Origin of the sequence: Acinetobacter sp. F-1 (assembly GCF_022869025.1) — a bacterium.
GTDB classification, from domain to species: Bacteria; Pseudomonadota; Gammaproteobacteria; order Pseudomonadales; family Moraxellaceae; genus Acinetobacter; species Acinetobacter pseudolwoffii.
This window is the reverse complement of the sequence record NZ_JAJKFX010000007.1, coordinates 1-57,671: the sequence shown is the minus strand read 5'-3', so window position 1 is coordinate 57,671 and position 57,671 is coordinate 1. Positions and strand designations below refer to the sequence as shown.

45 protein-coding genes and 2 pseudogenes (1 of these 47 running past the window's edge) are annotated in these 57,671 nt (G+C 42.5%); 36 read left to right on the top strand and 11 right to left on the bottom strand.

The features are described 5' to 3' along the window. A protein-coding gene (locus LOZ91_RS08345; RefSeq protein WP_180049420.1) for an EAL domain-containing protein crosses the window boundary here: on the top strand, positions 1-1,791 show its 3' portion. It extends 789 nt beyond the left edge of the window; the window shows 1,791 of its 2,580 coding nt (coding positions 790-2,580); its start codon lies off the left edge, out of view; it ends in the stop codon at positions 1,789-1,791. A 172-nt stretch (positions 1,792-1,963) separates the two neighbouring features. On the opposite strand, the gene LOZ91_RS08340 is transcribed toward LOZ91_RS08345, so the two are convergent. The 3 genes from LOZ91_RS08340 to LOZ91_RS08330 all read right to left on the bottom strand — a co-directional run bounded on the left by LOZ91_RS08340 (position 1,964) and on the right by LOZ91_RS08330 (position 5,862). Next, entirely contained in the window at positions 1,964-3,163 is a 1,200-nt protein-coding gene (locus LOZ91_RS08340) for an MFS transporter (RefSeq protein WP_004646967.1), read from the bottom strand. A gap of 17 nt (positions 3,164-3,180) precedes the next feature. Then, positions 3,181-4,446 carry a DcaP family trimeric outer membrane transporter gene (locus tag LOZ91_RS08335; RefSeq protein WP_004646966.1) on the bottom strand — a complete coding sequence of 422 codons (1,266 nt, stop codon included), beginning with the start codon at positions 4,444-4,446 and terminating at the stop codon, positions 3,181-3,183. 117 nt (positions 4,447-4,563) lie between these two features. Further along, on the bottom strand, positions 4,564-5,862 hold the full coding sequence (locus LOZ91_RS08330) for an MFS transporter (protein WP_005096906.1): 1,299 nt from the start codon (positions 5,860-5,862) through the stop codon (positions 4,564-4,566). Between the two features lie 454 nt (positions 5,863-6,316). On the opposite strand from LOZ91_RS08330, the gene LOZ91_RS08325 reads away from it, so the two are divergent. From LOZ91_RS08325 to LOZ91_RS08315, 3 genes are read left to right on the top strand one after another with little or no spacing between them, the layout of a single operon-like run. Continuing rightward, the gene (locus LOZ91_RS08325) at positions 6,317-7,090 is read left to right on the top strand and encodes an enoyl-CoA hydratase (protein ID WP_005096905.1); all 774 of its coding nucleotides are present in this window, start codon (positions 6,317-6,319) and stop codon (positions 7,088-7,090) included. A gap of 2 nt (positions 7,091-7,092) precedes the next feature. Next, positions 7,093-8,613: a 3-hydroxyacyl-CoA dehydrogenase gene (locus LOZ91_RS08320; RefSeq protein WP_100357185.1), complete on the top strand. Its 1,521-nt coding sequence runs from the start codon at positions 7,093-7,095 to the stop codon at positions 8,611-8,613. 25 nt (positions 8,614-8,638) lie between these two features. Beyond that, a complete protein-coding gene (locus tag LOZ91_RS08315) occupies positions 8,639-9,850 on the top strand; it encodes a 3-oxoadipyl-CoA thiolase (RefSeq protein WP_219309416.1) in 1,212 nt (403 codons plus the stop codon). A 120-nt stretch (positions 9,851-9,970) separates the two neighbouring features. On the opposite strand, the gene LOZ91_RS08310 is transcribed toward LOZ91_RS08315, so the two are convergent. After that, positions 9,971-10,408 carry a PaaI family thioesterase gene (locus LOZ91_RS08310; RefSeq protein ID WP_244783014.1) on the bottom strand — a complete coding sequence of 146 codons (438 nt, stop codon included), beginning with the start codon at positions 10,406-10,408 and terminating at the stop codon, positions 9,971-9,973. Between the two features lie 110 nt (positions 10,409-10,518). Here LOZ91_RS08310 and LOZ91_RS08305 point away from each other — a divergent pair, with 110 nt between their 5' ends. From LOZ91_RS08305 to LOZ91_RS08270, 8 genes are all read left to right on the top strand, one after another. Then, a complete protein-coding gene (locus LOZ91_RS08305; RefSeq protein ID WP_004730963.1) occupies positions 10,519-11,274 on the top strand; it encodes a class II aldolase/adducin family protein in 756 nt (251 codons plus the stop codon). After that, the gene (locus tag LOZ91_RS08300) at positions 11,271-12,194 is read left to right on the top strand and encodes a glyoxylate/hydroxypyruvate reductase A (RefSeq protein WP_244783013.1); all 924 of its coding nucleotides are present in this window, start codon (positions 11,271-11,273) and stop codon (positions 12,192-12,194) included. Before LOZ91_RS08305 ends, LOZ91_RS08300 begins: the two co-directional genes overlap by 4 nt. A gap of 34 nt (positions 12,195-12,228) precedes the next feature. Beyond that, complete coding sequence (locus tag LOZ91_RS08295) at positions 12,229-13,017, top strand: enoyl-CoA hydratase-related protein (RefSeq protein ID WP_244783011.1); 789 nt, start codon at positions 12,229-12,231, stop codon at positions 13,015-13,017. 11 nt (positions 13,018-13,028) lie between these two features. Further along, positions 13,029-14,009 (top strand): nitronate monooxygenase family protein, encoded by a 981-nt coding sequence (locus LOZ91_RS08290; RefSeq protein ID WP_100535106.1) that lies wholly within the window; start codon positions 13,029-13,031, stop codon positions 14,007-14,009. A 209-nt stretch (positions 14,010-14,218) separates the two neighbouring features. Continuing rightward, positions 14,219-16,021: an acyl-CoA dehydrogenase C-terminal domain-containing protein gene (locus LOZ91_RS08285; RefSeq protein WP_100357183.1), complete on the top strand. Its 1,803-nt coding sequence runs from the start codon at positions 14,219-14,221 to the stop codon at positions 16,019-16,021. Between the two features lie 129 nt (positions 16,022-16,150). Then, complete coding sequence (locus LOZ91_RS08280; protein WP_244783009.1) at positions 16,151-16,990, top strand: alpha/beta hydrolase; 840 nt, start codon at positions 16,151-16,153, stop codon at positions 16,988-16,990. A gap of 12 nt (positions 16,991-17,002) precedes the next feature. After that, a complete protein-coding gene (locus tag LOZ91_RS08275; protein ID WP_064101549.1) occupies positions 17,003-18,499 on the top strand; it encodes an NAD(P)/FAD-dependent oxidoreductase in 1,497 nt (498 codons plus the stop codon). Positions 18,500-18,575: 76 nt separating this feature from the next. Further along, positions 18,576-20,258, top strand: coding sequence for an AMP-binding protein (locus LOZ91_RS08270; protein ID WP_100535102.1), 1,683 nt, complete (start codon positions 18,576-18,578; stop codon positions 20,256-20,258). Between the two features lie 70 nt (positions 20,259-20,328). Here the strand turns inward: LOZ91_RS08270 and LOZ91_RS08265 are convergent, their stop codons facing one another. Further along, the gene (locus LOZ91_RS08265) at positions 20,329-21,552 is read right to left on the bottom strand and encodes a CaiB/BaiF CoA-transferase family protein (protein WP_005096893.1); all 1,224 of its coding nucleotides are present in this window, start codon (positions 21,550-21,552) and stop codon (positions 20,329-20,331) included. 332 nt (positions 21,553-21,884) lie between these two features. Here LOZ91_RS08265 and LOZ91_RS08260 point away from each other — a divergent pair, with 332 nt between their 5' ends. Continuing rightward, positions 21,885-23,156, top strand: a complete 1,272-nt coding sequence (locus tag LOZ91_RS08260; RefSeq protein WP_005096892.1) for an MFS transporter — start codon at positions 21,885-21,887, stop codon at positions 23,154-23,156. An 81-nt stretch (positions 23,157-23,237) separates the two neighbouring features. Here the strand turns inward: LOZ91_RS08260 and LOZ91_RS08255 are convergent, their stop codons facing one another. Next, entirely contained in the window at positions 23,238-23,729 is a 492-nt protein-coding gene (locus tag LOZ91_RS08255) for a MarR family transcriptional regulator (protein WP_005170960.1), read from the bottom strand. 447 nt (positions 23,730-24,176) lie between these two features. Here LOZ91_RS08255 and LOZ91_RS08250 point away from each other — a divergent pair, with 447 nt between their 5' ends. The 4 genes from LOZ91_RS08250 (at position 24,177) to aliA (ending at position 28,667) form a co-directional block, all read left to right on the top strand. After that, positions 24,177-24,944, top strand: a complete 768-nt coding sequence (locus LOZ91_RS08250) for a glucose 1-dehydrogenase (RefSeq protein ID WP_244783007.1) — start codon at positions 24,177-24,179, stop codon at positions 24,942-24,944. A 62-nt stretch (positions 24,945-25,006) separates the two neighbouring features. Continuing rightward, on the top strand, positions 25,007-25,789 hold the full coding sequence (gene badI, locus LOZ91_RS08245; protein ID WP_005170964.1) for a 2-ketocyclohexanecarboxyl-CoA hydrolase: 783 nt from the start codon (positions 25,007-25,009) through the stop codon (positions 25,787-25,789). A gap of 12 nt (positions 25,790-25,801) precedes the next feature. Further along, positions 25,802-26,959, top strand: coding sequence for a cyclohexanecarboxyl-CoA dehydrogenase (aliB, locus tag LOZ91_RS08240; protein ID WP_100357179.1), 1,158 nt, complete (start codon positions 25,802-25,804; stop codon positions 26,957-26,959). Between the two features lie 52 nt (positions 26,960-27,011). Continuing rightward, complete coding sequence (gene aliA, locus LOZ91_RS08235; RefSeq protein WP_244783005.1) at positions 27,012-28,667, top strand: cyclohexanecarboxylate-CoA ligase; 1,656 nt, start codon at positions 27,012-27,014, stop codon at positions 28,665-28,667. Positions 28,668-28,753: 86 nt separating this feature from the next. Here the strand turns inward: aliA and LOZ91_RS08230 are convergent, their stop codons facing one another. Both LOZ91_RS08230 and LOZ91_RS08225 read right to left on the bottom strand, forming a co-directional pair. After that, positions 28,754-29,431: a type 1 glutamine amidotransferase domain-containing protein gene (locus LOZ91_RS08230; protein ID WP_074382795.1), complete on the bottom strand. Its 678-nt coding sequence runs from the start codon at positions 29,429-29,431 to the stop codon at positions 28,754-28,756. A gap of 168 nt (positions 29,432-29,599) precedes the next feature. Next, the gene (locus tag LOZ91_RS08225; protein WP_005096883.1) at positions 29,600-30,484 is read right to left on the bottom strand and encodes a LysR family transcriptional regulator; all 885 of its coding nucleotides are present in this window, start codon (positions 30,482-30,484) and stop codon (positions 29,600-29,602) included. Between the two features lie 176 nt (positions 30,485-30,660). Between LOZ91_RS08225 and LOZ91_RS08220 the strand changes: the two genes are divergently transcribed. The 6 genes from LOZ91_RS08220 (at position 30,661) to LOZ91_RS08195 (ending at position 37,890) form a co-directional block, all read left to right on the top strand. After that, positions 30,661-32,190, top strand: coding sequence for a CoA-acylating methylmalonate-semialdehyde dehydrogenase (locus tag LOZ91_RS08220; protein WP_180101033.1), 1,530 nt, complete (start codon positions 30,661-30,663; stop codon positions 32,188-32,190). Between the two features lie 11 nt (positions 32,191-32,201). After that, the gene (gene mmsB / locus LOZ91_RS08215) at positions 32,202-33,092 is read left to right on the top strand and encodes a 3-hydroxyisobutyrate dehydrogenase (protein WP_005170983.1); all 891 of its coding nucleotides are present in this window, start codon (positions 32,202-32,204) and stop codon (positions 33,090-33,092) included. Positions 33,093-33,178: 86 nt separating this feature from the next. Then, positions 33,179-34,828 (top strand): AMP-binding protein, encoded by a 1,650-nt coding sequence (locus LOZ91_RS08210; RefSeq protein ID WP_244783004.1) that lies wholly within the window; start codon positions 33,179-33,181, stop codon positions 34,826-34,828. Between the two features lie 59 nt (positions 34,829-34,887). Then, positions 34,888-36,015, top strand: coding sequence for an acyl-CoA dehydrogenase family protein (locus LOZ91_RS08205; RefSeq protein WP_005096876.1), 1,128 nt, complete (start codon positions 34,888-34,890; stop codon positions 36,013-36,015). Positions 36,016-36,034: 19 nt separating this feature from the next. Next, complete coding sequence (locus LOZ91_RS08200) at positions 36,035-36,808, top strand: enoyl-CoA hydratase (protein ID WP_005096874.1); 774 nt, start codon at positions 36,035-36,037, stop codon at positions 36,806-36,808. 20 nt (positions 36,809-36,828) lie between these two features. Then, on the top strand, positions 36,829-37,890 hold the full coding sequence (locus LOZ91_RS08195; RefSeq protein ID WP_005096872.1) for an enoyl-CoA hydratase/isomerase family protein: 1,062 nt from the start codon (positions 36,829-36,831) through the stop codon (positions 37,888-37,890). 89 nt (positions 37,891-37,979) lie between these two features. Here LOZ91_RS08195 and LOZ91_RS08190 read toward each other — a convergent pair whose 3' ends face one another. Both LOZ91_RS08190 and LOZ91_RS08185 read right to left on the bottom strand, forming a co-directional pair. Continuing rightward, positions 37,980-38,150 carry a hypothetical protein gene (locus LOZ91_RS08190; RefSeq protein ID WP_005096870.1) on the bottom strand — a complete coding sequence of 57 codons (171 nt, stop codon included), beginning with the start codon at positions 38,148-38,150 and terminating at the stop codon, positions 37,980-37,982. 184 nt (positions 38,151-38,334) lie between these two features. After that, positions 38,335-39,204: an SDR family oxidoreductase gene (locus LOZ91_RS08185; protein WP_244783001.1), complete on the bottom strand. Its 870-nt coding sequence runs from the start codon at positions 39,202-39,204 to the stop codon at positions 38,335-38,337. A 478-nt stretch (positions 39,205-39,682) separates the two neighbouring features. Here LOZ91_RS08185 and LOZ91_RS08180 point away from each other — a divergent pair, with 478 nt between their 5' ends. From LOZ91_RS08180 to LOZ91_RS08160, 5 genes are all read left to right on the top strand, one after another. After that, positions 39,683-39,838: a hypothetical protein gene (locus LOZ91_RS08180; RefSeq protein WP_157797500.1), complete on the top strand. Its 156-nt coding sequence runs from the start codon at positions 39,683-39,685 to the stop codon at positions 39,836-39,838. A gap of 1,146 nt (positions 39,839-40,984) precedes the next feature. Next, positions 40,985-43,201 (top strand): AAA family ATPase, encoded by a 2,217-nt coding sequence (locus tag LOZ91_RS08175; RefSeq protein WP_244782999.1) that lies wholly within the window; start codon positions 40,985-40,987, stop codon positions 43,199-43,201. Between the two features lie 2 nt (positions 43,202-43,203). Next, positions 43,204-45,837 (top strand): hypothetical protein, encoded by a 2,634-nt coding sequence (locus tag LOZ91_RS08170; protein ID WP_244782998.1) that lies wholly within the window; start codon positions 43,204-43,206, stop codon positions 45,835-45,837. 184 nt (positions 45,838-46,021) lie between these two features. Continuing rightward, a complete protein-coding gene (locus LOZ91_RS08165) occupies positions 46,022-46,675 on the top strand; it encodes a hypothetical protein (protein WP_244782996.1) in 654 nt (217 codons plus the stop codon). A gap of 347 nt (positions 46,676-47,022) precedes the next feature. Further along, on the top strand, positions 47,023-47,589 hold the full coding sequence (locus LOZ91_RS08160) for a recombinase family protein (RefSeq protein ID WP_104470814.1): 567 nt from the start codon (positions 47,023-47,025) through the stop codon (positions 47,587-47,589). A gap of 215 nt (positions 47,590-47,804) precedes the next feature. Here the strand turns inward: LOZ91_RS08160 and LOZ91_RS08155 are convergent, their stop codons facing one another. Further along, positions 47,805-49,085, bottom strand: a complete 1,281-nt coding sequence (locus tag LOZ91_RS08155; RefSeq protein ID WP_104500112.1) for a cation transporter — start codon at positions 49,083-49,085, stop codon at positions 47,805-47,807. 90 nt (positions 49,086-49,175) lie between these two features. On the opposite strand from LOZ91_RS08155, the gene cadR reads away from it, so the two are divergent. The 8 genes and pseudogenes from cadR to LOZ91_RS08115 form a co-directional block, all read left to right on the top strand. Next, positions 49,176-49,568, top strand: coding sequence for a Cd(II)/Pb(II)-responsive transcriptional regulator (gene cadR / locus LOZ91_RS08150; RefSeq protein ID WP_004733193.1), 393 nt, complete (start codon positions 49,176-49,178; stop codon positions 49,566-49,568). Between the two features lie 142 nt (positions 49,569-49,710). Continuing rightward, positions 49,711-50,121, top strand: coding sequence for a hypothetical protein (locus tag LOZ91_RS08145; protein WP_025465702.1), 411 nt, complete (start codon positions 49,711-49,713; stop codon positions 50,119-50,121). A gap of 48 nt (positions 50,122-50,169) precedes the next feature. After that, positions 50,170-51,537 carry a TolC family protein gene (locus LOZ91_RS08140; protein ID WP_004677225.1) on the top strand — a complete coding sequence of 456 codons (1,368 nt, stop codon included), beginning with the start codon at positions 50,170-50,172 and terminating at the stop codon, positions 51,535-51,537. Position 51,538: 1 nt separating this feature from the next. Continuing rightward, positions 51,539-52,801: an efflux RND transporter periplasmic adaptor subunit gene (locus LOZ91_RS08135; protein ID WP_071851559.1), complete on the top strand. Its 1,263-nt coding sequence runs from the start codon at positions 51,539-51,541 to the stop codon at positions 52,799-52,801. Further along, the gene (locus tag LOZ91_RS08130; protein WP_244782995.1) at positions 52,791-55,949 is read left to right on the top strand and encodes a CusA/CzcA family heavy metal efflux RND transporter; all 3,159 of its coding nucleotides are present in this window, start codon (positions 52,791-52,793) and stop codon (positions 55,947-55,949) included. The genes LOZ91_RS08135 and LOZ91_RS08130 overlap by 11 nt, the downstream gene beginning before the upstream one ends. 85 nt (positions 55,950-56,034) lie before the next feature. Then, positions 56,035-56,934, top strand: a complete 900-nt coding sequence (locus LOZ91_RS08125; RefSeq protein ID WP_004665978.1) for a cation diffusion facilitator family transporter — start codon at positions 56,035-56,037, stop codon at positions 56,932-56,934. 203 nt (positions 56,935-57,137) lie between these two features. Next, positions 57,138-57,317 (top strand): annotated as a pseudogene (locus LOZ91_RS08120) (hypothetical protein); the annotation flags it as partial. Between the two features lie 237 nt (positions 57,318-57,554). Beyond that, positions 57,555-57,671: pseudogene (locus LOZ91_RS08115) on the top strand (IS5/IS1182 family transposase); the annotation flags it as partial.

Below are 57,671 nucleotides of genomic sequence, written 5' to 3'. Positions count from 1 at the left end.
TGGCTGGATCTGACCAATTTACCGATTATTCAAAATCAGAAAGTCACCGGTATTATTGGCATTGCCCGAGATATTACTGTATCGCGTGAAAACAAGGAGTCTCTACGATTATTAAAACGGGGGGTAGAGGCCAGTCCGAATAGTCTTTTTATTACCGATGTCTCTGAAGAAAGGCTAATGGTGTATGTAAATCCGGCTTTTCTAAAGCTCACCGGTTATACAGCAGCAGAAGTATTAGGACAAAGCTGTTTTTTCTTACAGGGTCCAGATACTGATCCGGATCAGATTGCATTACTCAAGCAAGCGGTCAAAGAACAAAAAGAAATTCAGGTGACTATAAAAAGTTACTGTAAAGATGGTAGCTGGTTCTGGAATCGTTTAACTATAGGTCCTATTTTTGACCAGACAGGAACCTGCACCCATTTTTTGGGGATTCAGGAAGATATTACCCAGCAACGTATTCACGAAGAATATATTCAGCATCAGCATACCCATGACCATTTAACCGGTTTACCGAACCAGTATGCATTCAAACAGATTCTGGAAAATATTTTTGAAGCACAGCACGAGAGCTCACAACCTTTAGTCTTGCTGTATATAGATCTGGATGATTTTAAAAATATCAATGACAGCTTAGGTCATCTGGTGGGTGACCAGATTCTCAAAATTGTAGGCGAGCGGCTGCAAAAATTTGTTCAAGGCAATAATGTGCTATGCCGCTTCGCTGAAGATGAATTTATTTTGCTGCTCTCAGGGACAGATGAGCATACTGAAGTCGAGGCGATCGCCGGAGAAATTCTTGATCTTCTTTCCATGCTGTTTATTGTTGATCAGTACAAAATACATTTAAGTGCCAGTATTGGTATTGTGGCAGATGACAGTTCGATCCATCATTCTTCTGAATTGATCTACCAGTCTGTTTTGGCGATGCAGGAAGCCAAAAGACAAGGTCGTAATATGTGGCAGTGGTATGAAAAAACCAGAATGCAGCCTGTCGCAGAAATAGACTATACCAATCTGCGTCTGGAACTCATGGAAGCGATCAATCAAGAAAATTTTGACCTGTTCTATCAGCCGCTGGTTCATCCTGAAACTGGACTGGTAACAGGTGTAGAAGCTTTAATCCGTTGGTGCCATCCACAGCAGGGTTATATTTCCCCAGCGATTTTTATTCCACTTGCAGAAAGAACTGGGCAAATTATTAGTGTAGGTCAATGGGTATTGGAAAAGGCCTGTTTAGATATTGCCGAGTGGAACAAGACACACAATAGCCAGATCACGGTATCGGTGAATATTTCTCCTTTGCAATTCCGTAGAGCAGGCTTTTTGCAGGTGCTTGAACATGCACTTGAACTCAGTCAATTACCGCCGGAATTACTTAAAATTGAAATCACGGAAGGTGTCATCATTAATGGTGCAGATCGAACCATAGAAATTTTGAAAGCAGTGCGTGCTTTAGGTGTACAGGTCGCCATTGATGACTTTGGCACAGGTTATTCGAGTCTCAGTTATCTGCGTCGCTTGCCGATTAATCAAATCAAGTTAGACCGTAGTTTTATTGAAGAGCTGACCCTCGATGGTCAGGATGCTGCAATTGTGCAATCGATTATTCATCTAGCCCATCAGCTGGATCTGGAAGTTGTCGCGGAAGGGGTCGAAACCGTAAGTCAAGCCAGTTTACTCTATCAACAGGGTTGTGATCTGCTACAAGGCTTCTTTTATGCAAAACCTGCACCTTTAACTGAATTGAAGCCTGTTTATCTCGCAATGGAAAATAGTAAATTGAATTAACTCTAAAAGTTAAGATATCAATATTTTCAACCGCTCTTCAGATAGAAAGGAAACGTTAAACAGGCTTAAAGAATTTTTCTATTTTATCAGCGTATCATCTCTATAATTTATGCTCGGTACAGAAAGCGGGATAAAAAAATAAGCTTTTAACCCCAAAGGTTTTTAACAGTATCTAAGGCTCAGGCTGAATATTGGCTAAATTTCTTTCTTGGTTTAAATCATAATAGTTAATCAAAAAGATCAACACGGCAAAAATAAAACCTAAAATGACGCAGGCAGACCAGCCATAGCTTTTCCATAAATGCAGCGATAAAAATGCACCCAGACCGGCACCTGAAAAATAACAGGTCATATAGATGGCATTAATCCGCGAGCGAGCCTGCATTGAAATTCGATAGACCAGATTCTGGTTCAAGACATGCAAACAGGAAATTCCAAAATAAGCCAGAATTAAGCCCAAGATATAAATCCATAAATAATTCTGGGCAAAGAATAAAGGAATCCAGGCCAGAATCAGTCCGCACGTAGCCAGATGCGCAATCCATTTTTCCCGATGCCTGCCAATCATTTTACCGGTCCACTGAGAGGACCAGATGCCGACCACCCCCACAATGCCCATGAGGCCAATCTGGAAATCATTAAAATGATAAGGTGCTTCAGCCAGAATAAAAGTCATGGTAGTAAAGATAATACTCAGCATGCCAAAACCCAAACCTCCGATCATACTACGCCGGATCAGCATGGGTTCTGTGCGTGCAAAGGTAAATAGTGAGCGATAAATTTGCAATATATTCATCTGCAACTGGCTCTTAGCGCTTGGTAACTGGAACCACATGGCCAGACTCAGCAGAAGAATTGCACAACCACTAAACAAGTACACCGCATGCCAGGACCATAAAGTAGAAATCAGTCCGGCCACGGTACGGGCAAACAGAATACCCACCAGAACACCACTCATGAGTAGGCCAACGACTTCGGCACTTTTATCACGCTGCGACAGGCTGGCGGCAAAAGGAATCAGAATCTGGGTGGTGATCGAACAAAAAGAGGCGAGCAGGGTAAAGCCATACAACATATGCAGATTGGTACTGGCTGAAAGCCCAATAAGCGCCAATCCGGTACAGAACATCAAACTGCAGATATACAACCGTTTTTCGAACAAGTCACCCAAAGGGACAAACAAAAATAATCCGGTGGCATAGCCAATCTGGGTCAGTACTACAGTCCAGCCAGACTGAGCCACACTGATCTGCAGATCCTCTGCAATAGAATAAATCAAGGGCTGGTTAAAATAGTTACAACCTGCGCAGAGTGCGCAGGTCATTGCCATCATGAACATGAAACGGCGTGAAATTTGCCCTTGGGCTGACATCCTTGTCTCCTGAGGCTTTAAAAACTATAGTTGGCAGAGAGGTTGATACGCGAAATATCTGCTTCCTTATTGTCAAAGGTTTCACGCTTGCCATGATGATATTCTGCACCCAAATTAATCTTTGGAACAGGAGAATAGATCACGTTAGCCACATAGTCGGTTAAGCGCTTATTGGTTTCCGGATTGGCTTTGGCATAATCGCTAGAATCATCAAAATCAACCACGCTGGCATTAATACTACTACGTAGTTTCGGCGTAAATTTATGCGTGAAGCCAATATTTATACTATTGAACTCATTCAATAAAAGTTCATTATTGATTGGATCGACTGAATAATCGCCACCCCAGGCAGCACCATCGGTTGTTGAACCTTGAGTCAAGAAAGCTGCAATACGCTGATCACCGACCATATGGAAATAGTTCCCCTGAATTGAGTTTTGATCATCTAAACGGTAACGTCCACCAACGCCCACACCCCAGCCAACTTTTTCAATATCACCTGTATCTGTTTGCGCTTGCTTTTGATTGACAAAGCCTTGAGCTAATAAATGAAGAGGGCCTGATTGATGAACATATTTAGTGCTTAAGGCAGGTAAGGCAGAAGAACGATCGCCACCGGCCATGTACTCCAGACCGACATTCCAGGTATTTTCCGGATCAAGTTTGAAAGCATAGCTCACCTGAGGTGTACGTAAGACTGATCCACCCAGGAACAAGCTGTAGTCGACAGCTTCAGTGCTAATCTCTGGTGTTGACATCAATGACCAGGCCTGACCAAACGTCCAGTTATAGTATTTTAAGTGTGCATGACGGATACGTAATCCACCATCGCCTTTACCATTGTTGGTCCAGAAGTCGGCTTCTAAACGAGCAGAAACATTCGGATTGCCTCCTAGATCTTTGGCCAGGAAACCAATCCGGCTGGCAGCCGCAGTAAAATCGGAACGTACAGAATCCGGTTCAGTAAAAGGTACTTTATTAATCTGGTTAATGGTACGGCCACGGGCTTCAGTAGTACTTTTGAAATCGACTGCACCATCAAAGCGGATCAAGCCATAAACATCGACATTATCTACCATTGAACTCAGCGTTTTAGAGTCTTGCGCTTTGGCTTGTTCCTGCTGGTTCTTTAATGCAAGTTGCGCGGCTTTTTGTTGTTCTAGTTCTGCCTGGATTTGCTTTAACTGTGACTCAAGAAATTGCATACGGTCTTCAGAAGCTTCTGCTGAAAATGCCTGTGCTGAAGCAATACCACATAATGTCGCTAAAACTAATTTTTTCATTTCTTAATCCCTAAAGAAATTTTTAATCCTGAATGAAAGGAGACCTTTCTATACTGACGTGTTGTAAATATTTGAAGTGAGGAAGGCAGCGATTTGACCTGCCTTCCGAAGTAGGGTTTATTCTGCTTTTTGCGGATCGTATAAACGGTCTTTAATAAACAGGGCAGGAATCAAACCGCATAGGAAATATGCTGCACCCATTACCAACAGACCTGTACCGATCGAACCATGCATCGCCAGATAACCAATCGTAATTGGCGCAAAGATTGCACCGATACGACCAATATTGAATGCACCGCCCACCGCTGTACCACGAACACCAGTCGGGAAACTTTCGGTTAGATAGGTTGCATTGATGGCATATGGAATACCGTACAGGAAGCCGAAGATTAGCATCAGTACGCCAATGTTATCGGCATTATGCATATACACCACGACAGGGATAAATAGCGCTGTTCCCATGGTGCCGAAAGCAAACACAATACGGCGACCAATTTTATCAGCAACATAACCTGCAATGATTTTGGCAAAAATCATGGTGATGAATGTACCCACCATATACAGTGCCATTTCTTTAAACTTAATGCCTAATTCAGCTTCAAGATAACTTGGCAACCAGTTACTTACACCGAAGTAACCAAATAACAGGAAACCGGAGCTGAAAGACCACAAGATGAACATCTTGCCATGAGTTTTATCTTTAAGAATGGTGATGTATGGATTACCTTTTTTGGTATCGTTATCCACAATCTGACCAGTTCTTTTCATTTCACGGACACGTTTCCATGATTCTGGCTCTGGCACCATAAAGTGCATCAGGATACCCAAAGCTAATGGAGCAATTGTGATCCAGTACAGCATACGCCAGCCGAACTCAGGAATAATCCAGCCTGAAATCATGGTAATCACCAATGAACCTAAAGTGAAACCAGTCATCAATGTTGCCAGTACAGTAGTACGGTATTTGGTCGGTACGTATTCTGACATCAGAGTATTACAGGCAATATATAAACAGCCTAAACCCAAGCAAGAAAGAGTACGTAAAATTGCAAATTCAGTATAAGACTGTGCAAAACCTGAGTAGGCGGATAAGATCGAGAAGGCGATGGTGGCCAGTACAATGACACGGACACGTCCAAATTTGTCGCATGCCCATCCACCAATAAAGCCTCCGATCCCCATACCTAAAAGAGAATAACTTCCCAAGGCACCCGCCTGTACAGAAGTCAGGCCCCATTCAGCTTTCAGACTGGTCAGACTGAAAGCCAGAATCCCGATATCTGCACCGTCACAGAGCAAAATCAGAAAAGCAAAGACAAAAGCCGTCATCCAAAGACGTTTTGGTGCCTGTTTAATGGTATCCGTGGAGGAGACATCGGTTTTATTGTCTCCTGTTACGATGGTATCGCTTGTCATTCTTATATCCTCTATATATTCAAAGTAGCATTTCCTCTGCTACCGCTAAATCCATTTTTCTTCCTCACGGAAACATAGTTTTCCTGATTTAACAGACTCGCTCTGCACACAACAGCCGCTGCATTTTTTATCAGGCTACATTCGATTTTTCACGCTTTACGCTAAATCAAAATCATCTCATTGCTGGAAAATTTGATTTCGTAAATTAATTTTAAGTTCTGCCTTATGGCGATTATTCATTGAAATGAATAATCAGATTGCATTTAAAATACTTAATTCCGTATTGCGAAATCAATTAATCATAAAATAACCAGATGAACAAGAGTTTTTACTCTATTTTTAGTAAAAAATAACTTTTTTGCATTCTGGAGTTAAAAATCCTTGATTTATAGCTTGAGAAACCTTAGTTTTATATAAAATAAAATTTCGCTATACAAAATAAATGGAGATTTTAATGGAACAGGTAGTTCAAGTAGAACAAGTTTCAGCACATGTAGCGATGGTTAAAATTCATCGACCAGAAGCGAAAAATGCCCTGAATACAGAAGTTCGCCAGAAACTTGCGGCGGCTTTTTTGCAACTGAATGACGATGAAAATGTTCGTGCCATTATTCTTACCGGTGGTGAAACAGATTTTGCAGCAGGAGCCGATCTTAAAGAACTGGCCAATGCAGAAACCATTCAAATGATGCAGCGTCGGACTGAACGTTACTGGCAGGCGATTGCACAGTGTTCAAAACCGGTGATTGCAGCAGTCAATGGTTATGCACTTGGCGGTGGCTGTGAACTGGCCATGCATGCGGACATTATTATTGCCGGGAAAAGTGCCCAGTTTGGTCAGCCTGAAGTAAAAGTGGGTGTTATGCCGGGTGCCGGTGGTACCCAGCGTTTATTCCGTGCAGTGGGCAAATTTCATGCCATGCGCATGATCATGACCGGTTGTCTGGTGCCTGCACCGGAAGCCTATCAAATTGGTCTGGTGTCCCAGGTGACTGAAGACAGTGAAACCCTTGCTACAGCTATCAAGATGGCGGAAGGCCTAGCGAAAATGCCGCCAATTGCTCTAGAGCAAATCAAGGAAGTGGCTTTATTGGCTGAAGATGTGCCGCTTAATGCCGGACTTACCCTGGAACGTAAGTCTTTCCAGATGCTGTTCTCATCCGAAGATCAAAAAGAAGGCATGCAGGCCTTTATTGAAAAACGTAAACCGAATTATCAGGGACGATAAGCATGAGTATTCAGATTCAGAAAATCGGCATTATTGGCGTGGGTACGATGGGTGCAGGTATTGCCCAGATCGCGATTCAGTCTGGTCATGATGTGGTACTGTTTGATGCCAAAGAAGGGGCAGCCGAACAGGCACAGGATAAACTGGCCAAAACATTAAATACCTTGGCAGATAAAGGTAAATTCAGCCATGAAAAAGCCGCTGAAGATATTGCTCATCTGTCGACTGCCCAGCAGCTAGAAGACCTGAAAGATTGTGACTTGATTGTTGAAGCGATTATTGAAAATCTGGAAATCAAGCAAAAACTGATGCAGCAACTGGAAGGAATGATAAAACCAGAGGCGATTCTGGCATCTAATACCTCTTCATTGTCGATCAGTGCAATAGCTGCCAACTGTGAGCAGCCAGAACGTGTTGCCGGTTATCACTTCTTTAATCCGGTCCCACTCATGAAAGTGGTCGAAGTGATTGAAGGCTTTAATACCCGTGCTGACATTATTGAAGCATTAACCCAGCTTTCTACAAAAATGGGTCATCGTCCGGTCAAAGCTAAAGATACTCCAGGGTTTATCATTAACCATGCCGGCCGTGCCTTTGGTAGCGAAGCCTATGCAATTCTGAATGAAAATGTCACACCATTTTATGATATTGACAGGATCTACCGTGACGGAATCGGTTTCAAGATGGGGCCGTTTGAATTAGGTGATCTGACCGGTATGGATGTCTCGCATCCGGTGAGTGAATCGATTTATCATCAGTATTATGAAGAAGCACGTTACCGTCCAAGCGTGATTACCCGTCAGCGTTTTATTGCCAAGCAGTTAGGTCGTAAAACCGGTAAAGGTTTCTATGATTACACTTCGGGTAGCAAAGAAGGTGATGTTGCTCCAGCATTGGTTGAAAAGTTAAGTCAATATCCATCAGTCTGGCTAGGCACCGAATATGATGAAGACCGTCAGGCACTTGAGCAATATCTGCAACAGTTCAATATCCAGATTGAGCAAACTGAGACACCTTCAGCAGAGGCTTTAATCCTGATTGCCACCTATGGTGAAGATGCAACATCAGCCGCTGTCCGTTATCAGGTGGCACCTCAGCAAGTGGTGTGCATCGATCTGCTATATGGTCTGCATAAACACCGTACCTTGATGCCAACTTTTGTGACCCAACCTGAGCTGGTAAAAGCAGCCCAATCAATTTTCAATCTGGATGGTGTGACCGCCAGCGTAATTCAGGAAAGCGTCGGCTTTGTGGCTCAACGTGCTTTGGCGATGATTGTGAATCTCGGCTGTGATATTGCCCAGCAAGGCGTTGCAACGGTGGAAGATATCAATATCGCGGTGAAATTAGGCCTTGGTTATCCATATGGCCCAATTGAATGGGGGGATGTGCTGGGTGCTGAAAAAATCCTGAAAATTCTGGATAGCATGACTGCGATTACCCGTGACCAGCGTTACCGTCCAAGTCCTTGGTTGCGTCGCCGTGTTCAGCTTGGTCTGCCTCTTGTTCATACAACACATTAATTAAAAAGTTAAAGGAATAACACTCATGTTAAATGCATATATTTATGATGGTTTACGTTCACCAATCGGTCGCCATGCCGGAAGTCTGGCAAGTGTACGTCCAGATGATCTAGCAGCTACAGTCATTAAAAACCTGCTGGAAAAAACCGGTATCCCGGCAGAAGACGTAGAAGATGTAATCTTTGGTAGTACCAACCAGGCCGGTGAAGACAGCCGTAATGTGGCACGTTTTGCAGCATTGTTAGCGGGTATGCCGGTAACAGTTCCGGGGCAGACGGTAAACCGCTTATGTGCATCAGGTCTCGGTGCTGTGATTGATTCGGCACGTGCCATCACTGCAGGCGAAGGCGAGTTGTACATTGCTGGTGGCGTAGAAAGTATGACCCGCGCGCCTTTTGTGATGGGCAAAGCAGAAAGTGCTTATTCACGTGATGCCAAAATTTATGACACCACGATTGGTACCCGTTTCCCGAACCGTAAATTTACGGATCAGTTTGGCGCGCACAGTATGCCTGAAACAGGTGATAACGTGGCTGAAGAATTCGGTATTAGCCGTGAACAGGCTGATACCTTTGCCGCTGCATCACAGGCAAAATATCAGGTAGCGAAAGAATCAGGTTTCTTTGAAGGTGAAATTACCCCGATTGAAGTTTCTCAAGGACGCAAATTGCCGCCTAAACAAATTACTGAGGATGAGCATCCACGTGCATCTTCAACATTTGAAGCTTTATCCAAGTTAAAACCGCTATTTGAAGGTGGTGTAGTAACAGCGGGTAATGCATCAGGAATCAATGACGGCGCTGCAGCACTGATTATCGGCAGTGAAAAAGTTCAGGAACAGTATGGCTTAAAACCTTTGGCTCGTATCCTGTCTTCTGCAGCCGCTGGCATTGAGCCACGCATCATGGGTGCAGGCCCAATTGAAGCGATTAAAAAGGCAGTACAACGTGCTGGTTTGACGCTAGACGATATGGATATCATCGAGATTAATGAAGCCTTTGCCAGTCAGGTATTATCTTGCCTGAAAGGTCTGGATGTCGCTTTGGATGATCCGCGTGTCAATCCAAATGGTGGTGCGATTGCCATTGGTCATCCACTGGGCTGTTCGGGTGCGCGTTTGGCTTTAACCGTTGCACGTCAGTTACAGCGTACCGGTAAAAAATATGCCGTGATTAGTCTGTGTATCGGTCTGGGTCAAGGCTTGGCGATGGTGATTGAAAACCCTGAAGCTGCATAACAGTTTAGTCATAGTCTTAATGCCATGTATCTATGATATGCATGGCATTCTTTATTGGGATTTTTCTTTCAAAATAAAAATCCCTGCACATGCAGGGATTGATTACATCACTGTAATGATTTACTTACGGGCAGTGACTAATAAAGTCGCTGAACCAAAAGCATAAACTTTACCTTCTTTATCGATAATTCGGCCTTCTGAGGTCAGTACATTACGTCCGATCCGGATAACTTCACCAATAGCTGTATAGGTTTCGCCGCTTTTCATCGCTTTCAGCATTTTTACATTCAGGTCAATGGTCGAGAAACTCACACCTGCATCTACTGTCGTATGCACGGCAGCGCCAGTCGCACTATCTAGAACCGTTGCACAAAAGCCGCCATGAATTCCACCCTGTAAATTGTAATGGCGCTGATCAGGACGCACCTCATATTCCACATAGTTTTCGCGTACTAAGGTCAAACGCATGGGAATAATTTCACTCATGGCTGAACTGGAAATTTCCCCATTTTTAATTGCGGTGAGATATTCAAGTCCATTTAATTGTGATGTGGGCATATCAACTCCTTGTAATGGTTTATTTCGTCTTATGAAATAATATTCTGTTTTTATAGAATTATGATATAACAGATAGTGATCGAAATGCTATATTTTTCCAGGATGGAACGATGACAATAAAAAATCTCGTCACAGATGCTGAATGGCAGGCACGTTGTGAACTCGCAGCGCTTTATCGCATTATTGCGCATTACCGGATGACGGACCTGATCGATACTCACATCAGTTTAAGAGTTCCCGATCAACCTGACTGTTTTCTGATTAATCAGTATGGTGTCGCTTTTGAAAAAATGTGTGCTTCAACGCTGGTGAAGATTAATCATGAAGGGCAGGTTGTAGAAAGCTATGAACAGGACAAGCCGGTGAATATGGCGGGCTTCGTCATCCACTCTGCAATTCATGAAGCACATGCTCATCTGAACTGTGTCATTCATACGCATACCGCAGATGGCATAGCAGTTTCTGCACAGAAACACGGACTTCTTCCCATTTCCCAGCATGCTTTGAAATTTTATCAGCAGGTGGCCTATCACGAATATGAGGGCGTTGCATTGTCAACAGATGAACAGGAACGCCTGATTCAGGACCTGGGCAGCCATCGCGCCATGATTTTGCGCAATCACGGACTTTTAACGGCTGGCGAAACGATTGCACGGGCCTTTCATGAAATCTATTTTCTGGAGCGTGCCTGTCAGGCACAGGTGAAGGCCTTAAGCGGTGGTGCTGAATTGCATTATCCAGCAGAAGAAGTCCGAATTAAAACTGCCAAGCAGTTCGCCAGTCCTTTAGTTGAACCGATTTTACAGCGTGCCTGGCAGGCTGCATTATCCCTGATTGAGCATCAATATACGGAGTATGCATCATGATTGTGATTTCCAGTACTGTGCCGAATATTGAGGCGATTCTGGTCAAGTCTTTTCAGAAATATGCGCCTGCTGGCAGTTTCTGTACAGTGGACAGCCCGGAAGCTGAACAGGCGACCACAGCAGCTTCGTGGTTTCCAGATCTGGAAAAACTTCGGCAACTTCCAAAACTTGGCCTGATCCATTCGATTGCGGCCGGGGTCGAGCATTTAAACTTGAATGAGATACGACCGGATCAAGCCGTGTGCCGGGTACTCGATCCGCATCATCAAAAAGGCATGTTTGATTATCTGCTTTGGGGTGTGCTGTATTTCCAGCGTTATTTTGACTGCATGATCCAGCAGCAAAAGCAGCAGCTATGGAAACAGTATCGTCAAAGTTATAGCCATCATATCCAGATCGGAATTATGGGACTGGGGCATATGGGTGGATACGTAGCAGAACGTTTCGCAGACATGGGCTATCAAGTCTCTGGTTGGTCGAATTCCCCAAAAGACATTAATCAAGTTAAAAGCTATGTCGGTTCAGAACAGTTGTCCGATTTCCTGGCTCAAAGCCAGATCCTGATTAACCTGTTGCCACTTACAGAAGAGAATACCGGCATTCTATCTACTGAATTATTCCAGCAACTCCCTGAACAGGCAGCTCTCATTCAGGTCGGGAGAGGCCAGCATTTAATCGAACAGGATTTATTGAAGGTGCTGGATTCAGGTCATCTACGAGGTGCAATTGTCGATGTGTTTGAACAGGAGCCACTGCCTGCCGAGCATCCATTCTGGCAGCATGAAAAAATTATCGTAACCCCACATGTGGCCTCACATGCGCCGATGTCGGTAGTGGTTGAACAGATTCTAGAAAATGACCGACGTTTAAATCTCGGGCTGGATTTATGCCATCAGGTAGATGTTAATAAAGGCTATTAATTGTAGGGATACCGGAAAAATAAGGAAATTGATGATGTGGAAAACGATTCAAACTCAGGTTCAGCAAGGCATCGCGACTTTAAGCTTTAACCGCCCGGAGTCACTTAACAGTTTTAACCGGAAAATGCACGAGGAAGTGCACCAGGTGCTGAAAAGCTGGAATACAGATCCGGATATACGGGTGATTGTGATTCGTGGCAATGGTCGGGCCTTTTCAGCGGGACAGGACTTAAAAGAACGTGCCGGACAGCTCGGCAAGGTGCCTTTGCCACCACAAGGTTCGCTGGCCAAATATTATAATCCCTTGATTAAGCTGATCCGTGAGAGTCCCAAACCGGTGATTGCAGCAGTAAATGGAGTTGCTGCCGGTGCAGGTGCCAATATCGCGCTGGCCTGTGATCTGGTCATTGCCAAGGAAAGTGCCCGATTTATTCAGGCCTTTTCCAAAATCGGCTTGATTCCCGATGCTGGTGGCACCTGGATGTTGCCACATTTAATCGGTTATGCACGTGCCATGGCACTGACTTTACTCGGTGAACCCTTACATGCCAAAGAGGCTGCCGAAATGGGCATGATCTGGAAAATGCTTCCAGATACAGAATTTGATGTTTATATCGACGACATTACACAGCGACTGGCACAACAGCCGACTTATGCACTGGCTTTAACCAAACAGGCCTTGCAACGCAGTGCTGAAAATACCATCGACCAGCAACTGGAGCTGGAACAAAACCTGCAATATCTGGCGCTAAACAGTCAGGATTATAAAGAAGGCGTCCAGGCTTTTTTCGAAAAACGCCCTGCACAATTTACCGGATGCTAAGGAGAGCTTGCATGAACATTCAGACCCGTATAACCGAGCTTTTAGGGATTCGCTATCCGATTATTCAGGGTGGCATGATGTGGGTCGGTACAGCGGAAATGGCCAGTGCTGTATCTAATGCTGGCGGCTTGGGAACATTAACGGCACTAACGCAACCAACGCCAGAAGCACTGGTCAAGGAAATTGCACGTTGCCGTGACATGACTGATCAGCCTTTTGCGGTGAATCTGACTTTATTACCCGCTGTGAATCCGCCGCCGTATGCCGAATATCGACAGGCCATTATTGAAAGCGGTATCAAGATCGTAGAAACAGCAGGCAATAAGCCACACGAACATATTGAGGCATTTAAACAGCATGGCATCATTGTGATTCATAAATGTACCTCGGTTCGTCATGCACTTTCAGCGCAAAGAATCGGTGCGGACGTGATCTCGATTGACGGTTTTGAATGTGCCGGGCATCCGGGTGAAGATGATATTCCTGGCCTGATCCTGATTCCTGCGGCAGCAGATCAGCTTACTGTACCGATTGTGGCCAGTGGCGGTTTTGCTGATGGTCGTGGTCTGGTCGCAGCATTGGCTTTGGGTGCAGAAGGCATCAATATGGGCACACGCTTTTGTGCGACTCAGGAAGCGCCAATCCATCCGAACATCAAACAGTTTTATGTCGACAATGATGAAAGGGCGACACATCTACTGTATCGGCAGTTTAGAAATACTGCGCGTGTTGCCAAAAATGCAGTATCTGAGCTGGTGGTGAAAATGAGTGAAGATCCAGGTCTGGAGTTTGAACAGATTCGTCCCTATGTCAGTGGTTTAAAAGGCAAGCTTGCGCTGGAAAATGGCGATGTAGATGCGGGCGTACTGACCGCTGGACAGGTGATGGGATTGATTCATGATATTCCGACCTGTCAGGCGCTGATTGACAATATCATGCAGGATGCCGAGCAGATTATTTATCAACGTTTGGCTCAATTTTTCCCGCGCTAGATCATCTAAGCGTTATCACTCAATAAAAAGCCATTCCACCATGAATGGCTTTTTTCATCCTGTATATTTTTTATTTTTAAATGGGAAATTTCATCGAATGACTAGATTTTATTCTTTAAATTATATTATAGTGGATTTAAAACATAATTTCGTATTATGAAATTAATTGTCATAAATATACAAATTAGAACTCATACAAGGGAATTACGATGAGAAATTATATTGCGCCATTAAAAGACATGAAGTTTGTCCTGAAAGACCTGTTAAACGTTGAACAGAAATATCAGGGCTATGCAAAATTCGCAGACAAGGTTTCTATGGATATTATGGAGCAATATCTGGAAGTCGCTGCGGACTTTTGCCAAAACGAACTTCTACCGATTAATGCGACAGGCGACCAGCAGGGTTGCCGTTTGCAGGATGGCGTCGTAACCACCCCGGATGGGTTTAAAGCAGCTTATGACAAATATGTAGAACTCGGCTTTACCTCATTAACTGGTGACGAAGCATATGGCGGTCAGGGCTTCCCGACCTTATACCGTATTGCCATTTCTGAAATTATTACCGCAACGAACTGGTCTTGGGGCATGTACCCAGGCCTGTCCCATGGTGCCATGCGTACTTTAGAGCACCACGGTAGCGATGAACAGAAACAGAAATTCCTGGTACCTTTAATTGCAGGCCGCTGGACTGGAACCATGTGCTTGACTGAATCTCATGCCGGCTCTGATCTTGGCCTGATTCGTACCAAAGCTGTGCCAAATGAAGACGGTAGCTATAGCATCAGCGGTGAGAAAATCTTTATCTCAGCCGGTGAACATGACCTGGCTGAAAATATCGTGCATATCGTACTGGCACGTTTGCCAGATGCACCTGCGGGAACCAAAGGTATTTCGCTGTTTATTGTGCCGAAATACAATCTGGATGAAGCAGGTAATGTGGCTTCCCGTAATGGTGTGGTGTGTAGCGCCATTGAACACAAGATGGGCATTCACGGCAATGCGACCTGTGTGCTGAATTTTGATAATGCCAAAGGTTTCCTGATTGGGCCTGAAAATCGCGGTCTGAACTGCATGTTTACCTTTATGAACTCGGCACGTATCGGTACAGCTATTCAAGGCTTGGCAGCAGCAGAATCTTCTTATCAGGGGGCATTGGCTTATGCCAAAGACCGTCTGGCGATGCGTTCTCTTGAAGGTGCAAAAGTGCCAGGCCAGCCTGCAGATCCGATTATCGTGCATCCGGCAGTACGTAACATGCTGCTGACTCAAAAGGTGTTTGCAGAAGGTTCACGTGCACTTGCATATTATCTGGCGACCTATGCCGATATCGCTGAAGCCACTGACAGCCCGGAAGAAAAGAAAGCAGCTGAAGACCGTCTGGCATTATTAACCCCAATTGCCAAAGCATTAATGACTGAAACCGGCATAGAAGCGGCTAAACATGGTATGCAGGTTTTCGGTGGTCACGGTTATATTGCTGAACATGGCATGGAACAGATTGCCCGTGATGCACGTATTGCCAGCCTCTATGAAGGAACCACTGAAATTCAGTCCATTGACTTGCTGGCGCGTAAAGTTCTAGGTTCAAAATTGGGTCTGTTGACCGCATTAACCGAGGAAATTCAAGGCTTTGTAAAAGAACATCAACAACATGCCCAGTTTAGCCAGCAAGTTGCACAAGTCAGCCAGTTGACTGAACAATGGCTGGAATTAACCAGAACCATTCAGGAGCAGGCTCAGCAGTCTGCCAATGAAATTGGGGCAGCATCAGTTGACTACCTATATTTCTCTGGTTATGTCGTGTCCGCTTATCTGTGGCTGAAAATGGCAATTACTGCGCAGCAGAAAATTGAAGAAGGTAATACTGATCCGTTCTATGCAGCCAAGATCAAAACTGCACAATTCTTCTTTGCACGTATTTTGCCAAGAACTTCAACCCACTTTGCCAATATTCAGGCAGGTGGTGAAAGCCTGTTTTTACTTGAACCTGAAGAGTTCAAATTCGATTAAACCTTTTGACCCACGATACTCGTGTCGTGGGTCTTTTTTTAATAATTTTTGCATCCTAACCTCATTCAAATATTGAGAGTTATTCTTCGGTATTGAATAAACCATAAAATAACAAGATCAGGAGTCTATATGGATTTAGACATGATTACTCAACAGTGTCCTTATGCTGATCTGCAGCTTACTTTTCATGAAGTCGGACAGCGTTCTGCATTTCCCACCATTATTCTGATTCATGGCACCGGTGGAAATACCGACAAGCATTTCAGCTATATTTTTCCGATGCTGGGTATTCATCAACGGGTTTTATCCATTGATTTACATACCCCAGATAAAGCTGATCTAAAGGTGACTGATTTTAGCCAGCAGGTTGAAGCGCTGATTCAACATGCAGTTGCAGAAGATGAAACCATTACAGTGGTAGGCTATTCACTCGGTGCCGTGATTGCTGCACAAGTAGCAGCCAGTTTAAAACAGCGCATAGCGCGTTTGATCCTGTTAGCCGGTTGGGCCAAGACCAGCTCGGTGCAACAACTGCGTACGGTTATCTGGCAGCAATTATTTACTGAACAATCTGCGGCCTTGCCTCATTTTGTCAATTATTGCCTGTATAGCGATGATTATCTGTCTGCACGAAGCGAACAGCAGGTGTTGGATCTGGCACGTTTTGTTAAACCATCCCAAGATGCAGCCAAACAGCGTGAACTAAATTATCGCATTGATATTACATCGATCTTGCCTGAGATTGGTGCAGAAACTCTAGTCGTTGCCTGCCGTGAAGACCGCATGGTGCCTGTAGCCCAAGCAAAATTGCTGTTTGCTTCAATTTCGAACAGTCGCTATATCGAAATTTCTTCAGGACATGCGCTCTATATCGAAGCGCCAGCCGAAGTGGTGCAACTGGTCAACCAGTTTAGCCAGCATCCAGAACAATATCCGGTGAATCAAAAAATCCAGCCTTATATGCCTTAAAGGAGATAAATAATGCAAGCTCAAGGACAGCGCAGCAAGATTCTAATTGTAGGCAGTGGTTTTGGTGGTTTGGGAATGGCAATCCGCCTTAAACAGCAGGGCATCCACGATTTTAAAATCATTGAACGTGCAGCAGAAGTGGGCGGCACCTGGCGTGACAATACCTATCCCGGGGTCGCCTGTGATGTACCTTCCCACTTATATTCTTTCTCTTTTATTAAAAATCCGGACTGGTCACGTGTGTTTCCGCAAGGGGCAGAAATTCAGCGATATTTAATTCAATGCTGTGATCAGGAAAAAATCCGGCCCCATATTGATTTTCACACCCAATTGGAAAGAGCCAGTTGGAATGCTAAAGAACGTATCTGGGAAATTCACACCTCTAAAGGTTTGTATCAGGCTGAGATCTTAATTACCGCAACCGGACATCTGGCAGATGAGCATCTCCCGCAAATTCCGGGGCTGGAAGAATTTGAAGGCCAGGTCATGCATTCAGCACGCTGGAATCATCAGATAAGTTTGGAGAACCAGCATGTCGTTGTGGTGGGTTCAGGGGCTTCAGCCGTTCAGCTTGTGCCGGAAATTGCCAAAACAGCAAAAAACCTGACCGTCTTGCAACGTAGTGCACCATATATTTTGCCCCGACCAGACCGACCTTATTCTGAGTCAGAAAAACAGCTTTTCCGCAAAGATCCGGACAGTATGTCAGCCTTAAGACATTCCTTGTTTTGGGGCAATGAATACAATTTTGCCCAGCGCCGTAATCTGAAAAGCCAGTTTGAGCGGGTCAAGAAAAACTGCCTGCAATTCTTAAAACATCAGATTTCAGATCCTGAATTACAGCACAAACTCACGCCGAATTATGAACCTGGTTGTAAGCGCTTATTGCTTTCTAATGATTATTATCCAACCTTTTTAAAACCGCATGTCACACTTGAAGATTCAGCATTGGCAGAAGTTACGAAAGACGGTGTATTAAGCCAGGCTGGAAATAAATTTTTTGCAGATATCATCGTATTTGCCACCGGATTTGAAGCGGCACGTCCACCTTATGCCGCGAAGGTGGTAGGTAAACAGGGTTTAAGCCTGGAGCAGCAATGGTCCAGTGGTATGCAGGGTTATCAGTCAACGACCGTACACAACTTTCCAAACCTGTTCATCCTGAATGGGCCAAATACAGGCAGTGGACATAATTCAGCACTTTATTTTCTGGAAACCCAGTTTGATCTGGTGCTGGATGCCTTGCAGTTTTTTGAGCAGCAACAGATTCAGGTCTTTGAAGCAGATCAAGAAGCTGAAAATAGCTATATGCAGGAGCTACAGCAGCTTTCCCAAGGTAGTGTCTGGTTATCGGAAAGCTGTAAAAGCTGGTATCTGGACCCGGTCAGTCGCAAGCTGACTTTGGTCTGGCCTGATTATGCTCATTCATTTAGGGATAAAAATCAGCATTTTATTCGTAGCGGTTATCACTACAAGTATGTTGAATCGAGACAGCAGAAAGTGGTTTAAAAATATTTAATTAAAATCAAAATCTTATGGTTTAAATAATACAAAATAATTGTAAATCCAGGACAGGAGTATAGTCATGAGCAGTCAGCCATGGATGGAAGAATATAAAAAGTGGAATATCAATCCGGAGTTTACCCGGCCAGATCCTGAGAAAACGCTGAGCACGACAATTGCTGAGAATTTGGTGAAATTTCAGGATAAAACCGCATTTATTTATCTGGATCGTAAATTCAGCTATCACGATATCGATATGTATAGCCAGAAACTGGCAAGCTATTTACAGAGTCTTGGGCTGACTGCTGGCAGCCGTATTGCCGTGATGTTACCCAATATTATTCAGTATCCAATTGCGACCTTTGCCATTATTCGTGCCGGTTATGTGCTGGTCAATGTCAATCCCATGTACACCCAGCGCGAGCTCTATCATCAGCTACAGGATTCAGGTGCAGAAGCCTTGATTATCCTGGGGCAGACTTTGGAGCAATTAATAACATTAGATAAATGCCCTGAACTCAAGTATGTCATTTCAACGCATCCGCTGGATTTTATTCAAGAGCAGCCAAGTGCTATTTATAGTCAGGCAGCACAATATCCGGATAAACAATTTTCTGACTTTAGACAGGCAATAAATCAGGTAGAGATTATTGATTTTGCACCGCCTGTACAGCATCAGGAAGATACGGTCATTCTGCAATACACGGGAGGAACCACAGGTGTTTCTAAAGGCGCAGAACTGAGCCATCGCAATATTTTATTTAATATCGCCCAGAACAGTACCGTATTTATCAGTCATTTTACTGACCGCTATGCCGCTGAAAATGAATATGTATTCTGTGCCTTGCCGCTGTATCACATTTATGGATTTACCATCTGCCTGTTCAGTTATGGTCTGAGTCGCGGTTTCGCCAATGTCCTGATTCCAAATCCGAGAGATCTGGATGCTTTGCTAGACCAATATCAGAAACATCCACCGACTGTTTTTCCGGGCGTGAATACCATGTTTAACGCGCTGGGACATCATCCTCGATTTCGTGAGCTGGATCATTCACATCTTAAAACTACCACAGGTGGTGGATCGTCTATTTTAAAAAGCACTGCTGAGTTATGGTATGAAGTCACAGGCTGCCAGATTTATGAAGGTTATGGACTTTCTGAAACATCACCCACCGCGACCTTTAATCCACCGCTGAGCCGACGTTTTAGCGGAACCATTGGTTTGCCACTGGCAGGGACTGAAATCCTGATTTTAAACGATGAGGCCAAGCCGGTTGAGTTTCATCAGGCTGGAGAAATTGCCATTCGCGGACCTCAGGTGATGAAAGGTTACTGGCAGCAACCGGAAGCAACGGCTCAGGCATTTACGAAAGACGGCTTCTTTCTGACAGGCGATATCGGCTGTATGGATGAGCAGGGTTATATCACCATTCTCGATCGTAAAAAGGACATGATTCTGGTGTCTGGTTTTAATGTCTATCCGAATGAGCTGGAAGGCGTACTGTCCAAGCATCCCAAAATACTGGAATGTGCCGTGATCGGGATTGAGGATGAAAAATCCGGGCAGGTACCCAAGGCATTTATTGTGAAACAGGATGCCAACCTGACTCAAGATGAGGTCATGGCTTTCCTGAAACAGCAACTGACCAGTTATAAACTGCCAAAATACATTGAGTTTGTGGCTGGATTGCCAAAGTCTACAGTAGGCAAAATTCTGCGTCGTGAACTGCCTCGTACTGTTCAATCGAGTGCCAAAGTCTGCTAAAGAATAATCTAATTCATTAGATTTAAAGTAAAAAAGGAATCTAAAGATTCCTTTTTTATTGCTTGCTAGCTTATCGCTGCTGGATGACTTTTTTGCTTTTCAGCTCATCTATTTCATCCGGGCTTAAAAACTGGCTTAAGACTACATCGGTATCTTCACCTAAACAGGGTGGCGCTTTTTTATACTCTACCGGGGTCTTGGAAAGTTTAATCGGTGAGCCAATCGAGGTGTAATCTTCACGTAAAGTGTGTGGCATCTGGATGACCATCTCACGTGCCAATACCTGTTCTTCTTTCAGAGTCTGCTTCAGGTTATTAATCATACCAACCGGAACTTTGACTGCATGAATCAGATCCACCCAGGTTTGTGCGGGTTGCTTATAGAAATGTGCCTGTAGCACTGTGGTCAGCTCTTCACGATGCATCACCCGTCCTGAATTTTTTAGGAAACGAGGATCTTCGGCGACCTCAGCCAAGCCCACTGCCTGACACAAGGCCTTGAATTGCAGGTCATTGCCACAGGCGATAATAAACTCACCTTGCTGTGCCTTAAACACCTGATAAGGCACAATATTGGCATGCGCATTTCCAAAGCGGCCCGGCACTTTGTCTGAAGTCAGATAATTCATTGCCAGAACGGAGAGGGAAGCCACCTGGGTATCCAGCAGTGCCATATCGATATGCTGGCCTTCACCGGTTTTTTCCCGCGACAATAATGCCGCCTGAATGGCAATTGCAGAATATAAACCGGTGGTCAGGTCAGCAAAAGCCAGACCGGCTTTTTGCGGGCCGCCTCCCGGCAAGTCATCGCGTTCACCGGTGACGCTCATCATGCCACCCATGCCCTGAATAATAAAATCATAACCTGGTTCGTGTGCACGTGGGCCGTTCTGACCAAAGCCGGTAATTGAACAGTACACCAGACGCGGATTTAACTGACTCAGACTTTCATAATCCAGACCATATTTTTTTAGAGAACCCGCTTTATAATTCTCGATGACCACATCACTTTGCTGGGCAATTTTTTTAATGATCTCTTGACCTTCAGGCGTAGACAGATCCACGGCAACTGAATGTTTACCGCGGTTGGCAGAAAGATAATATGCCGATTCATGCGTATCTTCCTGCTTGTCATTTTTTAGCCAGGGCGGGCCCCAGATTCGCGTGTCATCCCCGTGATTAGGTTTTTCAATTTTAATCACTTCGGCGCCTAAATCGGCCAAAATTTGACTGCACCACGGGCCGGCTAAAATACGGCTTAAATCCAGTACGCGAAAGCCTGTTAAAGCACCCATCCTTACACTCCCTGTTTTATTGTATTCAATATCATCTAATTTCTAATCCTCATATCAAAATATCTTAAAATGATTTAATAATCAAATTAGCGATAACTAATTTCGTATAACAAAACTTAATATCAAATATTGTTGAAAATTCAACTTATCTTAATTACCTTGATTGGGCTCGACAGGAACAGCAAAAATAAAAGGAGATCTGAAAATCTCTCAGAGAAACCAAGAAAAACAGGAGCTAAAAATTGTCAGGATTGCATTTGTAGCAACCCGTCTATGTGCAAGATGGCAATTAAAACATCAATACGAAATAAGCAATAACAAGGATATTTACAATGACGGATCTCGCAACAGAATTAGGAAAAATCAAGCCCACGACCAAAAGAACCCAGCAAATTGCCTTTATATTTGCTTTTCTGGCCTTACTGGTCGATGGCGCAGACATGTTATTGCTGTCATTTAGCTTGAACAGTCTCAAAGCTGAGTTTGGCTTAAGCAATTTACAGGCAGGAGCACTGGGAAGTTTCACTTTGGCCGGGATGGCCATTGGCGGATTTATGGGCGGTTGGGCCTGTGACCATTTAGGCCGGGTACGCACCGTGGTCATTTCCATCCTGATTTTTTCTACATTGACTGCGGCACTGGGTTTTACCCAGAATTTTGAACAGTTCGCGCTATTACGCTTTCTGTCTGCATTCGGAATTGGCGCTTTATATATTGCAGCCAATACATTGATGGCAGAATATGTACCTACTGAATATCGGACAACAGTCTTGGGAACCTTACAGGCAGGCTGGACAGTCGGTTATATTGTGGCGACCTTGCTTGCTGGCTGGATTATTCCAGACTACGGCTGGCGGATGCTGTTCTTTGTCGCGATTATTCCAGCCGCCATGGCATTTTTTATCCAGAAACTGGTGCCAGAACCAGAGTCTTGGCAGCGGGCCAGACTGCAACGTTTATATGCGCCTGCAGATGTAACGGCAAATCGACCTGTTAAAAAAAGTACCACCAAGGAAATTTTTGCCGATCCTAGAAACCGCAGAATGTTTATCCTGTGGATTTTAACCGCTGGCTTTTTACAGTTTGGTTATTACGGCGTCAACAACTGGATGCCGGCCTATCTAGAATCTGAATTACATATGGATTTTAAATCGATGGCAGGTTATATGATTGGGACTTATGTCGCCATGATTTTCGGCAAGGTTCTGGCTGGCTTTACAGCAGACCGTTTAGGACGCCGTTTTGTCTTTGCCTTTGGTGCTATTGGCACAGCGATCTTCCTGCCGGTGATTGTACTGTTTAATAGCCCTGACAATATTGCCTATCTGCTGATTTTCTTTGGTTTCCTGTACGGTATTCCTTATGCGATTAATGCCACCTACATGACCGAAAGCTTTGCAACCTCGATTCGTGGTACTGCGGTTGGTGGTGCTTATAATGCCGGGCGTATTGGCGCCATGTTTGCACCTGCAATTATCGGGGCGGCTGCAAGTGGTGGCTCTATCGGTTTGGGCTTCCTGATTATGGGCGGTGCATATTTCTTATGTGGTGCTGTATCCGGGATCTTTATCAAGGACCGTCAATATGATCCGCAAAAAGCATAACTATTCATAAAGTCTGTAAAAATGAGCCTGCTCGGGCTCATTTTTATATGAATCAAAGTGAAGCATCGTGCTTCTCATTTTTTATTCTGCATTCATTTCTTTTGGCAAATGAATATTTTTCAGGCCGTCATTGACTTTATTAAGAAGGTGAATCAGAGTAATGGCATCATCAAAAGTCAGCTTGTTCAAAGCCTGTCCATAAAAATCAAAAAAATCATTCTGCAAACTATCCCAGGTTTTAAAGCCTTCGCTGGTCAGCGCGACATTTTTAGCACGTCTGTCTTGCTCACTGATAATCCGTTCAACCAGACCATCACGTTCCAGACGTTTTAAAACTGCGTCCAGATTTTGCCGGCTTACACCGAGGTATTCGGTCAAATCAGAAAATGACATCCCTGATTTTACCCGCGGCCGAGACAAGGCTCCCAGTACAGCCCAATGCACTGGAGAAATTCCCAGTTCATTCGAGCATTTGCGATCCAGCGTATTCCCCACCTGAAACAGCCTGAAAAAAAGTCTATTGTGGGCAGAGTATAAGGATTGATCATATTTTTTTGACACAGTATCACTCATTTGATAAGCCACCCAGCTCAACACGTTTAAATAAAAAAGAGTATAGCTTAGAGCTCACTCGCATAAATCGAATTCCAGATTGCAGCGCGCATGTAGAACCCAAGTACACTGGCACCATATTAACTTGAGAAATCATGATTTTTTTCTCTTTATTCAGTCAGCTTGATTGAATGAAGCAACATAAAAAGTTTTTTCGATTCAGGTTGCATTATTCTGAAAATGAGCCTGTGATTGATAGTGCAAATCTAAGAGTAAAGCTGATATGTGTCAATGTCTTTAATTTGTTAAAATTATAAGTTATTGATAATAAGTTATAAAATAAATATATAAACTTATTTTATGTAAATATATTGACATAAAAATATTCTAATTCTATTTTAGTGATAACAGGCGATATATGAACAATAGTTAATCAGAATCAGATAAAAATATACCAGGGAGAGTTAAATGAAAGGGTTGAAGGATAAAGTCGTAATTGTGACCGGTGGCGCAGGTGGCATCGGTTCAGCAACCTGCCACCGTCTGGCGGAAGAAGGTGCGAAAGTTGCGATCTTTGACATGAATATTGCAGCAGCAGAAAAACTGGCCGCAGAAATTAACCAGCAGAATGGCCAGGCCCTGGCTGTGCAGTGTGACATTACTCAAAATACTGTTGTGGAGCAGGCTGTACAGCAAGTAGAAGCCGAGCTTGGGCCGATTGATGGACTGGTCAATAATGCCGGTTGGGATATTTTCAAACCTTTTATCAAAACGAATCCGCAAGAATGGGAAAAACTGATTCAGATCAATCTGGTCGGTATGCTGAATATGCACTTTGCCGTTCTGAAAGGTATGGTCGAGCGCAATTCTGGCAGTATTGTCAACATTGCCTCTGATGCTGCCCGAGTCGGTTCTTCAGGTGAAGCGGTTTATGCTGCATGTAAGGGCGGACTGCTTTCATTCTCAAAAACACTGGCCCGTGAACATTCTCGTCATAACATCAAAATTAATGTGATTTGTCCCGGACCAACCGATACAGCCTTACTGGCAGGTGTCACCGAGGGTGCATCGAATCCAGAAAAATTACGTGAGGCTTTCACTCGTGCTATTCCACTTGGTCGTTTAGGCCAGCCGGAAGATTTAGCTTCTTCGATTGCATTCTTTTTAAGTGAAGATGCCAGCTTTATTACCGGGCAAGTACTCAGTGTTTCTGGTGGTTTAACCATGAGTGGTTAAGCAAAAATTGCTAGAAAATACGAAAAATAAGGTCAGATAGATAAATACAGGAAGTTATAACAATGAATTTTGAAGATATTTTATATGAAGTGAAAAACGGTGTGGCCTGGATCACCATCAATCGCCCAGAAAAAATGAATGCCTTTCGTGGCACCACCTGTGATGAATTAATCAAGGCCCTAAACAAGGCCGGCTATGACCGTGAAGTGGGTGCGATTGTACTGACTGGCGCCGGTGATCGTGCTTTCTGTACTGGCGGCGACCAGTCTGCTCACGATGGTAATTATGATGGCCGCGGTACCATTGGTCTACCGATGGAAGAGTTGCATACCGCGATTCGTGATGTACCAAAACCGGTGATCGCTCGTGTACAAGGTTATGCCATTGGTGGCGGTAACGTTCTGGCCACCATTTGTGACCTGACCATTTGTTCGGAAAAAGCCATTTTTGGTCAGGTGGGCCCGAAAATGGGCTCAGTAGATCCAGGTTATGGCACAGCTTATCTGGCTCGTGTTGTGGGTGAGAAAAAAGCCCGTGAAATCTGGTATATGTGCCGCCGTTATAGTGGACAGGAAGCAGTTGAAATGGGGCTGGCAAATAAATGTGTTCCTGCCGATCAACTCGATGCCGAAGTACAGGCCTGGGCCGAAGAAATCTGTCAGCGCAGTCCGACCGCAATCGCGATTGCCAAACGTAGCTTCAATATGGATACGGCACATCAGGCAGGAATTGCCGGCATGGGGATGTATGCATTAAAACTTTATTATGATACGGAAGAATCGCGCGAAGGCGTCAATGCCCTGAAGGAAAAACGTCAGCCTGAATTTCGTAAATTTTATAAATAAGGAAAATGACTGATGACTAAAAATCCTTATATCACGGAAGAGCTCGAATTTTTAGCAGAAACCGTTGAAAAATTTGCACAAAAATATATTGCCCCCGGCTTTTTAGAACGTGATCAGAGCCGAATCTTTGATCGTGATCTGGTCAAGAAAATGGGTGAAATGGGTTTTATTGCGCCGGAACTGCCTGAACAGTATGGCGGTCAAGGCATGGGACGTCTGGCTGCAGGGGTCATTCATGAAGCGGTGGCCAAGGCAGATCTAAGTTTTTCTTATATCAATCTGCTCGCTTCGCTAAATGGCCAGATTCTGGCTGAACATGGACAACCGGAAGTGGTAGAGCCCTGGCTGAAAAAACTCACTGCGGGTGAAGCGATTTTTTCAATTGCATTGACCGAACCGCGTGGGGGTTCAGATGCCGCCAACCTACGTTTAAAAATTGAACGTGACGGCGATGAATATATCATTAACGGCGAAAAAACCTCGATTTCGGCTGCCGATCAGGCCGATGCATCGGTGGTATTTGGCCGTACTGGTGCCAATGAAGACGGCGCACATGGCGTGACAGCACTTCTAGTTCCGATGGATTTACCGGGCATTAGCACCACGCGTTTTGACTGTCATGGGCAACGTGCCATTGGTCGCGGTTCAATCTTCTTTGATAATGTTCGTGTACCGGTCAATCATCGTCTCGGTGATGAAAACAAAGGCTTTGTGCAGGTCATGCAAGGCTTTGACTTTTCACGTGCCTTGATTGGTTTACAGGTTTTGGCCGTGGCTCGTGTCAGTCTGGATGAAGCCTGGGAATATGCAGCGCAACGTGAAGCCTTTGGCCAGCCCTTAAGCGCTTTTCAAGGGGTGTCACATCCATTGGCCGAGTATGAAACTCAGGTAGAAGCCGCACGTTTACTCTGTCTGCAAACCTTATGGCTGAAAGACAATCATCTGCCACACACTTCCGAGGCTGGAATGTGTAAATGGTGGGGACCGAAGCTGGCCTATGATGTAATTCATCAATGTTTGCTGACCTTTGGTCATGCCGGATATGATCGTGGTGTCATGGAACAGCGCATGCGCGATGTACTGGGTTTCCAGATTGGCGATGGTACTGCACAAATTATGAAAACTATTATTGCGCGTAAAAAAGCAGGTCGAAAGGCTGTTCCGGCTTAGTGCATTATTCAGTAAAGACTCAGCCCATATAATTAAAATTAGGAGTGAACGAATGGAATTCGATGCGGTTCTTATAGCTTCCAGAAAAGAGAAGATGCTGAAAGATGGCTACTGGTTAAATAAAACCATTATTGATTCTCTGCGTCAGGCCATCGACAAGAATCCAGATAAAACTGCGCTGGTCAGTTTTAAGATGGAACACAAAACCGAGCAGGTGTTTAGCTACAAGGATCTCTGGGAGATAACCAATAAAATTGCTTTAGGCTTAAAGCAATTGGGTGTTACTCAAAATGACGTAGTCTCGTGCCAGTTGCCGAACTGGTGGGAATTTACCTTGCTGTATCTGGCCTGTAGCCGCATCGGTGCTGTACTAAATCCTTTGATGCCGATTTTTCGGGAGCGTGAACTGGAATTCATGCTGAAACATGGCGAAGCCAAAGTATTTATCGTACCGAAAAACTTCCGTAATTTTGATCATGAACAGCTGGCAAATCACTTAAAGACTAAAATTGAGACTTTGCAACATGTGGTGGTGGTCAATGGTCTTGAAGAGAATAATTTTGACCGGGTCCTGGTCAATCATGGGCTTGAGCAGGATTCCGCAGCAATTGCAGGCCTGGATCAGCTTGAAGCTCAACCCGATGATATTACCCAGCTGATTTTTACTTCTGGCACCACAGGTGAGCCGAAAGGGGTAATGCATACTGCCAATACCTTATTTTCCAATATTGTACCTTATGCCGAACGACTGCATTTAAATGAAAATGATGTAGTACTCATGGCTTCACCCATGGCGCATCAAACCGGCTTTATGTATGGCCTGATGATGCCGATTGAACTGAATGCCAAAGTGGTGTTGCAAGATGTCTGGGATGTATCACAAGCTGTCGATTTAATTCACCAGCATCAGGTCAGTTTCACCATGGCGTCCACACCATTCCTGAATGACCTGTCTACCACCGTTGCGGAGCAGCAGAATCAGGTCAGCAGCCTGAAAACCTTCTTGTGTGCAGGTGCACCGATTCCAGGCTCATTGGTACAAAAAGCACGGGAAACCTTAGGTGTCAAAGTGATTTCTGCTTGGGGCATGACCGAGTGCGGCGCAATTACCACCACACGACCTGAAGATGAGGATGAACGTTCCTTTAATACGGATGGGATTGCTTTGCCCGGTGTAGAGATCAAAATCGTCAATAAAGCGGGAGAAATTAAACCGCTGAATGAGCCGGGACGCTTAATGATTCGTGCCTGTTCAAGTTTTGGCGGTTATTTAAAACGTGCACATTTAAATGATACCGATGCAGATGACTGGTTTGATACCGGAGATATTGCCTATCAGGATGAGCAAGGCTATATCCGGATATGGGGACGTAAAAAAGATGTAATCATTCGCGGTGGAGAAAATATTCCGGTCGCAGAAATTGAATCTCTGCTGTATAAGCATCCGAATATCGCCGTCGTGGCGCTAGTCGCCTATGCCGATGAACGACTCGGTGAAAGAGCCTGTGCGATTATCAAGCTTAAAGATCCAAGTCAGCCATTAGAACTAAGTGATATCGTCAACTTTTTGAAAACCCATAATCTGGCGATGCAGTATATTCCAGAGCGTTTGGAGATTTGGGAAGATATTCCAATGACGCCGTCTGGAAAAATCCAGAAGTTTAAACTTCGTGAACTGCTGGCCAGTCATCTTGCCTCAGCCAATTGATCGTTAAAGATAAACTCCTGAAATATATTCAGGAGTTTTTGCTATAGATTGAAATGGGAAGCCAAACCTTAAATTGATTTATCGCGTTATTTTAATAACTTCAATAAAGCTTCAGCTGTCGCAGCCGAAGAGGCAGGATTTTGTCCGGTAATGAGCAGACCATCTTCTTGGACATAAACCTGCCAATCCTCAGCTTTGGAATATTGGCCACCTTTTTCTTTGAGCATGTCTTCAACTAAAAATGGCACAATATCGGTCAGGCCCACGCCGTCTTCTTCGCTATTACTGAAACCGGTGACCGATTTACCTTCGACAATCGAGCGACCTTCAGCATCTTGAACATCACGAAGTACGCCCGGCGCATGACAAACCAATGCCACAGGTTTATTGGCCTGTAAAGTCTGCTCAATCAAGGAAATAGAGTTCTGGTCTTCGGCTAGATCCCATAATGGACCATGACCACCGGGATAGAACACGGCATCAAAATCCTGATTTAAGACTTCACTTAATTTATGTGTATTGGCAAGCTGCTGCATGGCCACTTCATCTGCTTCAAAACGTTTGGTGGTTTCAGTCTGTGCATCCGGTTCATTACTTTTTGGGTCTAAGGGCGGCTGGCCACCCGCAGGAGAAGCCAGAATTAGCTCTGCACCTGCGTCAACAAAGCTATAGTAAGGTGCAGCCAGCTCTTCCAGCCAAAATCCGGTTTTCTTGCCGGTATCGCCAAGCGTGTCATGTGAAGTCAGAACGATCAGAATTTTCATGTTATTTTCCTGTATCTCATTAAATATTGCGAATGGCTGCTTGTTAATTTAACAAGTCGCGGGCATCAGGAATGTTGTAATACATTCATTTGCTGTATCGATACGTTTGTGTTTGAGTTGAATTAACTTAAGGCTGCATCTATGAAGCGAACAGTTTTTTAAGCGCAATTATCTGCCCATTAATAGGTCTTGCTGAAGGTCCGCCTGTTTACGCAGAAAATCCCAGACCAGTTTAATTTTCGGTTCGTGTTGCAGATCGACCAGCGTCAGCATCCAGAAAGTGTGGGTAAAACTGACCTGATCGCCCAGAACCTGTTGCAGTTCGCTTTTATCATGGGCCAAAAATTTCGGTAAAATAGCTAGCCCGGCACCGGCACTGACCGCAATTTGCTGGGCCAGAATACTGTTACTACGAAAACAGGCAGTCAATTGCAGCGGTAAACGTTCCAGCGAATACAGGGCCGAGCTATAGACCAGATCATCAATATAATCGACAAAACGGTGCTGCTTGAGGTCTTCCAGTTTTTTAATTTGCGGATTTTTCTGTAAATAATGCTGACTGCCATACAGCTTTAGGCAGTAATTCGACAGACGGGTAATGATATAGGGGCCGGATTTGGGCCGGTCAATCGCAATTACAATATCGGCTTCACGATGTGAAAGTTTGATCGCTTTCGGCACCGGAATCAGGTCAATGGTCAGTAAAGGGTAGTGCTGGGAGAACTCGGCCAGTAAGCGTGCTAAAAATGCCGTACCAAAACCTTCTGGTGCACCAATCCGCACCCGGCCTTGCAAGGGATCGTTGCGTTTGTCAATCTGGATAAAGGATTGTTCCATCAGTTCCACACGCGGCACCAATGCCAGACCTTCCGAGGTCAGCTCATACCCTGTCGCTTCGCGTTTAAACAGTTGAGTACCCAAGGTGTTTTCCAGCGCCTGAATCCGCCGTGCCACGGTACTGTGTTCCACCCCAATCAAGCGTGCTGCATTGGTGAGCGTTTTGGCACGTGCCAAAACCAAAAAGAAACGTAAATGATCCCAATCTACTTTCATCTTCTATTTAACATCCTGTTAAATCCCTGTGCATATTTGCACACCTATCGTGCATCAATTTCTATTGGTGGTCAAAGTGTTCTTTGTTAGTCTGCTGAAACAGCGTAAAAATAATACGTTTAAAACAGCCAGTAAAGGCAGATACAACGACAATAACAAACCAGCACGGAGCGACCATGAACGCCATTCATCATCCACAGCAAAGTACCGGATTCACCACAGCCAAACTCCTGATTAACGGTGAATTTGTCGAATCAAAAACCAGTCATTGGCAAGATATTATCAACCCTGCCACTCAAGAAGTTTTGGGTCAGGTACCATTTGCAACTGCAGAAGAAGTCAATGCCGCAATTGCTGCCGCACAAAATGCCTTTGCCAGCTGGCGCCAAACCCCGATTCAGGCCCGTATGCGGATTATGCTGAAGCTGCAGGATCTGATTCGTACCAATTTAAAAAATATTGCCCAAGTATTAACGGCGGAACAGGGCAAAACCCTGGCCGATGCCGAAGGTGACATTCAGCGTGGCTTAGAAGTGGTGGAGCATGCCTGTTCTATTGGTTCACTACAAATGGGTGAATATGTTGAAGGTGTGGCACGCGGTGTCGATACCTATACCTTGCAGCAACCACTCGGTGTTTGTGCGGGAATTACGCCGTTTAACTTTCCGGCGATGATTCCACTGTGGATGTTCCCGATGGCGATTGTCTGCGGTAATACCTTTGTCTTAAAGCCTTCGGAACAGGATCCGCTATCGACCATGATGCTGGTGGAACTGGCAATTGAGGCAGGCGTACCTGCTGGTGTGCTGAATGTAGTGCATGGCGGTAAAGAAGTAGTCGATCTGCTGTGTACCCATCGTGACATCAAAGCCATTTCTTTTGTCGGTTCAACCGCTGTGGGTACGCATGTCTACAATCTGGCCGGCCAGCACGGTAAACGTGTACAGTCGATGATGGGCGCGAAAAACCATGTCGTGGTGATGCCGGATGCCAATAAAGAACAGACCTTAAATGCGTTGGTCGGTGCAGCATTTGGTGCAGCCGGTCAGCGTTGTATGGCGCTTTCGGTGGCCGTGATGGTCGGGGACACCAAGCACTGGGTCGATGAACTGGTTAATAAAACCAAAACTTTGAAAGTTAATGCCGGGCATGAACCGAATACTGATGTTGGGCCAGTGATTTCGACCCGTGCCAAAGCGCGTGTCATCGACTTAATTAACAGTGGCGTTGAACAAGGCGCTGAACTGCTGCTGGATGGTCGTGATGTGAATGTTCAGGGTTATGAAAAAGGCAATTTTGTCGGACCAACGATTTTTAATCAGGTCACGACCGATATGCGCATTTATCAGGAAGAAGTATTTGGTCCGGTACTGGCGATCATACATGTTGATACTTTAGAACAAGCGATTGAGCTGATTAATGCCAATCCATTCGGTAACGGCGTTGGACTCTTTACTCAAAATGGCAATACTGCACGCACATTCCAGCACCAGATTGATATCGGTCAGGTCGGTATTAACATTCCAATTCCTGTACCTGTGCCGTTCTTCAGCTTTACCGGTTCGCGTGGTTCAAAACTGGGGGATTTAGGTCCTTATGGCAAGCAGGCAGTGCAGTTCTATACCCAGACCAAAACCATTACCAGCCGCTGGTTTGAAGATGATCAGGAAACCACAGGTGTCAATACCACGATTAGCCTGCGCTAAGGAGCATCAGCATGAAGATTGCATTTATTGGTTTGGGCAACATGGGTGGCTCGATGGCGCAGAACCTGCTCAAGGCAGGGCATCAGGTTTTTGGTTATGACTTGAGTGAAGTCGCTTTACAGCATTTTGCCGAAGCGGGTGGTATCGTTTGTGACAGTCCACAAGCGGCCGCAAAACAGGCAGATTTTGTGGTCAGCATGTTACCTGCAGCCAAGCATGTACGTGAAGTTTATCTCGGTGAGCACGGTATTCTGAACGTGCTTCAGGCGGGCAGTTTGTGTGTCGACAGCAGTACCATTGACCCGCAAACCATTCAGGAAGTTGCTGCAGCAGCGCAGGCCAGACAGATTCGCGTCTGCGATGCGCCAGTCTCTGGCGGGACTTTGGGCGCCAAAGACGGTACCTTGACCTTTATGGTGGGTGCAGACGATGCCACCTTTGAGGCCGTAAAACCGGTCCTTGGCTGTATGGGCAAAAATCTGGTGCATTGTGGTGCGGTGGGAACAGGACAGGTTGCAAAAATCTGTAATAACCTGATTCTGGGGATTTCCATGACTGCTGTTGCAGAAGGCATGGCACTTGGGGCCAAACTGGGAATTGATCCGCAAGCACTAGCCGGGGTAATCAATAGTTCCACCGGACGTTGCTGGAGTTCTGAAATCTATAATCCCTGGCCGGATATCTGTGCCAATGCACCGTCATCACGGGGTTATACCGATGGTTTTGCAGCACAGCTGATGCTTAAAGATTTGGGCCTGGCTGTCGATGCAGCGCAACAGGTGGACCAACCGGTGGTTCTGGGTAGCATGGTGCAGAAACTCTATCAACAGCTTTGTCAGGAAGGGGATGCGCATCTGGATTTTTCCAGCATCATGCATCAATACACCACGCCACCTGCTTAAAACTTAAAATATCCAGATGGAGCAAGGATTCGCTTCATCAACAATACCTTGTCAGTAATAACGATAAATTCAGGCTGAGGTTTAACATGTTAGATTATCAAAAAACAATTGAAAATTTTGATTTAGATGCAGTGGCAAAGCAGTATCTGTCCGGTTCGATGCAGGCGCTGAACGCCTGTTATGAATGCTGCGACCGCCATGCAGATTCCGATGCAATTGCTTTACACTGGTACGGTAAAGATGGCCGTAAAGAACAGTATAGCTTTCGCGAACTCAAGAAATATTCCAGCCAGTTTGCAAATTTCTTAAAATCTCAAGGCATTGGCAAAGGCGACCGCGTTTCCGGATTATTACCGCGGACTCCGGAGCTGATCATTACCATTTTAGCGACCTGGCGGATTGGTGCAGTGTATCAACCTTTATTTACGGCCTTTGGTCCCAAAGCTATTGAACATCGCATTCAGCTGGCGCAAAGCAAGCTGGTAGTGACTGATCTGGCGAATCGGGAGAAACTATCCAATCTTAGTGCTTGTCCCACGATCGTCACCGTACATGTTGAAACCGAGGCAGAGCGTTATCCACAGGACCTCAGTTTTTGGACTGTGTTAAATCGCCAGGCTGAAGGTTGTGAACTGGAAATGCTCAGTATCGATGAGCCATTTTTATTGATGTTTACCTCTGGAACCACTGGACCGGCCAAGCCCTTAAAAGTTCCACTTAAAGCCCTGATTGCTTTTGCTGGCTATATGCACAATGCCATCGGTCTAACCGAAAATGATGCTTTCTGGAATATTGCTGATCCGGGCTGGGCTTATGGTTTGTACTATGGAATTACCGGCCCGTTATTGCTCGGACACTCGACCCTGTTTTATGAGGGTGGTTTCAATGCCGAAAGTGTCTGCGACATTGTCAAGCAATATGGCATTACCAATCTGGCCGGTGCGCCGACCGCTTACCGCATGATGATGGCAGCAGATGCTGAACAGATGGCACAGCTACGGGGCAAGTTGCGCGTGGTCAGCAGTGCTGGAGAACCTTTAAACCCGGAAGTGATCCGCTGGTTTAAAGAGGTGCTGGATGTGCCAATTTATGACCATTATGGCCAGACTGAAGTCGGGATGGTGGTGTGTAATCATCATGCGCTACAACATCCGGTCCGTTCAGGTTCGGCAGGCTTTGCCAGCCCGGGTTACCGGATTGCAGTCGTCGATGAACGAGGTCATGAATTAACGGCTGACGTTCCGGGCGTCCTGGCAGTGGATATCAGTCAATCACCCATGATGTGGTTCTCGGGTTATGAAGAAAGCCGTAAATCGCCCTTTGTTGGACATTACTATTTAACCGGTGATACCGCGGAAATTCATGCTGATGGCAGTATGAGCTTTGTTGGACGTAGTGATGATGTCATTACCACCTCAGGCTATCGCGTGGGGCCATTTGATGTGGAAAGTGCCTTGCTGGAACATGATGCGGTAATCGAAGCCGCCGTCATTGGCGTGCCTGATCCTGAACGTACCGAAGTGATTAAAGCCTTTGTGATTCTGGCGAATAATTTTACAGCTTCATCTCATCTGGAAGAAGAACTAGGCCAGTTTGTGAAAAAGCGTTTGTCTGCGCATGCCTATCCGCGCCTGATTGAATTCGTCACAGAATTGCCAAAAACCCCGAGTGGCAAGATTCAGCGTTTTTTACTGCGTAATCAGGAAATCAACAAGCAGCAGGTAAAGACCGCATAACTAGCCAAAGCCAGCAGATTGAATAAAAATATTAAATAAAGAGATTGAAGGAAGCATCCATGCAATTTACGGAAGAGCAACAACTGATTCAGGATATGGCCAAAAGTTTCGCTCAGGAACAGATTAAACCTTTTGCCGGCGAGTGGGATCAAAAAGGCATATTTCCTAAACAGACCTTGTCTCAAATGGGTGAGCTAGGTTTTTTAGGCATGCTGATTCCAGAAGAGTGGGGCGGTTCAGGTACAGGCACGCTGGCTTATGTACTGGCCCTCGAAGAAGTGGCAGCGGCAGATGGTGCAACGTCCGCCATCATGAGCGTACACAACTCGGTGGGTTGTGTGCCGATTCTCAAGTTTGGAACGGAACAGCAAAAGCAGCAGTTTCTAAAACCTTTGGCTCAAGGGCAAATGATTGGTGCCTTCGCCCTGACCGAACCGCATACCGGATCGGATGCTGCAGCGATTAAAACCCGGGCCGTGAAAGATGGCGATCACTACATTATCAATGGCGCCAAACAGTTTATTACCTCGGGTCATAATGCCGGGATGATTATTGTCTTTGCCGTGACCGATCCAACTGCGGGAAAAAAAGGCATGAGTGCATTTTTAGTGCCGCGCGACACGCCCGGTTATGAAGTGATTCGGGTCGAAGAAAAACTCGGTCTGCATGCTTCGGATACCTGTCAGATTGCTTTAACCGATGTCCGCGTTCATGAAAGTTTAAGACTCGGTGCAGAAGGTGAAGGCTTAAAAATTGCCTTGGCCAATCTGGAAGGTGGACGGATCGGCATTGCCGCACAAGCAGTGGGTCTGGCCCGCGCTGCATTGGAAGAAGCGACTGTTTATGCACATGATCGCGTGGCCTTTGGCAAACCGATTTTTGAACAGCAGGCGATTTCGTTCAGGCTGGCCAGCATGGCCACCGAAATTGAAGCGGCGCGACAACTGGTCCATTTTGCTGCACGTAAAAAGGAAGCAGGTGAAAGCTGTTTAACCGAAGCCTCTATGGCCAAACTCTTTGCTTCGGAAATGGCAGAACGTGTCTGTTCCAAAGCGCTGCAGATTTTTGGCGGTTACGGTTATCTGAAAGACTTTCCGATTGAACGCATTTATCGCGATGCGCGTATTTGTCAGATTTATGAAGGCACCAGCGATATTCAGCGTCTGGTAATTGCACGTAGTTTATAATTTTAAAGGGATTTTTATCATGCAATGGCAAACTATTTTACTCGAACAGCGTAACGGGGTCGGGCTGATTACTTTAAATCGTCCACAAGCCTTAAATGCCTTGAATAATCAATTGATCGTTGAAGTGAATCAGGCGCTGGATCAGCTGGAAAAAGACCCGCAGATTGGCTGTATTGTCATCACTGGTTCGGAAAAAGCCTTTGCTGCAGGTGCAGATATCAAAGAAATGGCAGATTTAAACTTTCCGCAAATTTATCTGGATGATTTTTTCAGTCTGGCCGACCGGATCGCCCAGCGCCGTAAGCCCTTAATTGCTGCGGTGAGTGGCTATGCCTTGGGCGGTGGTTGTGAATTGGCCTTAATGTGCGATTTTATTTACTGCGCTGATAATGCAAAATTTGGTTTGCCTGAAGTCACTTTAGGGGTATTGCCCGGCATTGGCGGAACGCAACGTTTAACCTTGGCGATTGGTAAAGCCAAAGCCATGGAAATGTGTCTGACTGCACGTCACATGGGCGCGCAAGAAGCCGAGCAAAGTGGGTTAGTGGCACGTGTCTTTGCCAAAGAAGAGTTACTAGAACAAACTCTGCAAGCTGCCGAAAAAATTGCTGAAAAGTCGCTTACGGCCGTGATGATGATTAAAGAATCAATTAATCGGGCTTTTGAAGTCAGTCTGGCCGAAGGTCTACGCTTTGAACGACGGATATTCCATTCCATTTTTGCCGGTGCTGATCAAAAGGAAGGCATGCAGGCTTTTGTCGAAAAACGCCCAGCCAAATTCACCCATCAATAAAACAAAAATAGGAAAATAAAATGAGTGATGAAAATAATTTAGCGATTCGGGTACAAGGACGTTTAGGCATTATCAGCCTGGACCGCACCAGTCATTTAAATGCCTTAACCCTGCGGATGATTCAAGGGATTCAGTCACAACTAGATCAGTGGCGCCATGATCCAGCGGTGCAAGCGATTCTGATCAATTCTAACAGTCCCAAGGCATTCTGTGCCGGAGGAGACATCCGTTATCTGTATGACAGCTATCAGGCAGGCAATACCCAATATCAGGATTTTTTTGCCACTGAATATAGCATGCTGAGCACACTGCGCAATTTTCCAAAGGCTGTCATCGTGATGATGGATGGTTATGTTCTGGGCGGTGGCTTTGGTCTGGCTCAAGCCTGTCATATTAAAGTGAGCAGTGAAAAATCACGCTTTGCCATGCCAGAAACCGCGATTGGATTTTTCCCGGATGTGGGAGCCACCCACTTTCTCTCCCGACTGGATGATGTAGGCATTTATATGGCGTTGACAGGGGAGCAGATCAGCAGCAGTGATGCGCTATATCTGGATCTGGTCGATTATCATGTACCGAGTGAAAATTTTGCTGAACTGGAAACCGCATTGATTGCTGCACCGGTATTAAATCAGATTGAAATCCAAAAAATCATCAGTGCGTACATTACCCATCCGGTAGAAAGCGAGTTGCAAAAACGTGCAGATCTGATTAGTCAGCATTTTGGCCATCCAAACCTCGATGAGATCGAACAGAGTTTGGCACATGCAAGTAGTGCTACCGATCAGGAGTGGGCCAATAAAATGCTGGTCATCTTGCAGCAACGTCCAGTCATGGCCAAGCAAACGAGTCTGAAGTTACAGCAGGCAGGACAAAATTTATCGCTGGAAAAATGTATGCAACTGGAGCGAGATCTGCAGGATGTCTGGTTGGAGCAAGGCGACTTTATTGAAGGTGTACGTGCACTGATTATTGATAAAGATAAAAATCCACAATGGCAAACCGATAATTCGAAATTTGAAAAAACGCTGGAAAAACTCTGGCCGGTTTGGACTCAACAGCGCGTAGAAAATACATATTAAAGATTCAGATTAAAAACCCTCTCATACGCAGTAATGAGAGGGTTTTTCGCCGAGATTTCAACATAGGATTTTACCCTAACTTCCTATTATTAATGGGATTTTTTCCTTTTCTTGCCACCGCCATCTTGCTTGTTGACAGTAGACCAGGCAATACGTTCGGCTTCCTCCTCAGAATGACCGCGTTCTTTTTCGCTTTCTTCAATATGTTCGGCCTGCCGTTTTTGTTTATCGGTATAGGCTGATTTGTCACCTCTAGGCATATTGCTGTCCTCATCAAGGTTGGCTGAAATTACTATAACAATGACCTGTTTCTATGGCGGTAAATATCTATCATGTATTTGTTGAAATTATTTTATAAAACCAGCATCTTTTAAGTGATAGAAAACCTGAAGAATAAATGAATGAAGATAACGGTTCTCACTGACTGTTATCTTCAAATTCTAATTAACCGTTAATGATACTGCCTCCATTAACATGAATGACTTGACCGGAAATATAACTGGCTTCTTCACTCGCTAGAAATAAATACGCTGGTGCGACTTCACTAGGCTGGCCCATCCGACCCATGGGTGTCTGTTTACCGAACTCTTTGAGCTGTTCTTCATCAAAACTGCTTGGAATGAGGGGAGTCCAGATGGGGCCGGGTGCTACGCCGTTGACCCGGATCCCGGTTTTATTTTTTAACAAACTGGTGGAAAGACTGCGGGTAAATGTGGTGATGGCACCTTTGGTACTTGAGTAATCAATCAGTTCATCATGTCCATGATAACTGGTAATACTGGTGGTATTAATAATGCTGTCACCTTCTTGCATGTGCGGAATCACAGCCTGAGTCAAGTGAAACATCGACAGAATATTCACATTAAAGGTCTTAAAAAGTTGCTCAGGAGAAATATCGCTAATACTTTTTTGCGGATATTGAACCCCGGCATTATTGACCAGAATATTAATGGTTTTAAATTCCTGAAGCGTCTGCTCAACCATTTTCTTGATTTCATCTTGATCTTGTAAATCACACTTGATCAGTAAACAACGCCGTCCTGCATCCTCTACCATCTTTCTGGTATCTTGAGCATCCTGATCTTCATCCAGATAACAAACCACAATATCAGCACCTTCACGGGCAAACAAGACCGAGACTGACCGACCTATACCGCTATCGCCACCTGTGATCAGGGCGATTTTACTTTTAAGTTTATCGCTACCTTTATAATTCGGTTTGATGACTTCCGGTGCAGGATCCATTTTGGTTTGCACACCAGGTTGATGATCTTGAGTTTCAGTTGAAGCAGGGGTTTCAGGATAGTTATTCATGTTTTCCCTTTTTCTGTACAAAGTTTAGAAATATCTTAGAGGCTTTCTAGCTTTATGCATTCGGTCTCAACATTTAATAACAGAATGCATTCGAGATTTATCAATTATTCATAGAGCTGTGATTGACATGATTTTAAGTAAAACTAGATACCGCCATTGTCTAAATCTTAATAGAACAGAATACCGCCTATGGTTTACAGCATTCTATCTCTCACATTTTGAGCAACCATTTCTATCATAGCTTTTATGTCCTTTTAGGATATAGCTTTATACTTAATCAAACATCTAAAATTATTGAATAAATTAGTAATTATTATATTCATTAAAATTTATCTAAAGAGCAAGTAGATAAAACTTTTGTGAAATTATCTAATTAACAAATAGCAAAAAAATGCTTTAGATATTGCAAAGCTTAAAAAGCAGCAATATTGCAAACTATATCTCTTTTCATTTAACACGTTGTTTGGGGTAATTGATTATGTCTTCTAATAATAAAAAGTTATCCGCAGATTCTCAAAATCAAAATAGCTTAACTTGTCAAAACACGGGAGAAAGCCTCAAAACCAAACCTAGATTCGCAACAAGTGTTGTTGTTCCTATCGCCATTTATAACATGCGGGTTGCGATTGACTAAAATTAGAACAATAGAGCGTTTTTATAGCCACTGGAGAGAGCAATGCTTTTTTATTGGATTGGAATAGCAATTTTGGCATTATTCTTTTTATGGCTTGCATTTGACATTAGAAAAACTTTATTAGACTGACTACTGGAGAGAACAATAATTGATAGAGTTCGTTTAGTTGCTTATGTGCTTGGCATGTGTTTAATATTTTTGATGTTGTGTCTTTTTGAGTACTTAAAAATTCTATAAATGTTTACTGGAGAGAACAATGTTTCTAGGAGAATTTCATCATCCATTCTTGAGTCATGAGCAGGTTGTTATTCTTATTGGTTTCTTTATGGCATTTTTATTTTGCTATTTGCTTGTTTTTCTTGAGCCACAAAACAAAAAAAAGACTGATTTCAATGATCAATAGACACATATACAAAACAGTTAGCTATGACAGAAAATATGTTCATTAGGATACTCAGCATCGTGAATATAATTTTGCAGATTCACGATGCTGAGCTGTGGCAACAACTGAGGTTGCGTAGGCCACAGTCTTGGATATGCTATTTAACTTATGTTCGCCAAAAGTCTAGTTCATAAATAAAACACAAGATATATCTATAAAATTTAATAACTTATAAAACATTTTAATTTTCATTGAAAAATAGGTTCATGAACCTATTGGAAAATTTCAATTTTTGCAAAATAACGAGTAGAAGTGCTTCCTCAAAATTCACATAGTTCGATTAGACTTTGTAGAAAGCCAGCGAATGGGTATCAGCACTAAATCGTGATATTTCTTCGATTGATCAGGGCTAGATGTGAGGATAATAAATAGTTGTTCTATAAATTTTAGGGATGGACTTAATCATTTTGATAATTGTAGTACTAATAAGCTCTTATAAATTGTCTTGATTTCATTCTCACTAACCATATGAGCAATATAAGAACAAGTATTTAAGTAATATGATATAACTGGCTTATTTATAGATTATTATATAAATTAACTATAGGATTCAATAATCTATTAAATTTGTTAAATAGATTTTTTATACTAAGTTAACAGATTGAGGTTTTTTAAAAGTTATTGTTCTTTTAAAGATAATGTATTTCACTAATCAAATTGAGATGATGAATTGAATTGTCTTTAAATATATACAAAGATATTTTATGAATGAAATAATTTATACACAAGATGAACTGAAAGATTTGTCGGACGATAAGATTTTGGATCTTTTGGCTAAATCTTGGGGAATCGATGATGGTAAATTCGAAGTTTGGGGAGATTTGCCACCTCTAGGCGACACGTCATTTGGATTTTTACGAAATCCTTATTTAGTAAAAACTGGTGATAGGCTCTATTATCCATTACAAGGGCATGAACAAGAGCCATGCCGATTTTTTGTGGCACCCCAAGATGCTTCTCGTTATGGTTCTAAGACAAAGCAGCGTTTTATCCGTTGCGAATTAGAGCTCTCCCCAGAATCAGAGCGAGTTAAACATAACAATCCATTTAGTTTATGTGTAAAAAAGGGATCAGGGGAAAACCTCCGTTATTTACCTAAAGAAATTCCGCAAGAGATTTTAATAGATCCACATTCAGATAGTGAACGCTCTCAATTCATCTCGAAATCCATTTATGACTTTTATTTTGAAAAAGCAATGGGGGATATTGATGAAGAGGTTAAACAAAGAAAAAGTGAGTTAGAGCAGCGATTATCGGAACAAGAAAATGAAGCGAATAAATTACTCGTAGAAAGTAGAGAGACATTAAAGAAAAGTGAAGAAAAAAGAGATACAGTCAAAAAACTTGTCGATACTTTGAATACTAGACATAAAGATCTTGAGCAGATTATCCAAGGATTAACTCAAGATAAAGAAGTTAAGCATCATGAAATACAGATACTTACAAAAAGATATGAACAGATAGAGGCTGAAATGAACAACAAAATTAAACGACTAAAAAGTTATGTGGCAGACAAGGCTCTGTTTCTTAAAACGTTTGAGTTTGTTGATGAAGAAGATTTGGAACTTTTTTTACTTGAATCTAAACCAGAGTCTCAACGTGTTGATGGGATCTCTTTTAGTGAGATACTAAATGGAGATTACCAAAAAGCAGTTTCTTATATTCAAGCACATTTGGTAAGCAAGGATATTTTGTATCCTCGTCATATTATTGAAAACTACCTGACTCTTCTCAGAACAAAAGACCTCATTATTTTGGCTGGAGACTCGGGATCAGGAAAAACTAATTTAGTTAAGTCATTTGCAAAGGCAGTCGGTGGTAAATCCATTATTGTTCCAGTGAAGCCAAACTGGACGAGCTCTGAAGACCTATTGGGCTATTACAACCCACTTGAGAAAAAATATTTAGCAACGCCTTTTTTAGAAGCAATGATAGAAGCTCAGCAAAATCCAGAGATTCCATACTTCATTTGTTTAGATGAAATGAATCTTGCACGTGTTGAATACTATTTTGCAGACTTTTTATCACTTCTTGAAACACGCGATGAGGATCCTGAAATCTCTCTTTATGCTGAGGATGAATCAGCACATGTACTGTCAGAGCTAAAAGCAGTTGTTGATATTATTCAATCAACCAAAGATAAATATAGCCAAAATGGTGTTGTTAATTTCATTGAACTTTTAAAAGATGAAAAACTAAATAGTCAACTTAGATTAGCATTTGGATTTAGTGATAAAGACTCACTGATTAAATATCATAACGAAATTCGTCGTATGCTTTCTGCTGTGATGACCATGCCCTCAAGTATCAAGATGCCTGCAAATATACATATTATTGGTGCAATCAATATTGATGAAACTACACATTACCTATCTCCAAAAATTTTAGACCGTGCGCATATTATGCGATTTGAGTCACCCCTATTATCTGATTGGGATGAAATTCTAGCAGAAGTTTCAGAGTACGAATTTGATGATATTTCAAAACCACTGATCTTCAATATTGATGCTTTAGGTTATCGAGCTAACTATCCTAAATTTGATCGTGAAAACCCATTCTGTAAACTTTTTATTGAACTTAATAAAGAGTTTTTCCATAAACTCGGGATTGAATTCGGTATGAGAACAATTCGTCAGGGGCTGAACTATCTTGACTTATTCCAAGATGTAAATAGCGATAATGAAATGGCAATTAATAATTTTCTATTGCATAAAGTGTTGCCAAAGCTAACCTTTGATGGAAATAAGCATGTTGGCGAGCAGACCAAGCTTGAACTTATAGAGCGTGTATTTGTAGAGAGGCTCAAGCAACAATTGCCAAACCATGAAAATTATAGTGAGATATTTTCGTCAATTCATGCACTCGAAAATGTTGTGAGAAATGCGAAAGCAAACGATGGAATTGTTAACTTCTGGTCATAATGATGAATCCATTTTTTGAAATTAAATATTTAGAACTTAAATGGTATGACCAAAAAACGCTAACAAAAGTCACAGAATCTTTGGTTTCTCTAGATGTTGAGTATGATGAAGAGCGTGATTTATTTCAGGTTGAAACGACCATTTATCCCAAAGTAGAGGGGGTGAAAAAAGGTCTATTAGCTATTCGTTTCTTGAATCAAAAATCGGATAAACCATATATTGAAATGCCGAATGGAGAGAAAAACTATTTAACTCCTATTAAAGACCCTGAAACAGGTATGAATTGGTGGATCGCGAAAGATCAATGGGTAAAAGAGCATAAACAGTGGTCTAGTATTGCCCCCAATATTGTTGGGAAGATTCGTCTTATCTTACAAGGCAAAGTTTGTGAAATAGCGATTAATGGCTCTGATTTTACCTTAGATCAGTTAGAACAATATTTGCGAACATTCAAGAATGACTTATGGGAACTGATTCTTGATGAAAATAGTGCCGTACAAGCTAAAGCTAAAGAAGGTCAAACAATAGGGATTGGCGAAGAGGCGATTGAGTGTATAACGAACCTCGCTGATCATGCTAAGAAAGTCCTAAAAAATCTTAAAGTTGAACTTCGTGAAATACAGACTTTGAAGCCTAGAAAAATGGTAAAGCCAGTCAACCGAACTTTCATGGAGCTTGCAACTAAAACCAATCAACGATTTTTAACGAGTCGTGCAACTGAACCATCCTACAATGTCGCTGAAAATCGCTATATCTTTTTTGCACTTGAACGATGCTATCGTATTATCAAGCAAATCGTGATACTTGCTGATAATAAAAAGCAACGCTTTCAACATATGGTTGAAAAACTTCAAGCTCAACATGATGCATTTAAAGATTATGTTAAGGTTGACCGTGATCTAGTAGTTTCAGATTTAAAAAAAATAGGTGAAAGAAGAAGGTTAGAATATTGGCAGAAAAAGCTAGACCAAAAAATTAAAGATATTGGTCTCGAGCTTCGTTCTAGTCCATCTTCTCAAGATGTATTTGTCAAACTGGAAAATACAACAACCAATCCATATGAAAATAAGCCAGACGGATTTTTTGTACTTGTATGGAATGGAGAAGATTGGGTAAAGCCACAGAATAAAAGCGGTATTTTAAATCTCAGACATACCTTTTCGAAGCTTTTAAAAGTTCTGCAACCTGGGATGGTATTAAGAATTAATGGTGAGTGTACATTTAATCATACATCTGGATCTATAAGATATGGATTTTCTAATATTCAAGAGATTGAGTTATTAGATTGCCTAGATATTCATAAAGCGAAGGAAATTTATGAAAATGAAAAGGAGATAGGGATAAAGTTAGCAGCTAATGATTGGTTGAAACCTTTATCAAAGCAAGAATTAGAAGAACAAGAAAAAGAGAAAATTGCTTTACGTAACCGCATTAGATTCTATACTGAAAATCAGAAGTTATGTGGCTACGTTTTTGAGAAAGTGGAGCCGAAGTTTCGTCTTATAAAAGAGATTCTCAAGCAGTTTAAGAATTTGGGGATTAAGGCTTCTTCTTACTTCCCTAATTCAATGACTTTTGTGCAAAATCCGAATTATCAGGGAGTACATAATAATTATAAAGTCCTACGCAATGTTACGAATTTGCATGATGAAAATCTTTTAATCAGTCTCGAAAAAATTGAAGAAATTGGTTTAGTCAATATGCCATTACTTTATGAAAGATGGACTCTTATTCAAATCATTCTAGTTCTTAAAGAAACATTTCGTTTTATTCCGCAAGATGATTGGAAGTACAAAATTATTGATGCGATCAAAAGCAATCAAGAAGATATTCAAGTTAATCTTTCAAATGAAGGAGCTAAACGGTATATCACTTTATGGTATGAGAAAAGATTACTAAATAATAAAAAACCTGATTTTACCTTAGATTTAACCTGGTTTAAGGAAAATGATATTGAAAATAAGAATGCACAATTTAAAAGGTTTGTATTAGACGCTAAATTTTATGACAAAAATACTTTTAATAAAGCAGGAGGTATGATGTCTAAGATTAATGAATTGTATGAGCACAAAAATTATAGCGAAGATGATCAAAACCCTGTTTTTTTAGTTCATCCATGTAAGAATCTAATTGACCAGCAAGTGACTGCACAAGAATGGGGGAAATATAGTTTCTTAGGGGAGTTGGATTGTTTAAATGATGAGATATTTTACTCACATAACAAAGGTGCAATTTTCTTAAACCCAATTGATCGTAATTTGTATAGTGATGAGTTACAACGTTTATTGGGTATGTTCCTTCAATATAAATTAGAAACTAGCGAAACTGATCCAAATAATGATAGAACTTTCGCTGTACCTATCTGCATTCGCTGTGGTTCAAATCATATTTTAAAAATTGAAAAATCTTCAGGCTACTATAACAAGGTAGGGGAATGGATCAAAAGGACGCCGAGGTCTGTTTGGATGCAGTGCGTAGAATGCGAACAAATGCAAATTTATAATCATTGTTCAAGTAAGACTCAAAATAGTACCCGATTAATAAAAAATGGACTTTATTGGTCTTATCACTCAGCAAGAGCATTGGAGCCATTTAATATGAAATGCCCAGAATGTGGTGAGTGGGGAGGTTGGTGAGTTTATTTTCTGTATATTGCTGAGGCCTAAATAGATCAATATAAAAAATGCCATTAATCTAGCGTTTTTTATTTGGCCTAGAAATAAGTATTCATCGGATATATGGGGGGGCACCTGATTCTGCTGTATTCATATCTGATCTCAGAAAATATAATAGGGTTTTATTTGTGAAAATAGGATCTAAATGAGACGTTTCTCCAGTAGAAGATATGTACCAAAAGTACAAAGTGGTCATTTGTACTATGTAAGACTTAAAACACCTGTAGGCAAGTTTTACAAGATTGGGTTTACAGCGTACGGCACAGTAGAAGAACGGTTTGACTACGGTGGATCTGGAGATTCTAAATATATAGACAAGGTGTTAATGTTCACATATAGCGATCAGGCATTTGATATTGAACAGTCACTGCATGGCTGCTTGTATGATAAAAAAGCTTTTGCAAAATTTAGTGCAAATGAGCACTTTCCATTAAGCCGTAATGGCCAGACAGAACTTTATATTGAAGACGTTTTGGGGCTAGATCCAGATTATACACCTGCACAAAAAAACAAGACCATTGAGCTCATGGAAGAGAAAAGAATATTTCTCTCCAACAAGAGTAAAGCCCAGTGGGAAATGGAAAATCTTTTCGTGGATATTCTGGTGAAGGGAATCATACTTGTACTGTTCCCTGCAATAGTTGTGCTTTCTATCATCATTAATACTATTAATAAAAAAAGCTCGGTAGAGTATTTAAGTGGTTTGATTGACAGGGTATTCAACGGTGGCAAAGCAGAGCAAAGAAAAAGGGATGCTGAAATTAAACAAAGAGTTGGTACGATTTTGAATACACTATAAATGACATGTAAGAAAATCTGGAACAAGCCATAAAGGGGGTATTTAATACCCCTGAGCGGCTTTGTTGTATAAACATTCTTCAAGATACTGATTTTTAAGGATTTGTTTAAATTTTAATCCAAAAATAAATTAAACAAAATCATAGTCTTAGATATTTATGCAACAAAGCCATCGGGGGCAGAATATTCATTCTGTTACTTTAGACTACACCCTAAAGTAACAGCCTAAAAGTTCGTAAAATTATGTACCATTTAAATGATTTTTAATCATATATAACATGTAACTTTGGTATTAAAAATTTATAATTTACGAAATTGTTCATTTTTCTTCAATTGGGGCGTGAAAAAGTGAAAGGCCAAAAAGTAGGGTATGTCCGGGTCAGTTCTGTCGAGCAAAACACTGGACGTCAACTTGAGGGAATTGAAGTCGACCGGATTTTTGTTGATCGTGCGTCAGGTAAAAATACCGACCGACCGAAATTTCAAGAAATGTTGAATTATGTCCGGGAAGGAGACCAGGTGATAGTACATTCCATGGATCGTTTTGCGCGAAGCTTAAAAGATTTGGTGACTGAAGTAGATAAACTGGTCAAACGAGGGATCTCCATCCAGTTTGTAAAAGAAAATATTACTTTTACGGCCCAATCCACTCCGATGGATAATTTGATGCTGCAACTGATGGGTGCTTTTGCACAGTTCGAACGTGAGATTATTCTGGAGCGGCAAAAGGAAGGAATTAAACTGGCATCAGCTCAAGGGAAGTACAAAGGTCGGGTACATAAATTGAAACCTGAGCAGGCTGAAGCTTTACGACAAGCATGGAAGGAAGGGAAATATCCTTCAAAAATGGCATTAGGTCAGGCATTCGGTATTAGTCGTCAAGCGGTATACCGCTATTTAAAAGCCGGGGAATAACTCAATTGAATTTTCGACTATATTTAGTTTAGCTTATGAAAATGAGGGAATGTGATAAATCTATGAAAAAGCCTATTCGAGGGGGGAGATTGAACTATCATACTGATTTTAGATGACCATTTAATCAATCACCCCAGATGTTTAGAAAAGAAAAAACCCCGGCATCCTGCTGGGGTTTTTAGTATTGGTTCGCTCGGTATAACTCTTGTTGTACCTTACTTCAAAGCCAAAATCTTTCGAGCACCATTAAGTACGAATAAAGAAACCAGTATACCAATGATTAAGTCTGGATAAGCTGATCCCGTCCATGCCACGAGTACACCGGCAAATATGACGCCCATATTTACCACAACGTCATTCGCTGAGAAAATCCAACTGGCTTTCATATGTGCGCCATCTTCTCGATGACCAGAAATAAGATATAAGCATGTCACGTTAGCTATAAGTGCGAGCAGGCCAATAACAATCATGAGCGTTGATTCTGGCTCGCTTCCAAACATGAATCGTCTAATGACGTCAACAATCACGATGACAGCGAGTAATAACTGAATCCAGCCTGCAAAATGAGCTGCTTTTACTTGATATTTCGCAGCTTTCCCGACGGCATATAGCGCAATACCATAAACGGCTGCATCGGCAAACATATCTAGAGAATCAGCAATCAATCCTGTAGAAGCAGCAATAATACCGCTGATGAATTCTATAAAGAACAGTAGAGCATTAATGCCTAATAACAGTTTAAGTACTTTAGCTTGTCTTACAGGATCAGGTTCATTGGGTAGGTCACCTGAAGAAAGCTGTGTTTCATCAAGTTTCGCCCCAAAACCCAGTCCTTCAAGTTTGGCCGTAATTTGCTGAATCCCTTCATTATGGAAGACTTTCAGTTTTCGATTGGGAAGATCAAAAGTAAGACCTTTAACTGCTTCAAGATCTGCAAGAGTCATACGGACCATTTGCTCTTCAGCAGAGCAATCCATTTTAGGAATGGTGTAGGTACTTGTTTGCTTGGCCTGTTGATTGCTTATATAAGTTTCAGTCTTCACAAGCTTTGCCCCAAAACCCAGTCCTTCAAGTTTGGTGGTTATATTTTCATCTTTTTGATTATGTAGAACCTTTAAAGAACGGTTAGGTAAATCAAAGATGAGTTTTTGAACACCATCAATTGAAGATAGCGCCATACGAACCATCTGTTCTTCCGCAGAACAATCCATTTTGGGAACTAAGTATTCACTCATGTAGTGCGAATCTTTTAAAACGTTTTCAGTGCTTAAATTTTCTTTGGGATCAGAACCACAACAGGATTGAGCGGTATCTTCACAACTGTTTGAAGTGTTACAGCAAGGAGATGAAGATTTTTCTTCTTCCTCTTCACCACAACAGCTAGGCGTATTATCACAATTCTTTGAATTGCTTGCTTCTGCAATTGATGGATGATTTTCTTGTTGAGATTTCTTATCTTCGCATGGTGTTTCTTTACTACATCCACAACCACTCATAGTTATACCCATTAAAAAAATTTATAAACTTTGAATATTAGAACCCCTATAGTTACTATAGAGTCAAGATTTTTTGGAAATACCAACTCAATGCATTTAAAAATTGGTGAACTCTCTAAAAAAACCTCATGTTCAGTATTAACAATTAGGTTTTATGAAAAGGAAGGTTTAATTCCGGAACCCGAAAGAACGGAAGGAAATTACCGCCTTTACGATATAGGCTATGTTGAGCGAATTAAGTTTATTTTGAATTGCCGAACTTTAAATATGAGTTTGAATGAAATTCGTCAATTACTTACCTATAAAGACAAACCTGAGAAAAATTGTTCAGATGTGAATGAATTAATTGACTTACATGTCAGTGCTATCAGAGAAAATATAATCAAGCAACAAAAGCTTATTGAACAATTATCTGATTTAAGAGGTACTTGTGATGGCTTATGTACAATTGACCAATGTGGAGTTCTAAAAAATCTAGCTTGATTATCTAGACCTATGCTTTTTTCAAAAATTCTGTATATCTTTACTTAAGGCTGCAAAAAGTTTAAGATTACTCAAATTCTGTGATCAGATCTTTGATAGATCTGGACAGCTTCTTATTGGTGTTTTAAATACAGATTTGTGTATGAAGAGAAAAACATTTCTAATCCAGATATTGGTACTCTTATTCACATTCCAGAATATTTGGAGTGTGGCAGAGGCTGCGTGTCTGCATGAAATGCCAAACATACCCAATTCAATACTCTCTAATCCAATCGATTTAGACGAAAAGAGTGATAGTCCTAGTCAAGCACTTTATTCCTTAGAAAACTATAAAGAAATTTATGACTATTGTCAGAAGGTTTGTTTTAACGAAAAGTGCAGTCATTTCTCAAATACAATCGTGATTCAGATTGACCCACCCGATGATTTGAAGCTTAAAACTCATTTTGAGACAGTCCTTACACCATCTTATTTGGGAAGAACTTTTTATAAATCCCCTTATCTGAATCAATTAACACCCCCTCCTGATTTGCCCCTACTATTGGTGGGGTAGTCTTATAAAAGCCCACCACTCCTAATCTCATTATGTGTGGTGCATTTCATGTCAAAAAACAAATTATATCAGGATACTTCTATCCTGAATTTATCCTGGTCAGCATTCCGTACAGGTGTCTTGCTATCAGCAATGATCAGCTTGAGTACTTCTGTAGTCGCCAGTCCTCAAGATTTAACGCTGCGACAAGCCATTGATCAGGTCAACCAGTATCAAGCGTCCCAAAATTTCTGGGAAACGCAAAACAGCATTAATGCCACGAATCTTCAGCAAAGTAAGCTGTTTAAAAATCCTGAACTGTCAGTTGAACAAACGGGATTTGGTTCAAATAATGAAAAAGAGCTTACCATTGGCATATCACAACCCTTGGATATTTTTGGTGAGCGAAAAGCAAACCAAAAATTAGCCAGTCTCTCTACAGATAAAACAGCACTGAAGCAGAAGATTTATCAAGCGCAAATTGAGCTTGCAGTGAAATATGTATGGTCACAACTGGCCATTGCCGAACTTGAAAGAAACATTGTCAATGAACAACTTCGGGTGAGCGAAGAAAACCTTAAAGCGATCGAGAAGCGCTTTACTGCGGGCGGTATCGCGCAAGTAGATGTGAATCGCGCACGTTTAAGTCATGCTGAAAATATCCGTCTTTTTAGACAGGCCGACTTACAAGTCCAAGTGGCCACCCAACAATTATCAAATTTATGGGGAACCTCTGATAAGTCATTGCAGGTAAACCTCTCTTCACAAAAGCTCTGGCCAAAATCGACTCATCAGCAGGTTCAAGAATATTTAGCGGAAAACTACGTTGAGAAATATCGAGCTTTACTGGTATTAGAGTCTCAAGCAACGGTTGATCAACTAAGGGCAAAGGCACGTCCTAACCCCACTTTAAACCTAGGTGTCAACCGCACCCAATCCTTGGAAAACTCCACACAAAATCAATTAGTAGTCGGAGTCAGTGTACCGCTTAATATTTTCGATCGTCAGCAAAATGGCATAAAAATCGCGCAAGAAAAAATGAACTTATTAGAGCGTCAGAAAGAGTTTTATCTAAAGCAAAATGCGCTGCAAATAGGCACAATTTTAACCGAGTTGCAGGGTTTAGAGCTGCAATTCAAAGTCGTTGACGAGACTCAAATTCCTTTGGCGACTCAAGTTCAAAGTAAGACGCTACAAGGTTTCTTGGCAGGCAAGTTTGCTTTAACCGATGTTCAGCAAGCCACGCTTCAATTACAAGACATCCGTCTGCGTAAAGTCCAGTTGTTACGGGATGGCTGGCAAAAGGCCATTGAAGCAGAAAGTTTGAGCTTAGGCATTAGCCCAAGTGAAGTCATGTCGAAAGATGCTATTGCACAAATCAATCAAAACTTATGGCAAGACATACAGGCCATGCCTGTCATTGGTGGGGGAAATTAACATGTTCGATCTTAAAAACAGCTTAAAAAAACAGAGCGGAAAAATCTCTCAACCTCTACTGATTGGTTTGGTCATCGGCGCAACCGTACTACTCAGTATTTTCTTGATCTTGTCGGGTAAGAATAAATCTGAAACATCAGATGAACATGCAGAGGAAGAAGGCGCAGAGGAACATGGAAGTGAAGAAGGCAAAGAGGAACATGGCGGTGAAACCGAAGAGCATGCAGAAGGCGTGAGCCTGACGGCCAAGCAACTGGTTGAACAAGGCATACAGTTATCAGCAGTCGATCAAGGTCCGGTGGTTAAATTAAGTTCTTATCCAGCAAAACTTAACGTGAATACCGACCAGCAAGCGCATGTCTCTCCGAGTTTTAGTGGTCATGTCGAAAATGTCTATGTAGAACTCGGCCAAAAAGTTCAGAAAGGACAGTCTTTGGCCACGTTGCTTGTTCCTGATTTAGTCGATCAGCAGGCCAATCTAAAAATTGAACAAACCAACCTTGAACTGGCGAAACAGGACTTCGAGCGTGAGCGTCAGCTGTGGTCACAGGGTATTTCAGCAAAACAGGACTATCAACGTGCTTACAACAGCTATAAACGGGCGCAAATTCAGGTCCAATCGGCCCAATCACGTTTAAGTGCGTTTGGTGCTGTGAATACCAGTAACGGGCGCTATATTTTGAAAGCCCCCATTTCCGGCGTGATCAGTAAAAAGGATTTGGTGCTCGGAGAAAATGTTCAGTTAGCCGATCAGCTCTTTACTATAGACCGGTTAGATCAGCTCTGGCTTGAGTTTATTGTTCCAAATTCTGAAATTATGGGTTTAGCCCCGAATCAAAAGATCGAATTTAAATCCTTGCAAACTGAAAAGGTCTATCAGGCAGTTATCCAGACTTTAAATACTGAAGCGGATACTCAAACGGGTCGTCTTCAGGTTCGAGCAAAAGTTGAATCGAATGCAACCGAATTACGTCCAAACTTGATGGTAAACGTACTGCTGCAACAAAAGAGTGAAAGTACCGCATTACGGGTGCTTAAGTCAGCAGTTCAGAATATCGATGGAAAGGATGTGGTTTTTGTCGCCACTCAACATGGACAGAAAGTTGAATTCAGTCCGCAGCCGGTGAAATTAGGTCAGTCATCTGGGGAGAGCCAGTGGATTGAAGTGGTAAATGGGCTTAATCAGGGACAAAAATATGCCGCTCAAGGTAGTTTCTTACTGAAATCTGAAATGGAAAAAGGAGAGGCTTCACATGGGCACTGAAAATTCTCAAATATCTAATAATGAGTCAATAAAGCCTGAAGGACTGTTTGATCGACTGATCCAGTTTTCAATTCATAATGCCATCTGGGTCATGCTGTTTATTGTGGCCTGGATTGGCGTAGGCATTTACAGCTATCAAAAGCTGCCGATTGATGCCGTGCCTGATATCACCAATACACAAGTACAGATCAACACTTCTGCCAATGGCTTTACTGCTTTGGAGATGGAACAGCGGATTACCTATCCTATCGAGAATGCCATGTCAGGCATGCCGAATATGGAACAAACCCGCTCTATTTCACGCTATGGTTTATCGCAAGTGACCATCATTTTTGAAGATGGTACTGATATCTACTGGGCCAGACAGCTCATCAACCAGCGCTTGCAAGAAGCAATGGGAGAAATGCCTGAAGATGTGCAACCGACCATGTCGCCTATTTCGACAGGTTTAGGTGAAATCTATCAATGGGTGATTAAAGCCGAACCTAATGCTAAAAAGCCGGATGGGACGTCTTATTCGGCTATGGACTTGCGTGAAATTCAGGACTGGATTGTGAGGCCGCAATTACAGCGTGTGAAAGGTGTTGCGGAAATCAACAGTATTGGTGGATTTAACAAGACCTATGTGGTTGCCCCTGACCTGAACCGATTGCAGCAATTGCAAATTCCTTTGACTGATTTACAGACCGCCTTAACAGAAAACAATGAAAACCGTGGTGCAGGCTATATTGAGAAAAATGGACAACAGTTGACTGTGCGGGTGCCCGGCACTTTAAACACGATTGAAGATATTCAGAACATCAGTATTGCCAATAAAAACGGCTATCCGATTCGGGTTGCAGATGTTGCCAAGGTATCGATTGGTCATGACTTGAGAACCGGTGCTGCAACCTATAATGGTGAAGAAACTGTATTGGGTATTGCCATGATGATGATGGGAGAAAATAGCCGTACCGTTGCTCAAGCCATTGATGAAAAGGTGCAATCGATCCAGCAATCGCTACCTAAAGGTGTGGTGATTGAGACTGTGTATGACCGTACGCATTTGGTTGATCGGGCGATTAAAACCGTTCAGAAAAATTTGATTGAGGGTGCAATCCTCGTCATTGTTATTTTATTTCTCTTTCTAGGTAATTTCCGTGCTGCGCTGATCACGGCTTGCGTTATTCCACTGTCAATGCTGTTTACCTTGACGGGAATGGCAGAGCAGAAGATTAGTGCAAATCTGATGAGTTTAGGGGCACTGGACTTCGGTATTATTATTGATGGTGCAGTGGTTATTGTAGAAAACTGTATCCGTCGGCTAGCAGAAGCTCAGAAGCTGAAAGGTGGTTTACTTAGCCGTTCTGAAAGATTTAAAGAAGTCTTCTTGGCTGCAAAACAGGCGCGTCGTCCTCTGATTTTTGGACAGTTAATTATTTTGGTGGTTTATCTACCTATCTTTACCCTGACGGGTGTAGAAGCCAAACTTTTCCATCCTATGGCAATGACTGTTGTACTGGCTTTAATTGGGGCCATGATTTTATCTGTCACTTTTGTGCCAGCCGCAGTTGCCCTATTTGTCACTGGAGAAGTCAAGGAAACCGAAAGTCGCTGGATGCATTGGCTTAAAACCAAATATGAACTGCTTTTAGATAAAGCCTATGAGCTTCGTTTATTTGTGACTATTGTGGCTGCCTGTATTTTAGTGCTTACGGGTGTGCTAGCTACTCAAACAGGTAGCGAGTTTGCACCTCAACTGGGTGAAGGTGATTTTGCTGTTCAGCAAATGCGTTCCCCAAGTACAGGGTTAGAACAGTCACTGAGAATGCAGGAAAATACTGAAAAGTTACTGTTGAAAGAATTTCCTGAAATTAAAGCAATCTTTGCCCGTACCGGTACAGCAGAAGTGGCCACAGATGTCATGCCACCCAACATTTCAGATGGCGTGGTACTGTTAAAACCTCATGATGAATGGCCTGATCCAAAACAAACGATTGATGAGCTTCGCCAAAGAATGATTACTTTCTTAGCGACATTGCCGGGAAATAACAGTGAGTTCTCGCAACCCATTGAACTGCGTTTTAACGAGTTAATTTCAGGGGTGCGAAGTGATGTGGGTGTCAAGTTATTTGGCGATGATATGGAAATTCTGAATCGTGAAGCGAATAAGATTTCTCAGAAAATTAAATCAATTTCAGGCGCGACAGCCGTTAATGTAGAGCAAACCAGCGGCTTACCCTTGTTGAATGTAGAAGTTGATAAGTCCAGAGCAGCACAATACGGCTTGTCGGTAAGAGCAATTCAGGATCTGGTGGCGACAAGTGTCGGTGGTCAAAATGTTGGAACCATTCTACAGGGAGACAAGCGTTTTGATTTTGTTATCCGTCTAGATGAATCCCAGCGTAGTCCCGAGCAGTTAGCGCTACTTCCTGTTCAATTGCCAAATGGTGGTTTAGTCCAACTGCAAGATGTTGCACGCGTTGAAAATATCCTGGGTATTAATCAGGTCAGCCGTGAAAATGGTAAACGTCGGGTGGTTATTACTGCAAATGTAGAAGGACGCGATTTAGGCTCATTCGTAACAGAACTTCAGAGCACGTTATCCAAACAGGAATTACCAAGCGGTTATTGGATAGATTATGGCGGTCAATTTCAAAATCTGATGTCTGCAAAAGCGCGTATGCAATTGGTGGTTCCGCTCGCATTGTTGACGATCTTTATTTTATTGATGGCTGTATTCCATAATATCAAAGAAAGCTTACTGGTCTTTAGTGGTGTCCCGTTTGCCTTATGTGGAGGCTTAATCGCATTGTGGTTGCGTGACATTCCATTATCCATGTCAGCAGGGGTTGGCTTCATTGCACTATCGGGGGTGGCTGTACTGAATGGCTTAGTCATGCTCACCTTTATCAAAGAGTTGCGACAGCAATATGACCTTTATTATGCAACGTGGCAGGGTGCAATTTTGCGTCTTAGACCTGTGCTGATGACCGCTTGTGTTGCTTCGCTTGGGTTTGTTCCGATGGCTTTGGCAACCGGGACTGGGGCAGAAGTACAGAGACCTTTAGCGACTGTAGTCATTGGAGGAATTATCTCCTCTACCCTGCTTACATTGGTTTTACTGCCTGTACTGTACCGGTGGATGAATGAAAAGAAAGCTTCTTAATCCATTAGATTAAGCAATTTTTAGCAGAGATATTGGGTCTGTCTCAAATATCTCTGCTAATCATGGATTAAATAAGGAAAATTTTATGTCAGAACATCATGATCATAGCCATGCGGTTGTTACTGAAGGAAATAGTAAGAAATTAATGTTTGCTTTGGGTTTAACGACTACTTTTTTAATAGTAGAAGTTGTCGCTGCTTTTATTACCCAAAGTTTAGCATTACTGTCTGATGCCGCTCACATGTTTACTGATGTAGCCGCATTAGCTATTGCTCTTGCTGCTATCAAAATTGGTAAAAAAGCCGCAGATGATAAAAGAACTTTTGGCTATCAGCGATTCGAAATTTTAGCGGCTCTGTTTAATGCAGTGATGCTTTTTGTGGTGGCGATATATATTGTCTATGAAGCTTACCAACGCTTTACGCATCCTGCTGAAATTCAAAGTGTTGGAATGATGATTGTCGCAGTCATTGGTTTGGTCATAAATTTGATTTCAATGAAAATCCTTTCTGCGAGTGCTCAAGAAAGTCTAAATGTGAAAGGCGCATATTTAGAAGTCCTTAGTGATGCACTGGGATCGATAGGCGTGATTATCGGAGGAGTGGTCATTTATTTTACCCAGTGGATGTGGGTAGATACCGTAATCGCTGTGTTAATTGGCTTCTGGGTTTTACCTCGAACTTGGGTTTTATTAAAACAAAGTATCCATATTTTGCTTGAAGGGGTTCCTGATGAGATTGATATTGAGTCGTTAAGAAATGATTTATTGATGCTAGAGGGTGTTGAAGGGATTCATCAGTTGAAAGTCTGGGCTATATCTTCAAAAAACATTCATTTAACTGCTCATTTGGTTGCTCCTAATAGCGATCCAGATCAGCTCTATCAAAAGGCCTTAGACGTTCTAAAACATAATCATAGTATTACTGAAATTACGTTACAAATAGAAAGTAAGGAATGTAATACATTGGAACAGCATAAACATTAAAGTGCTGCTCTTTCTACATAATGGACAGATGACTAGGCTGATAAACCTTACCATTTTCCTGTATTACACTTCTATTTATCACACGCACTTTAAACACCATCCTGAGACATTTTAAAATTACAAGAATGTAATTTATGAGTCCTCTGGGTGTTAATTCTTTAAAGTTAGAATATCTAACAAGTATTAAATGAGAGTAAATAAACATGCTATTCAAAAATAAATTTTGTACTAAATTACTGTTAATTAGTGCATTCTTTAGTATCGCAAGTTTTAGTTATGCAGATGGCGGCTTGTTATTTCTTGAAAAGAATTTAAAAGCTTCTAAAGTTGAAAATTCTAAACAAAAACAAGTTAAAAATAATGAATCAAATGAATCAAATGAATCAAATGAATCAAATGAATCAAATGAATCAAATGAATCAAATGAATCAAATGAATCAAATGAATCAAATGAATCAAATGAATCAAATGAATCAAATGAATCAAATGAATAGTTGGGTTGCATAAATAAATCAATTAGACTTATTCATTCAGCAATATAATTCCTGAATGAATAAGTTTATAACGGCTTTGTTGCACAAACCTATCTGTAAAGGCTTTTTCAGCGATATAATTTTCAAATGAAGAAGCCTACACACAAAATCTACCGCACAACCAATTGGCCCGCATATAACCGAGCACTCATAAGTCGCGGAAATATTGCCATTTGGTTTGATCCTGCTACGCAATGGTATGCT

Excerpts from the sequence above, each read along its gene's own strand:
- LOZ91_RS08340 (WP_004646967.1), bottom strand. The coding sequence starts at position 3,163 with ATGTCAGCCCAAGGGCAAATTTCACGCCGTTTCATGTTCATGATGGCA.
- LOZ91_RS08335 (WP_004646966.1), bottom strand. The coding sequence starts at position 4,446 with ATGAAAAAATTAGTTTTAGCGACATTATGTGGTATTGCTTCAGCACAG.
- LOZ91_RS08330 (WP_005096906.1), bottom strand. The coding sequence starts at position 5,862 with ATGACAAGCGATACCATCGTAACAGGAGACAATAAAACCGATGTCTCC.
- LOZ91_RS08325 (WP_005096905.1), top strand. The coding sequence starts at position 6,317 with ATGGAACAGGTAGTTCAAGTAGAACAAGTTTCAGCACATGTAGCGATG.
- LOZ91_RS08320 (WP_100357185.1), top strand. The coding sequence starts at position 7,093 with ATGAGTATTCAGATTCAGAAAATCGGCATTATTGGCGTGGGTACGATG.
- LOZ91_RS08315 (WP_219309416.1), top strand. The coding sequence starts at position 8,639 with ATGTTAAATGCATATATTTATGATGGTTTACGTTCACCAATCGGTCGC.
- LOZ91_RS08310 (WP_244783014.1), bottom strand. The coding sequence starts at position 10,408 with ATGCCCACATCACAATTAAATGGACTTGAATATCTCACCGCAATTAAA.
- LOZ91_RS08305 (WP_004730963.1), top strand. The coding sequence starts at position 10,519 with ATGACAATAAAAAATCTCGTCACAGATGCTGAATGGCAGGCACGTTGT.
- LOZ91_RS08300 (WP_244783013.1), top strand. The coding sequence starts at position 11,271 with ATGATTGTGATTTCCAGTACTGTGCCGAATATTGAGGCGATTCTGGTC.
- LOZ91_RS08295 (WP_244783011.1), top strand. The coding sequence starts at position 12,229 with ATGTGGAAAACGATTCAAACTCAGGTTCAGCAAGGCATCGCGACTTTA.
- LOZ91_RS08290 (WP_100535106.1), top strand. The coding sequence starts at position 13,029 with ATGAACATTCAGACCCGTATAACCGAGCTTTTAGGGATTCGCTATCCG.
- LOZ91_RS08285 (WP_100357183.1), top strand. The coding sequence starts at position 14,219 with ATGAGAAATTATATTGCGCCATTAAAAGACATGAAGTTTGTCCTGAAA.
- LOZ91_RS08280 (WP_244783009.1), top strand. The coding sequence starts at position 16,151 with ATGGATTTAGACATGATTACTCAACAGTGTCCTTATGCTGATCTGCAG.
- LOZ91_RS08275 (WP_064101549.1), top strand. The coding sequence starts at position 17,003 with ATGCAAGCTCAAGGACAGCGCAGCAAGATTCTAATTGTAGGCAGTGGT.
- LOZ91_RS08270 (WP_100535102.1), top strand. The coding sequence starts at position 18,576 with ATGAGCAGTCAGCCATGGATGGAAGAATATAAAAAGTGGAATATCAAT.
- LOZ91_RS08265 (WP_005096893.1), bottom strand. The coding sequence starts at position 21,552 with ATGGGTGCTTTAACAGGCTTTCGCGTACTGGATTTAAGCCGTATTTTA.
- LOZ91_RS08260 (WP_005096892.1), top strand. The coding sequence starts at position 21,885 with ATGACGGATCTCGCAACAGAATTAGGAAAAATCAAGCCCACGACCAAA.
- LOZ91_RS08255 (WP_005170960.1), bottom strand. The coding sequence starts at position 23,729 with ATGAGTGATACTGTGTCAAAAAAATATGATCAATCCTTATACTCTGCC.
- LOZ91_RS08250 (WP_244783007.1), top strand. The coding sequence starts at position 24,177 with ATGAAAGGGTTGAAGGATAAAGTCGTAATTGTGACCGGTGGCGCAGGT.
- badI (WP_005170964.1), top strand. The coding sequence starts at position 25,007 with ATGAATTTTGAAGATATTTTATATGAAGTGAAAAACGGTGTGGCCTGG.
- aliB (WP_100357179.1), top strand. The coding sequence starts at position 25,802 with ATGACTAAAAATCCTTATATCACGGAAGAGCTCGAATTTTTAGCAGAA.
- aliA (WP_244783005.1), top strand. The coding sequence starts at position 27,012 with ATGGAATTCGATGCGGTTCTTATAGCTTCCAGAAAAGAGAAGATGCTG.
- LOZ91_RS08230 (WP_074382795.1), bottom strand. The coding sequence starts at position 29,431 with ATGAAAATTCTGATCGTTCTGACTTCACATGACACGCTTGGCGATACC.
- LOZ91_RS08225 (WP_005096883.1), bottom strand. The coding sequence starts at position 30,484 with ATGAAAGTAGATTGGGATCATTTACGTTTCTTTTTGGTTTTGGCACGT.
- LOZ91_RS08220 (WP_180101033.1), top strand. The coding sequence starts at position 30,661 with ATGAACGCCATTCATCATCCACAGCAAAGTACCGGATTCACCACAGCC.
- mmsB (WP_005170983.1), top strand. The coding sequence starts at position 32,202 with ATGAAGATTGCATTTATTGGTTTGGGCAACATGGGTGGCTCGATGGCG.
- LOZ91_RS08210 (WP_244783004.1), top strand. The coding sequence starts at position 33,179 with ATGTTAGATTATCAAAAAACAATTGAAAATTTTGATTTAGATGCAGTG.
- LOZ91_RS08205 (WP_005096876.1), top strand. The coding sequence starts at position 34,888 with ATGCAATTTACGGAAGAGCAACAACTGATTCAGGATATGGCCAAAAGT.
- LOZ91_RS08200 (WP_005096874.1), top strand. The coding sequence starts at position 36,035 with ATGCAATGGCAAACTATTTTACTCGAACAGCGTAACGGGGTCGGGCTG.
- LOZ91_RS08195 (WP_005096872.1), top strand. The coding sequence starts at position 36,829 with ATGAGTGATGAAAATAATTTAGCGATTCGGGTACAAGGACGTTTAGGC.
- LOZ91_RS08190 (WP_005096870.1), bottom strand. The coding sequence starts at position 38,150 with ATGCCTAGAGGTGACAAATCAGCCTATACCGATAAACAAAAACGGCAG.
- LOZ91_RS08185 (WP_244783001.1), bottom strand. The coding sequence starts at position 39,204 with ATGAATAACTATCCTGAAACCCCTGCTTCAACTGAAACTCAAGATCAT.
- LOZ91_RS08180 (WP_157797500.1), top strand. The coding sequence starts at position 39,683 with ATGTCTTCTAATAATAAAAAGTTATCCGCAGATTCTCAAAATCAAAAT.
- LOZ91_RS08175 (WP_244782999.1), top strand. The coding sequence starts at position 40,985 with ATGAATGAAATAATTTATACACAAGATGAACTGAAAGATTTGTCGGAC.
- LOZ91_RS08170 (WP_244782998.1), top strand. The coding sequence starts at position 43,204 with ATGAATCCATTTTTTGAAATTAAATATTTAGAACTTAAATGGTATGAC.
- LOZ91_RS08165 (WP_244782996.1), top strand. The coding sequence starts at position 46,022 with ATGAGACGTTTCTCCAGTAGAAGATATGTACCAAAAGTACAAAGTGGT.
- LOZ91_RS08155 (WP_104500112.1), bottom strand. The coding sequence starts at position 49,085 with ATGAGTGGTTGTGGATGTAGTAAAGAAACACCATGCGAAGATAAGAAA.
- cadR (WP_004733193.1), top strand. The coding sequence starts at position 49,176 with ATGCATTTAAAAATTGGTGAACTCTCTAAAAAAACCTCATGTTCAGTA.
- LOZ91_RS08145 (WP_025465702.1), top strand. The coding sequence starts at position 49,711 with ATGAAGAGAAAAACATTTCTAATCCAGATATTGGTACTCTTATTCACA.
- LOZ91_RS08140 (WP_004677225.1), top strand. The coding sequence starts at position 50,170 with ATGTCAAAAAACAAATTATATCAGGATACTTCTATCCTGAATTTATCC.
- LOZ91_RS08135 (WP_071851559.1), top strand. The coding sequence starts at position 51,539 with ATGTTCGATCTTAAAAACAGCTTAAAAAAACAGAGCGGAAAAATCTCT.
- LOZ91_RS08130 (WP_244782995.1), top strand. The coding sequence starts at position 52,791 with ATGGGCACTGAAAATTCTCAAATATCTAATAATGAGTCAATAAAGCCT.
- LOZ91_RS08125 (WP_004665978.1), top strand. The coding sequence starts at position 56,035 with ATGTCAGAACATCATGATCATAGCCATGCGGTTGTTACTGAAGGAAAT.